General features: G+C 58.1%; 56 protein-coding genes (2 of these 56 only partly in view). 23 read left to right on the top strand and 33 right to left on the bottom strand.

Annotated features, from left to right (window positions below; genetic code table 11):
• A protein-coding gene (locus AC2TDJ_RS01880; protein WP_480838682.1) for a DUF5927 domain-containing protein crosses the window boundary here: on the top strand, window positions 1-1,372 show its 3' portion. Its footprint begins 329 nt before the window's first position; only the last 1,372 of its 1,701 coding nucleotides appear in the window; the start codon falls outside the window, past its left edge; its stop codon occupies window positions 1,370-1,372.
• A 6-nt stretch (window positions 1,373-1,378) separates the two neighbouring features.
• Complete coding sequence (locus AC2TDJ_RS01875; protein WP_480838680.1) at window positions 1,379-2,812, top strand: nodulation protein NodH; 1,434 nt, start codon at window positions 1,379-1,381, stop codon at window positions 2,810-2,812.
• A 6-nt stretch (window positions 2,813-2,818) separates the two neighbouring features.
• Here AC2TDJ_RS01875 and AC2TDJ_RS01870 read toward each other — a convergent pair whose 3' ends face one another.
• The 8 genes from AC2TDJ_RS01870 to hslO all read right to left on the bottom strand — a co-directional run bounded on the left by AC2TDJ_RS01870 (window position 2,819) and on the right by hslO (window position 12,070).
• The gene (locus AC2TDJ_RS01870; protein ID WP_480838679.1) at window positions 2,819-3,337 is read right to left on the bottom strand and encodes a L,D-transpeptidase family protein; all 519 of its coding nucleotides are present in this window, start codon (window positions 3,335-3,337) and stop codon (window positions 2,819-2,821) included.
• Window positions 3,338-3,394: 57 nt separating this feature from the next.
• Window positions 3,395-4,180: an ion transporter gene (locus tag AC2TDJ_RS01865; protein ID WP_480838677.1), complete on the bottom strand. Its 786-nt coding sequence runs from the start codon at window positions 4,178-4,180 to the stop codon at window positions 3,395-3,397.
• 23 nt (window positions 4,181-4,203) lie between these two features.
• Window positions 4,204-5,433: a class I SAM-dependent RNA methyltransferase gene (locus AC2TDJ_RS01860; RefSeq protein WP_480838675.1), complete on the bottom strand. Its 1,230-nt coding sequence runs from the start codon at window positions 5,431-5,433 to the stop codon at window positions 4,204-4,206.
• Between the two features lie 39 nt (window positions 5,434-5,472).
• Window positions 5,473-7,305 carry an ABC transporter ATP-binding protein gene (locus tag AC2TDJ_RS01855; RefSeq protein ID WP_480838673.1) on the bottom strand — a complete coding sequence of 611 codons (1,833 nt, stop codon included), beginning with the start codon at window positions 7,303-7,305 and terminating at the stop codon, window positions 5,473-5,475.
• On the bottom strand, window positions 7,302-9,152 hold the full coding sequence (locus AC2TDJ_RS01850; protein ID WP_480838671.1) for an ABC transporter ATP-binding protein: 1,851 nt from the start codon (window positions 9,150-9,152) through the stop codon (window positions 7,302-7,304). The genes AC2TDJ_RS01855 and AC2TDJ_RS01850 overlap by 4 nt, the downstream gene beginning before the upstream one ends.
• A 191-nt stretch (window positions 9,153-9,343) precedes the next feature.
• The gene (locus AC2TDJ_RS01845) at window positions 9,344-10,498 is read right to left on the bottom strand and encodes a CCA tRNA nucleotidyltransferase (RefSeq protein ID WP_480838669.1); all 1,155 of its coding nucleotides are present in this window, start codon (window positions 10,496-10,498) and stop codon (window positions 9,344-9,346) included.
• Window positions 10,495-11,094 (bottom strand): CoA pyrophosphatase, encoded by a 600-nt coding sequence (locus tag AC2TDJ_RS01840; protein WP_480838667.1) that lies wholly within the window; start codon window positions 11,092-11,094, stop codon window positions 10,495-10,497. The genes AC2TDJ_RS01845 and AC2TDJ_RS01840 overlap by 4 nt, the downstream gene beginning before the upstream one ends.
• Window positions 11,084-12,070, bottom strand: a complete 987-nt coding sequence (gene hslO, locus AC2TDJ_RS01835; protein WP_480838665.1) for an Hsp33 family molecular chaperone HslO — start codon at window positions 12,068-12,070, stop codon at window positions 11,084-11,086. Before hslO ends, AC2TDJ_RS01840 begins: the two co-directional genes overlap by 11 nt.
• A gap of 76 nt (window positions 12,071-12,146) precedes the next feature.
• Here hslO and AC2TDJ_RS01830 point away from each other — a divergent pair, with 76 nt between their 5' ends.
• On the top strand, window positions 12,147-12,593 hold the full coding sequence (locus AC2TDJ_RS01830; RefSeq protein WP_480838664.1) for an NUDIX hydrolase: 447 nt from the start codon (window positions 12,147-12,149) through the stop codon (window positions 12,591-12,593).
• A gap of 10 nt (window positions 12,594-12,603) precedes the next feature.
• On the opposite strand, the gene AC2TDJ_RS01825 is transcribed toward AC2TDJ_RS01830, so the two are convergent.
• Window positions 12,604-13,875, bottom strand: coding sequence for a PP2C family protein-serine/threonine phosphatase (locus tag AC2TDJ_RS01825; RefSeq protein WP_480838663.1), 1,272 nt, complete (start codon window positions 13,873-13,875; stop codon window positions 12,604-12,606).
• 157 nt (window positions 13,876-14,032) lie between these two features.
• Between AC2TDJ_RS01825 and AC2TDJ_RS01820 the strand changes: the two genes are divergently transcribed.
• Window positions 14,033-14,362 carry an Hpt domain-containing protein gene (locus AC2TDJ_RS01820; protein WP_480838662.1) on the top strand — a complete coding sequence of 110 codons (330 nt, stop codon included), beginning with the start codon at window positions 14,033-14,035 and terminating at the stop codon, window positions 14,360-14,362.
• Here AC2TDJ_RS01820 and ilvA read toward each other — a convergent pair.
• Entirely contained in the window at window positions 14,359-15,585 is a 1,227-nt protein-coding gene (gene ilvA, locus AC2TDJ_RS01815) for a threonine ammonia-lyase IlvA (RefSeq protein WP_480838660.1), read from the bottom strand. The genes AC2TDJ_RS01820 and ilvA overlap by 4 nt on opposite strands.
• Window positions 15,586-15,643: 58 nt before the next feature.
• Window positions 15,644-16,459, bottom strand: coding sequence for a hypothetical protein (locus AC2TDJ_RS01810; RefSeq protein WP_480838658.1), 816 nt, complete (start codon window positions 16,457-16,459; stop codon window positions 15,644-15,646).
• A 91-nt stretch (window positions 16,460-16,550) separates the two neighbouring features.
• Between AC2TDJ_RS01810 and AC2TDJ_RS01805 the strand changes: the two genes are divergently transcribed.
• From AC2TDJ_RS01805 to msrA, 4 genes are all read left to right on the top strand, one after another.
• Window positions 16,551-17,777 carry an argininosuccinate synthase gene (locus tag AC2TDJ_RS01805; protein WP_480838656.1) on the top strand — a complete coding sequence of 409 codons (1,227 nt, stop codon included), beginning with the start codon at window positions 16,551-16,553 and terminating at the stop codon, window positions 17,775-17,777.
• A 32-nt stretch (window positions 17,778-17,809) separates the two neighbouring features.
• Window positions 17,810-18,214, top strand: coding sequence for a DUF1810 domain-containing protein (locus tag AC2TDJ_RS01800; RefSeq protein WP_480840187.1), 405 nt, complete (start codon window positions 17,810-17,812; stop codon window positions 18,212-18,214).
• Between the two features lie 79 nt (window positions 18,215-18,293).
• Window positions 18,294-18,575: an SCP2 sterol-binding domain-containing protein gene (locus tag AC2TDJ_RS01795; protein ID WP_480838655.1), complete on the top strand. Its 282-nt coding sequence runs from the start codon at window positions 18,294-18,296 to the stop codon at window positions 18,573-18,575.
• Between the two features lie 98 nt (window positions 18,576-18,673).
• Complete coding sequence (msrA, locus tag AC2TDJ_RS01790; protein WP_480838653.1) at window positions 18,674-19,345, top strand: peptide-methionine (S)-S-oxide reductase MsrA; 672 nt, start codon at window positions 18,674-18,676, stop codon at window positions 19,343-19,345.
• On the opposite strand, the gene AC2TDJ_RS01785 is transcribed toward msrA, so the two are convergent.
• Window positions 19,342-20,214 (bottom strand): ribokinase, encoded by an 873-nt coding sequence (locus AC2TDJ_RS01785; protein ID WP_480838651.1) that lies wholly within the window; start codon window positions 20,212-20,214, stop codon window positions 19,342-19,344. The genes msrA and AC2TDJ_RS01785 overlap by 4 nt on opposite strands.
• Before the next feature lie 3 nt (window positions 20,215-20,217).
• Window positions 20,218-22,473, bottom strand: a complete 2,256-nt coding sequence (locus tag AC2TDJ_RS01780) for an NADP-dependent malic enzyme (protein ID WP_480838649.1) — start codon at window positions 22,471-22,473, stop codon at window positions 20,218-20,220.
• Between the two features lie 160 nt (window positions 22,474-22,633).
• On the opposite strand from AC2TDJ_RS01780, the gene mutS reads away from it, so the two are divergent.
• Window positions 22,634-25,249 carry a DNA mismatch repair protein MutS gene (gene mutS, locus AC2TDJ_RS01775; RefSeq protein WP_480840185.1) on the top strand — a complete coding sequence of 872 codons (2,616 nt, stop codon included), beginning with the start codon at window positions 22,634-22,636 and terminating at the stop codon, window positions 25,247-25,249.
• A 57-nt stretch (window positions 25,250-25,306) separates the two neighbouring features.
• Here mutS and AC2TDJ_RS01770 read toward each other — a convergent pair whose 3' ends face one another.
• Together AC2TDJ_RS01770 and hrcA are read right to left on the bottom strand one after the other, a co-directional pair.
• Window positions 25,307-25,870: a nucleotide exchange factor GrpE gene (locus tag AC2TDJ_RS01770; RefSeq protein ID WP_480838647.1), complete on the bottom strand. Its 564-nt coding sequence runs from the start codon at window positions 25,868-25,870 to the stop codon at window positions 25,307-25,309.
• 10 nt (window positions 25,871-25,880) lie between these two features.
• Window positions 25,881-26,945, bottom strand: coding sequence for a heat-inducible transcriptional repressor HrcA (hrcA, locus tag AC2TDJ_RS01765; RefSeq protein WP_480838645.1), 1,065 nt, complete (start codon window positions 26,943-26,945; stop codon window positions 25,881-25,883).
• Window positions 26,946-27,057: 112 nt separating this feature from the next.
• Between hrcA and rph the strand changes: the two genes are divergently transcribed.
• Genes rph through AC2TDJ_RS01745 form a run of 4 tightly spaced genes read left to right on the top strand, consistent with a single transcriptional unit; the run spans window position 27,058 to window position 29,883 of the window.
• Complete coding sequence (gene rph, locus AC2TDJ_RS01760) at window positions 27,058-27,771, top strand: ribonuclease PH (RefSeq protein ID WP_480838643.1); 714 nt, start codon at window positions 27,058-27,060, stop codon at window positions 27,769-27,771.
• Entirely contained in the window at window positions 27,768-28,382 is a 615-nt protein-coding gene (rdgB, locus tag AC2TDJ_RS01755) for an RdgB/HAM1 family non-canonical purine NTP pyrophosphatase (protein ID WP_480838641.1), read from the top strand. Before rph ends, rdgB begins: the two co-directional genes overlap by 4 nt.
• The gene (hemW, locus tag AC2TDJ_RS01750; RefSeq protein WP_480838639.1) at window positions 28,372-29,526 is read left to right on the top strand and encodes a radical SAM family heme chaperone HemW; all 1,155 of its coding nucleotides are present in this window, start codon (window positions 28,372-28,374) and stop codon (window positions 29,524-29,526) included. Before rdgB ends, hemW begins: the two co-directional genes overlap by 11 nt.
• Before the next feature lie 3 nt (window positions 29,527-29,529).
• Window positions 29,530-29,883, top strand: coding sequence for a YbaN family protein (locus AC2TDJ_RS01745; protein WP_480838637.1), 354 nt, complete (start codon window positions 29,530-29,532; stop codon window positions 29,881-29,883).
• Here AC2TDJ_RS01745 and AC2TDJ_RS01740 read toward each other — a convergent pair.
• The 7 genes from AC2TDJ_RS01740 to AC2TDJ_RS01710 all read right to left on the bottom strand — a co-directional run bounded on the left by AC2TDJ_RS01740 (window position 29,873) and on the right by AC2TDJ_RS01710 (window position 37,248).
• Window positions 29,873-30,769: a ParB/RepB/Spo0J family partition protein gene (locus AC2TDJ_RS01740; RefSeq protein WP_480838635.1), complete on the bottom strand. Its 897-nt coding sequence runs from the start codon at window positions 30,767-30,769 to the stop codon at window positions 29,873-29,875. The two genes, AC2TDJ_RS01745 and AC2TDJ_RS01740, sit on opposite strands and share 11 nt — an antisense overlap.
• A 20-nt stretch (window positions 30,770-30,789) precedes the next feature.
• Complete coding sequence (locus AC2TDJ_RS01735) at window positions 30,790-31,593, bottom strand: ParA family protein (RefSeq protein ID WP_480838633.1); 804 nt, start codon at window positions 31,591-31,593, stop codon at window positions 30,790-30,792.
• On the bottom strand, window positions 31,586-32,209 hold the full coding sequence (gene rsmG, locus AC2TDJ_RS01730) for a 16S rRNA (guanine(527)-N(7))-methyltransferase RsmG (RefSeq protein ID WP_480838631.1): 624 nt from the start codon (window positions 32,207-32,209) through the stop codon (window positions 31,586-31,588). The genes AC2TDJ_RS01735 and rsmG overlap by 8 nt, the downstream gene beginning before the upstream one ends.
• A complete protein-coding gene (gene mnmG / locus AC2TDJ_RS01725; RefSeq protein ID WP_480838629.1) occupies window positions 32,206-34,074 on the bottom strand; it encodes a tRNA uridine-5-carboxymethylaminomethyl(34) synthesis enzyme MnmG in 1,869 nt (622 codons plus the stop codon). The genes rsmG and mnmG overlap by 4 nt, the downstream gene beginning before the upstream one ends.
• Window positions 34,075-34,086: 12 nt before the next feature.
• Window positions 34,087-35,373: a tRNA uridine-5-carboxymethylaminomethyl(34) synthesis GTPase MnmE gene (gene mnmE, locus AC2TDJ_RS01720; protein WP_480838627.1), complete on the bottom strand. Its 1,287-nt coding sequence runs from the start codon at window positions 35,371-35,373 to the stop codon at window positions 34,087-34,089.
• 31 nt (window positions 35,374-35,404) lie between these two features.
• Entirely contained in the window at window positions 35,405-36,676 is a 1,272-nt protein-coding gene (gene rho / locus AC2TDJ_RS01715; protein ID WP_480838625.1) for a transcription termination factor Rho, read from the bottom strand.
• 122 nt (window positions 36,677-36,798) lie between these two features.
• Window positions 36,799-37,248, bottom strand: coding sequence for a CopD family protein (locus AC2TDJ_RS01710; protein ID WP_480838624.1), 450 nt, complete (start codon window positions 37,246-37,248; stop codon window positions 36,799-36,801).
• A 403-nt stretch (window positions 37,249-37,651) separates the two neighbouring features.
• Between AC2TDJ_RS01710 and AC2TDJ_RS01705 the strand changes: the two genes are divergently transcribed.
• From AC2TDJ_RS01705 to dnaQ, 4 genes are read left to right on the top strand one after another with little or no spacing between them, the layout of a single operon-like run.
• The gene (locus tag AC2TDJ_RS01705; RefSeq protein ID WP_480838622.1) at window positions 37,652-38,251 is read left to right on the top strand and encodes a Maf family protein; all 600 of its coding nucleotides are present in this window, start codon (window positions 37,652-37,654) and stop codon (window positions 38,249-38,251) included.
• Window positions 38,248-39,081 carry a shikimate dehydrogenase gene (locus AC2TDJ_RS01700; protein ID WP_480838620.1) on the top strand — a complete coding sequence of 278 codons (834 nt, stop codon included), beginning with the start codon at window positions 38,248-38,250 and terminating at the stop codon, window positions 39,079-39,081. Before AC2TDJ_RS01705 ends, AC2TDJ_RS01700 begins: the two co-directional genes overlap by 4 nt.
• Complete coding sequence (coaE, locus tag AC2TDJ_RS01695; RefSeq protein ID WP_480838618.1) at window positions 39,078-39,671, top strand: dephospho-CoA kinase; 594 nt, start codon at window positions 39,078-39,080, stop codon at window positions 39,669-39,671. Before AC2TDJ_RS01700 ends, coaE begins: the two co-directional genes overlap by 4 nt.
• A complete protein-coding gene (gene dnaQ, locus AC2TDJ_RS01690; protein ID WP_480838616.1) occupies window positions 39,664-40,386 on the top strand; it encodes a DNA polymerase III subunit epsilon in 723 nt (240 codons plus the stop codon). The genes coaE and dnaQ overlap by 8 nt, the downstream gene beginning before the upstream one ends.
• Before the next feature lie 25 nt (window positions 40,387-40,411).
• Here dnaQ and secB read toward each other — a convergent pair whose 3' ends face one another.
• Complete coding sequence (gene secB, locus AC2TDJ_RS01685; protein WP_480838614.1) at window positions 40,412-40,912, bottom strand: protein-export chaperone SecB; 501 nt, start codon at window positions 40,910-40,912, stop codon at window positions 40,412-40,414.
• Between the two features lie 54 nt (window positions 40,913-40,966).
• Entirely contained in the window at window positions 40,967-41,467 is a 501-nt protein-coding gene (locus tag AC2TDJ_RS01680) for an FxsA family protein (protein ID WP_480838613.1), read from the bottom strand.
• 108 nt (window positions 41,468-41,575) lie between these two features.
• Between AC2TDJ_RS01680 and AC2TDJ_RS01675 the strand changes: the two genes are divergently transcribed.
• Genes AC2TDJ_RS01675 through AC2TDJ_RS01665 form a run of 3 tightly spaced genes read left to right on the top strand, consistent with a single transcriptional unit; the run spans window position 41,576 to window position 43,859 of the window.
• Window positions 41,576-42,235, top strand: coding sequence for a Tim44/TimA family putative adaptor protein (locus AC2TDJ_RS01675; protein WP_480838611.1), 660 nt, complete (start codon window positions 41,576-41,578; stop codon window positions 42,233-42,235).
• Window positions 42,232-43,272, top strand: a complete 1,041-nt coding sequence (gene mltA / locus AC2TDJ_RS01670; protein ID WP_480838609.1) for a murein transglycosylase A — start codon at window positions 42,232-42,234, stop codon at window positions 43,270-43,272. Before AC2TDJ_RS01675 ends, mltA begins: the two co-directional genes overlap by 4 nt.
• A complete protein-coding gene (locus AC2TDJ_RS01665; protein WP_480838607.1) occupies window positions 43,272-43,859 on the top strand; it encodes a Smr/MutS family protein in 588 nt (195 codons plus the stop codon). Before mltA ends, AC2TDJ_RS01665 begins: the two co-directional genes overlap by 1 nt.
• Here AC2TDJ_RS01665 and AC2TDJ_RS01660 read toward each other — a convergent pair.
• The 3 genes from AC2TDJ_RS01660 to hslU form a co-directional block, all read right to left on the bottom strand.
• Complete coding sequence (locus tag AC2TDJ_RS01660) at window positions 43,856-45,076, bottom strand: MFS transporter (RefSeq protein ID WP_480838605.1); 1,221 nt, start codon at window positions 45,074-45,076, stop codon at window positions 43,856-43,858. The genes AC2TDJ_RS01665 and AC2TDJ_RS01660 overlap by 4 nt on opposite strands.
• A complete protein-coding gene (locus AC2TDJ_RS01655) occupies window positions 45,073-46,170 on the bottom strand; it encodes an alpha/beta hydrolase (RefSeq protein WP_480838603.1) in 1,098 nt (365 codons plus the stop codon). The genes AC2TDJ_RS01660 and AC2TDJ_RS01655 overlap by 4 nt, the downstream gene beginning before the upstream one ends.
• Before the next feature lie 96 nt (window positions 46,171-46,266).
• Window positions 46,267-47,574: an ATP-dependent protease ATPase subunit HslU gene (hslU, locus tag AC2TDJ_RS01650; RefSeq protein ID WP_480838601.1), complete on the bottom strand. Its 1,308-nt coding sequence runs from the start codon at window positions 47,572-47,574 to the stop codon at window positions 46,267-46,269.
• A 198-nt stretch (window positions 47,575-47,772) separates the two neighbouring features.
• On the opposite strand from hslU, the gene AC2TDJ_RS01645 reads away from it, so the two are divergent.
• A complete protein-coding gene (locus AC2TDJ_RS01645) occupies window positions 47,773-48,171 on the top strand; it encodes a DM13 domain-containing protein (RefSeq protein WP_480838600.1) in 399 nt (132 codons plus the stop codon).
• Between the two features lie 107 nt (window positions 48,172-48,278).
• Complete coding sequence (locus AC2TDJ_RS01640) at window positions 48,279-49,520, top strand: MFS transporter (RefSeq protein ID WP_480838598.1); 1,242 nt, start codon at window positions 48,279-48,281, stop codon at window positions 49,518-49,520.
• Here the strand turns inward: AC2TDJ_RS01640 and hslV are convergent.
• Window positions 49,512-50,069, bottom strand: a complete 558-nt coding sequence (gene hslV, locus AC2TDJ_RS01635) for an ATP-dependent protease subunit HslV (RefSeq protein ID WP_480838596.1) — start codon at window positions 50,067-50,069, stop codon at window positions 49,512-49,514. The genes AC2TDJ_RS01640 and hslV overlap by 9 nt on opposite strands.
• Window positions 50,070-50,266: 197 nt before the next feature.
• On the opposite strand from hslV, the gene AC2TDJ_RS01630 reads away from it, so the two are divergent.
• Complete coding sequence (locus AC2TDJ_RS01630; protein WP_480838594.1) at window positions 50,267-50,461, top strand: DUF1127 domain-containing protein; 195 nt, start codon at window positions 50,267-50,269, stop codon at window positions 50,459-50,461.
• Between the two features lie 61 nt (window positions 50,462-50,522).
• Here the strand turns inward: AC2TDJ_RS01630 and AC2TDJ_RS01625 are convergent, their stop codons facing one another.
• The 5 genes from AC2TDJ_RS01625 to addB all read right to left on the bottom strand — a co-directional run.
• Window positions 50,523-50,885 (bottom strand): Lin0512 family protein, encoded by a 363-nt coding sequence (locus AC2TDJ_RS01625; protein ID WP_480838592.1) that lies wholly within the window; start codon window positions 50,883-50,885, stop codon window positions 50,523-50,525.
• Complete coding sequence (locus tag AC2TDJ_RS01620) at window positions 50,882-51,232, bottom strand: Lin0512 family protein (protein WP_480838590.1); 351 nt, start codon at window positions 51,230-51,232, stop codon at window positions 50,882-50,884. The genes AC2TDJ_RS01625 and AC2TDJ_RS01620 overlap by 4 nt, the downstream gene beginning before the upstream one ends.
• 72 nt (window positions 51,233-51,304) lie before the next feature.
• Window positions 51,305-51,625 (bottom strand): thioredoxin, encoded by a 321-nt coding sequence (gene trxA, locus AC2TDJ_RS01615; RefSeq protein ID WP_480838588.1) that lies wholly within the window; start codon window positions 51,623-51,625, stop codon window positions 51,305-51,307.
• Between the two features lie 59 nt (window positions 51,626-51,684).
• Window positions 51,685-55,044 (bottom strand): double-strand break repair helicase AddA, encoded by a 3,360-nt coding sequence (gene addA / locus AC2TDJ_RS01610; protein WP_480838586.1) that lies wholly within the window; start codon window positions 55,042-55,044, stop codon window positions 51,685-51,687.
• On the bottom strand, window positions 55,041-56,248 hold the 3' portion of the coding sequence (gene addB / locus AC2TDJ_RS01605) for a double-strand break repair protein AddB (protein WP_480838584.1). Its footprint extends 1,720 nt past the window's final position; only the last 1,208 of its 2,928 coding nucleotides appear in the window; its start codon lies off the right edge, out of view; it ends in the stop codon at window positions 55,041-55,043. Before addB ends, addA begins: the two co-directional genes overlap by 4 nt.

Below are 56,248 nucleotides of genomic sequence, written 5' to 3'. Positions count from 1 at the left end.
CGACTATTTGGCCGACCGCCCTCGCGTGGATTTCATAGAAAGCGCCACTACGCGGGACGTCATCTGGACCGTTGGCGGGCTGGATCTTGAGCGATTCACGCTGCGTTTCCCGTTTTCGTGGCGCAAACAACGCAAGCTGTTTGACCTCTACGTGCGTCTGCAAAGACGGCTGGGGATGCGCCGCAGAATTCCGGACGGGCTGATACCCCACATGGGCAGCCAGTGGTGGTGCCTGACAAGGCAAACCCTGTCAGCGATCTTGCAGGATCCGAGACGCAAGGTTTATGACGCGTATTTTCGCCGGGTCTGGATACCGGATGAAAGCTATTTTCAGACTCTGACACGGTTGTATTCCACACATATTGAAAGCCGTTCACTGACCTTGTCAAAGTTCGACTATCAGGGTCGTCCGCATGTGTTCTACGACGATCACCTGCAATTGCTGCGCCGTTCCGATTGCTTTGTCGCCCGAAAAATATGGCCACAGGCAGATCGGCTCTATCAGACTTTCCTCACAGATCGGACCGGCGCATTGAAACCCGCCGAACCGAACCCGGGCAAAATCGACCGGGTCTTCGCCAAGGCGGTTGAGCGACGGGTTCGGGGCCGCGACGGTTTATACATGGCAAGCCGCTTTCCCCGCCATGGGACCGCGCGTGGTCTGACGGCATACCCCTATTCCGTATTTCAGGGCTTTTCCGAAGTATTCGAGGAGTTCGATACCTGGCTGGCCAACGCAACCGGTGCACGGGTACATGGGCATCTGTTCCACCCCGAACGCGCCCAGTTCGCGAATGACGAATGCATGACCAACGGTGCGCTGACGGATTGCGCCACGTTGCGGGATTACAATCCGACGGCGTTTCTGTCGAACCTGATCTGGAACACTAGGGGTGAACGCCAGTGTTTTCAATTCGGCCCCGCCGACAGACAAAAGATAGTCGAGTTTCTGGCGCGGGACAGACATGCACAGATCTCAATCATATCCGGTGCCTGGGCGGTGCCCTTGTTTCGGTCGAACATGAATTTCGCCGACATCCGGGCCGAGGCCGCCCGCCTGCAACAGATCGAAACCGGGCAGCTCAAAACGCTCGCGGCTGTCGGCGCCACAGCGCGAATTAACGTCTGGTCGATGGCAGATTTCGTGGAAGCGCCCATGGAGCCTCTGCAAACGGCATTGGATGAGATCTTGACCCAGCAGCATAGCCACCTGTCCGAGGCGCCGAAGATGGTCGATCTGACAGGCTTCGGCAAATTCCTGCAAATCCTCAAGAACCAGGGAATGCATCCTTATCTGATGGGCGATTTTCCTGTCGATGACGTGTTCGGGTCACAGGCGAAACCGTTCCGCAAACCTTATCTGGTGCAGTAAACAGTGATGGGTTCCCGGTTCGACTATTTCATCGTGCTGGCCGACATGCGCACCGGGTCCAATCTGCTGGAGTCGCAACTGAACGCGATGGAGGGTGTCACCTGCCACGGTGAAGCCTTTAACCCCTATTTTGTGGGCTTGCCCAAACTGTCTGATCTGATGGGCTTTTCGGTCGAAAAGCGTGACAGGAATCCTTTGGCATTGCTGGACGCCATCCGGTCGGCTCCCGGAGAAATGAACGGGTTTCGGTTTTTCAGCGACCACGATCCGCGCGCCCTGTTGCCTGCACTGGATGACCCGCGTTGCGCCAAGATCATTCTGACGCGAAACCCGCTGGACAGTTATATCTCGTGGAAAATCGCCGTTGAGACAAAGCAGTGGAAGCTGGTGAACATCAAACAACGGCGCGAGGCCCGGATAACCTTCGACGCAGAAGAGTTTTCTGACCAGCTGGAGCAGCGACAGACGTTTCAGCAGACTGTCCTCAATCATCTGCAGAAAACCGGGCAAAGCGCGTTTTATGTCGGCTATGACGACCTGAACGACATCGAGGTTCTGAATGGCCTGGCGGATTGGCTCGGTGTCGGCGCGCGGCTGGACGGACCCAGCGACCACCTGAAACGCCAAAACCCTTCCGGAGCTTTATCCAAAGTGACCAATCCGGAAGAGATGGAGCAGGCGGTTTCCAAGCTGGATATGTTCAATCTTCACCGGACGCCGAACTTCGAACCGCGCCGCGGGCCGGCAGTGTCGCGCTATGTTGGTGCGCCGAAAACACCCCTGTTGTATCTGCCGGTACGCGGCGGGCCGGAATCTGTTGTGGCGCGGTGGCTGGCTGATCTAGATAGCGCAACGACAGACGACCTGATGACTGGCCGAAACCAAAAGCAGATGCGCCAATGGATGCAGTCCAATCCGGGTCATCGAAAGTTCACGGTGTTACGTCATCCTCTGGCCCGGGCGCATACGGTCTTTTGCGACCGAATTCTCAGTACCGGCCCGGAGGCGTACGTGAGTATCCGCAATATGCTGCGCAACCGGTACAAACTGCCGCTGCCCGCACGGAACGAGGCCGGGTCCTATTCACTGGACCAGCACTATGCCGCATTTTCGGGTTTTTTGACGATGCTGGGCCATATCCTTGCTGGCCAAACCCCCATCCGGGTGGATGGCTTGTGGTGTAGCCAGGTGCAAACACTGGAAGGGATTGCGGCCTTTGCAATTCCAGATCTGATTCTGCGAGAAGAGGACCTTGTGACGGCGCTACCCGACCTGGCGCGGCAGGTCGGTCACCGGAACCCGCCTGATCCGGGTAGGTCCGAACCAGACGCGCCTTTCACATTGTCCCAGATTTACGACGCAGAGCTTGAGGCAAAAGCCGCCAAGGTCTATCAGCGCGACTACCTGCAATTCGGATTTGAAGACTGGAAGTCGCCCTAGGCAGGATCACGGGCGCAGAGTGATAACGGTGCCTTCGTTGACCATGGCATAGATCTCTTCGATCTCTTCATTCTTGACCGCGATGCAGCCCGCCGTCCAATCCGCCGTCTTTTTCGCACGCTTCCGTTCGGATCGCTTGTTGGGCTGACCGTGAATAAAAATGTCACCTCCCGGGTCAACGCCAGCGGCCTTGGCCTGCGCAATATCCTTTGAGTTCGGATAAGAAATCCCCAACGACAAATGATACCGGCTTCTTGGGTTGCGGCGATCGATCAGATAGGTCCCTTCGGGCGTGCGGCCATCGCCCTTTTTGGTCTTTGTCCCATTCGGGGCAAACCCCAAATCGACTTTGTATTCCTTCAGGATTTGCTCGTTATGCAAAAGATACAGTTTGCGCGCGCCCTTGTTGATGACCAGAGAAGTCACTTCGGGCCCGTTGTAAGAAAGATATCTGGGATTGGCTGAGGCACATGCCGAAAGGCTCAGCGTGGCCATCGCCCCCAATCCAAATGCTCGACGATCCATTGTTTCACTGCCTGCTGTTTTTTTTGAGCATTATGCCAAAATTTCAAAAAACTGAAATCACTTTTTGCTGTTCGCCTGCTCGATCAGGCGGCGCTCGATGCTTTCCAGCCGCTCCAGCACTTCGTCCCGGTAAGCGTCGGTCTTGACCTCATCCTCGGCATGGTGCGCATCCTGCATCGAGTTCACGATCAGACCGACCAGCAGGTTTACCACCGCAAAGGTCGTGACCATGATGAAAGGCACAAAGAACAACCAGGCGTATGGATAAACCTGCATCACCGGGCGGACGATGCCCATGGACCAGCTCTCCAGCGTCATGATCTGGAACAGCGTGTATGCCGACAGACCCAGATCGCCGAACCATTCCGGGAAACTCTGCGAGAACAGCTTGGTCGAGATGACAGCGCCGATATAGAACAGGATCGCCATCAGAAGGAAAACGCTGGCCATGCCCGGCAGGGCCGAGATGAACCCTTCGACCACGCGGCGCAGGCGCGGTGCGACCGAGATAACCCTGAGCACCCGCAAGATCCGCAAAGCCCGCAGCACGGACAACCCCGCGCCACCGGGCACCAAGGCAATACCAACGATCACGAAATCAAAGATATTCCAGCCACTTTGAAAGAACCGCCGTCCCGTGGCCACCAGTTTCATCGAAATCTCGGCAACAAAGATCGACAGACAGATCATGTCCAGTGTCACGATCAGAGAACCTGCATGCTCCATCAGGGTTGGCGATGTTTCCATCCCCAGCAGCATCGCATTAAAGATGATAACGCCCGTGATAAAGCGGCCAAAAGCCGGAGCTTCGATGATTGTCAGCAAGGGTTGGGTGATCCCCATGTCTGGCGGTCTCCTATCTCTGATCACGTTGCGGGGTTCAGGGAAAACCGCGCGGCAAGTTCCGTGTGCGACGACCATCGAAATTGGTCAACCACCTGTACCCATTCAAGGGTGTAACCCGCGTTAACCAAAGATTTTGCATCTCGGGCAAAAGTCACGGGGTTGCAGGACACATAGGCTATGACCGAAGGTTTCGCCTGCGCCAGCTCGCTTACTTGCGCTTCGGCACCTGCGCGGGGTGGATCCAGAACCACGGCATCAAAGTGCTTCAGCTCGTCTGGCATCAGCGGGCGGCGGAACAGATCACGTGCCTCTGTTGTGACCCGCTTAAGTCCCTTGGCCTTGCGCCAACCCAGATCCAGGGCCTGGGTCATTTCAACCTCGCCTTCGACCGCATGGATTTCCGCGTATTGCGCGAGTGGCAATGAAAAGGTGCCGCATCCGGCAAACAGATCGACAATCCGCTTTGCGCCGCCAGTCGCCTCGGAAACAGCCTGTATTAGAGCCTGTTCGCCGTCTTTTGTGGCCTGAAGAAACGCACCCGCGGGCGGAACAACCTCAGCTGATCCAAAGCGCTGCACCGGCGGTCGCCGCATGGCGATGACTTCGCCATTCCAGCTCAGGCGCGCGAGCCCGTGTTTCTCGGTCGCCTGCGCAAGCGTCAGCTCAAGCGGGCCGTCCAACGGTTTGCCGCCTTTGACAGAAACGTCCAGCCCACCCTCGGAAACCGTAAGGGTCACCGCCAGCACAGCTTTTCGACTGCCCCCCAGAACGGCCAGTGCCTCGGCCACGGGAATTGCGGCGATCAGGGCCGGGTCAAGCAGGTGACAATCCGGGATTTCCGTGATCGTGTCCGATGCGCGACCGTGAAACCCGGCCAAGGTCCCTTTCTTCGTGCGGCGCACGGCAACCGTGGCACGGCGACGTGAACGCTCGGGCGATGTGTGGATCGGGCGCATCGGGGCGTCCAGGCCCTGCGCAGACAACGCGTTTCGAACGATTTCGACCTTCCACTGCGCCACAAACCCAACAGCAGCATGTTGCAACTGGCATCCGCCGCAGGATTTGTAGTGGCGGCATGGCGCCTTGACCCGATACTCAGATGGGGTGAGGACACGGATATCCGTCAGTACGCTGTCCGCAAGTACGCCACGCACCACCTCACCCGGCAGGGTGCGCGGGGCGAAGACGGGTCCTTCGGCGATGCCGTCGCCCTGATGTCCAAGACGAAGAATGGTATATTCCTGTGCCATCGCAGGCCTGATAGCCGGACGGGGTCGGTAACAAAACCCTTATTCCGCAGCCTCAGTCTGAATGAAGCCGCCGGACTGACGGTGCCAGAATCGCGCGTAGAGACCATTTTGCGCCAGCAACACGTCATGAGTCCCGATTTCGACAATCCGCCCGTGATCCAGCACGATAATCCGATCCATTTCGCTGAGGGTGGACAGCCGGTGCGCAATGGCAAGAACGGTCTTTCCCTCCATCACCCGGTGCAGGGCCGTCTGGATCGAAGCTTCGACCTCGGAATCCAGCGCCGAGGTCGCCTCGTCCAGAACAAGAATCGGTGCATCCTTCAGGATCGCGCGCGCCAGTGCGATCCGCTGACGCTGACCGCCGCTCAGCTTGACGCCCCGTTCACCCAGATGCGCCTCATACCCCGTGCGCCCCTGTGCATCTTGCAGGCCGAGAATGAACTCGTGCGCCTCTGCCTTTCGGGCGGCGGCCATCAGGGCATCTTCCGAGGCAGCAGGATTGCCGTACAGAATGTTGTCACGGGCCGAGCGATTGAACATCGCGGTTTCCTGCGTAACCATCCCGATCTGCCGGCGCAGACTGTCCTGTGTCACCGCCGCGATATCCTGACCATCGATCAACACGGCGCCCTGTTCCCTGTCATAGAGCCTGAGCAGAAGCGAAACGAGAGTGGACTTGCCCGCGCCGGACGCGCCGACGATACCCAGTTTTTCGCCCGGTTCTATGGTCAGGTTCAGGTGCGAAACGCCACCGATGTCCCGACCGTAGGCAAAACTGACGTCCTGAAAGTCGATCCGGCCATCGACCACGCGCAGCTCCTGCGCTCCCGTCGCATCCTCGACACGATCCCGCTTGGTCAGGGTTTTCATGCCGTTTTCGATTTCCCCGACATTGGCGTAGAGGCCCATCAGCGTGAAGCTGACCCACCCTGTCATCTGTGCAATTCGAATGGATACCGCCCCAGCTGCCACAATGTCGCCTGTCGTAGCGGCGCCTGCCTGCCAAAGAAACAGGGTTGCCCCCAGCAGCAGAACCGGCAGAACGCCTGCCAGTGTCATCAGGACAAAGCGGAAGCTGGCGGAAAGCTTGCCGAAATCCAGCGATTTTTCCCGCAACTCGACCATCGAGTTTCTGGCCGCCTGATCCTCGAACGCGGAATGCGCGAACAGTTTGACTGTTTTGACATTCGTGATCGTGTCCACCACCTGCCCGGTCACCATGGCCCGAGCCCCGGCCCGCGCAGCGGACCGCTTGCGAATACGCGGCAGATACCAGCGAATCAGCAGGAAATAGATCGCGAGCCACGCGGCGAAAGGCAGCATCACCAGCGGATGGATAGACCCTAACAAAAGCAAAGAGCCTACCAGCGAGGCCAGCGCAAAAACGATGGCGCTGATCGTTTCGGACACGACTGCGGTTAGCGCCGTCGAGGTTTGCATCTGCTTCTGCGCGATCCGTCCGGCAAAATCGTCATCGAAATAGGTTACCGACTGTCCCAACGTCCAGCGGTTCAGCTTGGCCAGTACCAGAGGCGGCAGATTTGGCATGACGATATAGTTGTTCGAAATCGACGACAGGCCGAACAACACCGGCCGCAGCAACATGAAAAATGCAACGGCACCCGCGATCATCCAGATATTGCGGGCGGTCACAAAGTCCTCGGGCCCGCTTGTGGTGGCCATATCCACGACAAGCCCCAGAATCCAGGCTGTGCCGGCCTCCATCGCGCCCGCCGCGGCCGAGAAAAAAGCAGCCAGAAACAGCATGGGCCAGGCCCCGGACAGGCACCAATGAATGAACGCCCCCAGTGTTTGCGGTGGGGGCGTTTCAGTTGTCCTGAACGGCTGAATCAGATCGGCAATTCTCATTCCGCTGCCTCTTCTGCGGCTTCCGGGTTCATGAAGCCGCCAGACTGCCGTGCCCAGAACTGCGCGTAAAGCCCGCCCTTGGCCAGAAGATCGGCATGCGCGCCTTCCTCGACGATCCGTCCGGCATCCATCACCAGAATACGGTCCATCTGTGCGATGGTGCTGAGCCGGTGGGCGATGGCAATCACGGTCTTGCCTTGCATCATTCCGTAGAGCGTCTCCTGAATCGAGGCTTCGACCTCGGAATCTAGGGCGGATGTCGCTTCGTCCAGCAAAAGAATTGGCGCGTCCTTGAGGATCACCCGCGCAAGCGTCACGCGCTGACGCTGACCGCCACTGAGCTTGACGCCCCGCTCGCCCACATGCGCGTCATACCCGGTGCGCCCCTGCGGGTCCTGCAGGTCGAGGATGAACTCATGCGCCTCCGCTTGCTTGGCGGCTGCAATCATTTGCTCCTCGGTCGCGTCCGGCCTGCCATAAAGGATGTTGTCGCGCACCGAACGGTGCAGCAAGGCGCTGTCCTGTTGGACCATCCCGATATGGCGGCGCAAGCTGTCCTGCGTCACCTTTGCAATGTTCTGGCCGTCGATCAGGATCGCCCCCCGCTCCACGTCATAGAACCGCAAAAGCAGCTTAACCAGCGTCGATTTTCCTGCGCCCGAGCGGCCGATCAGACCGATTTTCTCCCCGGGGTGGATGGTCAGGTTTATGTGATCGAGACCACCTGTTCGCCGCCCATAATGGTGCGACAGATCGCGAACCTCGACCCGACCGTCGGTCAATTGCAGCGGCCCGGACCCTGGTGCGTCCAACAGATCGACGGGCTGGGCGATGGTCTCCATCCCTTCGGCCACCACACCAAGCTGGCGGAAAAAACTGGTCAGCGCCCACATGATCCAACCTGTCATCGCGTTCAGCCGCAAGGTCAGCGCCGTGGCCGCAGCTACGACGCCCACGGAGGCGCTGCCCTGCATCCACAACGCAATCGCCCAGCCAACAACACCCACGATCAGCAAGCCGTTCAGGGTAACCAGAACCGCGTCCATGACGGTGAAGATGCGCATCTCGACCTGGAAGGTCCGGCGCGTTTCCTCAATCGCTTCGCGGGCATAGTCCAGCTCCTGCTCGGCATGTGCGAACATCTTGACCGAGTGGATGTTGGTGTATGAATCCACGACACGCCCTGTGACCGTCGACCGGGCATCGGACGCCGCCTGCGACGCCGGGCCAACCCTTTGTACCGTCCAGCGCACCAAGAATCCGTAAAGGACAAACCAGATCAGCAACGGTATCAGCAACCGAGGATCAGCGGCCATCAGCAGGATCGCGGCCCCGATCAGGTAAGCCAGCGAAAAGGAAATCGCGTCAAAGACCTGAAACACGACTTCGCCAGCAGCCGGTGGGGTTTGCATGATGCGGTTGGCGATGCGTCCGGCAAAGTCGTTTTCGAACCAGCCAACCGATTGACGCAATACGTGCTTATGTGCCCGCCAGCGGATCAGCGTGCCGAAATTCGGCAGGATAGCGTTGTTGAGCAGCAAAACATCGATCACATGCAAAAGCGGCCTTAGCAGCAGAATGAAAGCTGCCATCAGCAAAAGCTCGGTGCCGTGCGCCTGCCAGACCTCGGTCGGGGAACTGCCCAAAAGGTCGACAACACGGCCCATATAGTAGATCAGCCCGATCTCAACACCGGCCACGATTACCGAAAGCAGCGCGGCCCAGACGAAGACGCGATAAAAAGGTCGCGAATAATCCAGCATGAAAGGCCACAGCCGCGTCGGCGGCGTGTCAACTTCGTCATAGGCGACAAATGGGTCTACGAGGTTTTCGAAATAGCGAAACATGGAGTGTGCTCCGATTGAGCAGTAAATAGGTCATGCGAAGTAAGATGGCGCCAGAACACCACCCCAACGGGTCACGTGTCCCGGCTTTAGCCGAACCAGATCCCGTAATACATTCGCATTCCTCCATCCATGTGACAGGCGCACCCTAGCCACAAACGGTTAGGCTTGTCATCCCCTTTTGAGACTTAATTTCACTTGGACAGCAATTCCTTGCGTGTCATCGCAAAATCCGAGGCGATCCAGCGGGCTTCAAGCTCGGCCAGTTTTTTGCCCAATGCCGGGCCCGAGAAAGCGGGGATCAGGTCAGCGGCCTTGATCGGAAAACTCGCCGCCGCGCCATGTTTCAACTGTTCCGCCAGATCGGCGGTCCAGGGCTGTTCGAGGAACGCGCAGCGCAGCAGGGCTTCGCTCAGCCCACCCTCGGCGCCGTTGCGATATCCCAGCTCGGCGATACTGGCCGATCCTGTTGCCTCGTCGCGCATTCGGCTCAGCCGTTGCAACTGTGCGCGACTCAGTCTCAGGGTTGCGGCGACCTCGGGCGGGACGATCACTGCCAGACGGCGCACCGGGTCGGGCGTGGCCACTGCGTCCTGTTCGAGCTTGATCAAAACGGACAAAGACCGGTCATCTGCACCGGGAAGAAGTTGCGCCAGAACACCAGCGCTGCGCATCGCCGCCACAGACGGTGCCGGATCGGGCGCGCCAAGCAGCTTCAGCAGTTCGGCCCCCACACGTTCACGCGACAGGCTTGCAAGCCCATCGAGATTGGCCGCGATGGCCGCCAGCGCGTCTGCATCAAATCCCGCATCCGCGTCTCCGTACCAGGCGTGAAAACGGAAGTAACGTAATGAGCGCAGGTAATCCTCGCGAATGCGGTCCTCGGCCCGTCCGATGAACCGGACACGGCGCGCCTGAAGGTCGGACAAGCCCCCCAACGGATCAAGTATGGTGCCATCAGGATGCGCATAAAGTGCGTTCATCGTGAAATCGCGCCGCGCGGCGTCTTCCTCGACCTTGTCCGAATAGGCAACAACTGCTCGCCGACCATCGGTTTCCACATCCCTGCGAAAGGTCGTGACCTCGTGCGGAACACCTGCGCTGACGATAGTGACGGTCCCGTGGTCAATACCGGTGGGAATGGGTTTGAGCCCCGCTTGTTGCGCCAATTCCACCACCTGTTCGGGCCGCGCATCCGTGGCAATATCAATGTCCGAGACCGGGGCCTGCAGCAGCGCGTTGCGGACACATCCCCCGACGAACAAGGCCTGCGCACCGGCGTCGGCCAGCGCGGCGCACACTTTCTGCGTCGCCTCGGCCGCGATCCAGTCTTCGGTGATCCGTTTCATTCATTCACCCGCGCTGCCAGCCCTCGCAAGATCCGTGCCGTGGCGCCCCAGATGTAATATGGGCCGTAAGGCACGGCGAAATAATACCGCTTCTGACCACGCCAACGACGCGATTCGATCACATAATTCGCCGGGTCCAGCACATGCGCAAGTGGGACCGAAAAAACCTCGTCAACCTCGCCACGCTCCGGGATCGGTTCAAAGCCGCTGTCCAGCACCGCCACCACCGGAGTGACGGAAAAGGATGTCACGGTTTCATGAACGGGCAGCTGGCCCAGGACGCGCGGTACATCCGGCGGCAGGCCTATCTCTTCACGGGCCTCTCGCAGGGCGGTAGCGGTGACATCGGCGTCACCTTCATCCTGTTTGCCGCCGGGAAAGGCGATCTGGCCGGGATGATGCTTCAGCGCCGAAGATCGTTTGGTCAGGATCACGCAGGGCACATCATATGCCACGGAAACAGACACTAACACGCCAGCAGGCCGCAGTTTTCGCCCCGGCGGCAGGTTGACGTCCGGGTTCAGGTCAAAATCGCTGGACCCGGTGCCGGGGCGGCCCAACGCCGCCACCAGCTGTTCGATCGGGTCACGCACCATCCGAGTCTTTGGCTTCAAAACCCACGGTGCGGGGATCCAGCACGTAGTGGGCGCCACAGAACTGGCAGTCGGCCGTTACCGTTCCCTCATCCGTTGTCATCTTGGCAATGTCCTGAGCCGAGTATATCGACAGGCTTTGCCGCACACGCTCTTCCGAGCAGGTGCAGCCGAATTGAACCGGCTGGGCGTCATACACACGCGGCTGTTCCTCGTGAAACAGACGAATCAACAGATCCGTCGGCGCAACCGACGGCCCGATCAACTCAAGATCCTCGACCGTATCCAGCAGGATGTTTACACGGCCCCAGTTTTCACCCTCTTCGCCGTCAACCAGATCGGCGGCGGTCAGGATGTCTCCGCTTCCTTCACTGGTTGCGGCAAAGGGCGAGGCCTTGGGCATGTGCTGCAACATGACGCCACCAGCGCGCCAATGTTCCCCTACACCCGGCTCGGTCGACTTGCCAAAGCTCAGCGAAAACCGTGTAGGCAACTGTTCTGACTGGGCAAAATAAGCCTCGGCGCAGGCGCGAAGCGACCCGCCCGCCAGCGGTGTGATGCCCTGATAGGGCTGCGTGCCCTTACCCTGATCGATGAGGATGGCGAAGTACCCCTCGCCCACCTGATCAAACGGCGCCGAATCCGTCAGCCGATCCCGATCGAAACTGGCATAGGCCCGGATCTGCGCGGGCTGCCCTTCTTGCTTGGGCGCATAGTAATCGGTGGCGATCATCCGCACGGCGCCCTTTGACTGCACCTGCAGCGACAATTTCCAGCGCAGCGCAACGGTCTGACCGATCAGGGCGGTCAGCAGCGCCATCTCGGCGACCAGCGCCTCGACCTGTTCCGGATAGTCGTGCTGTTTCAGGATGCCGTCCAGCACACCGTCCAGTCGCGCCACGCGGCCGCGCATATCCGAGACGTCGAGTTGAAAGGGCAGGACGGTGTCGTCCCACGCGATTTTCGTTCCAATAGACATGGGGTTTCCTTACACGCCACAGGTTGGCATACCGCCACCATATAAGTCCAACAAACCGGGTTGAAAGGGGCCATACATGATCCGACGGTTTGGTGAAACCCCAGAGCCGGGACGGAAATACATCCGGCGGCCCGGCGTCTATGTATTGTTGCCCCGCGGGCGCTCGTTGCTCGTCACATGGTACGACGATGGCATAAACCCGGAACTGCAACTGCCCGGCGGTGGGATCGATCCCGGCGAATCCCCAATAACCGCCCTGCACCGCGAGGTTTATGAGGAAACCGGCTGGCTGATCGCTGGACCCCGCCGCGTCGGTGCCTTTCGGCGATTCACCTTCATGCCCGAATATGATATTTGGGCCGAGAAAGTCTGCACAATCTATCGTGCACAGCCGGTGCGCCGCATGGGACCACCGGCCGAGGCGTTTCACGAAGCGCGCTGGATAGACATCGATGACGCGGTGCACCTGTTGGGCAACGAAGGGGACCGACATTTTACCGGTCTTCATTTGCTGGGGGTGTAAGCCGCGATTGTCACGACCCGTTGTATTCGAAGAACACGGCTGAAACGTCATCTTCCATGCCGCTGTCAGGCGCCATGACCTGCGTCAGCCGCCAGAACATGTCGTCCAGAAACTCGGGCCCGGTCCGGTCCGCCACGCAATCCGTCGCCATTTGCAAAAAACCGCCTTCGTCCAGGAAGCTGCCATCTTCGAGCCGACACTCGGTAAACCCGTCCGAATAGAGCAGCAGTTTGTCGCCTGGCTGCATATAGGTTTCCGTTCTGTGAAACTGGACGTCGGGCAATAGCCCGATCGGCAGACCACCCTCGCCCAGAAACTCTGCGCTGCCGTCCCGTCGCAGTAGAAGCGGATGGGGGTGACCTGCCTGCACCATCTTGAGATGCCCGTTGCGAAGATCGATGATGGCATAGACCATCGTGAAATACTCTTCGATCCCGGCATCTGCCATGAGCCGGGAGTTCAGCAGCGCCGCAACTTCCTCGGGCGGCAGCAGCGCGTAGAATTTGTTGAACCGCCGCTCCATCGCGATGTTCTGATCAAAATGCGTGCTGGACAGGTACCCGCCCAGCCGCGCTGTCATCATCGCTGAGGTAATACCGTGGCCGGAGACGTCGATGCTGTAGAATCCCAATCGATTGACGCCCGGTGAAAACATCCCAACCAGGTCGCCGCCGATGTGGCCGCAAGGTTTCAAAAGCAGGCTGACCCGAGACGTGCCAAAGGTGCCGGTCAACTCGGGCACCAGAGATTCCTGAATTTTTCGTGCCTGCATCAAATCCTTGTCGATGGCGTCATGGGCCAACTTCAGCTCATCCAGCGCCAATTCGATCATGCGATTTTTCTCGGACAGCTCACGTTGCATATCCAGAATACGTGCACCGGCCGAAATCCGCGCCCGAAGTTCATCCGCCTCAAGTGGCTTGATCAGAAAGTCGTCCGCCCCCGCGTCCAGCCCTCGTGCCACTTCCTGCTTTTCGCTTTTTGAGGTCAACAGAATGAAATAGCTGTACTGGTCATTGCCCAGCGCACGAAAGGCCCGGCAGAACTCCAGCCCGCTCATCCCCGGCATCACCCAATCGCTGAGAACCAGATCGGGCGGAGTGTCCCGACACAACGAAATCGCGTCCTCGGCATTGTCGGCCTCGGTTACCTCAAAGCCCCATTTTTTGAGCGAAGCCGCCAGAATACGCCTTTGCAAGCGGCTGTCGTCCACAATCAGCACATTTTGGATCGCACCAAAGTCCAGATCGACCCTGGCCTCGGTTTGACTGGTTACTGACACCCTGGAATCCTTGCGCGGCCTAAACGCTTCGAAGCTAACCGCGCGACACTTAATATCCGGTGAAAGACCAATTGGCACCGCAGCCGAAAGGCCCTTAACGCACTCTTTACCGGTCTATCCTACCAATTCGATATACGGATGGATGCAGGGGGTAGCGATGATTCACTGGCCCAGAGTCAAACAATTGCGCGACGAAGTCGGTGCTGAGGAATTTGATGAGGTGGTTCAGATTTTCCTGGATGAAGTGCAGGAGGTTATCGCCCGCCTGAATCAGGACACCACCCGGTCACAGATCGAACAGAACCTGCATTTCCTGAAAGGCAGCGCGCTTAGCCTGGGGTTCGACCACTTCTCGAAACTTTGCCAAGACGGCGAGCGCCGCGCGGCCGCCGGTGAAAGGATGGAGGTTGACCTGCGTGAAATTTTATCCGTGTTCGATCAGTCCAGGCAAGTATTCGAGGCCGGATTGCCCGAAAACCTTGGTTAGATCACGAACTGCGCCAACGTCTCGTCTTCGGTTATGTCAGTATAGGTAAAACCGGCCTCGTCCAGATGGGCAAACAGGCGCATGAAGTTCTCGGGCTTGCGGGTTTCGATCCCGATCAGGACAGACCCGAAGTTGCGCGCGGATTTCTTCATGTATTCGAACCGCGCGATATCATCTTCGGGGCCGAGAATGCCCAGAAACTCCTTCAACGCTCCGGGTCGCTGCGGCAGGCGCAGGATGAAGTATTTCTTGACGCCCGAATAGCGCTGCGCCCGTTCTTTGACTTCTGGCAGGCGTTCGAAATCGAAATTGCCGCCAGAGGTGACGCAGACCACGGTCTTTCCGCGGATGAAACTCTGAATATCGGCCAGCGCTTCGATCGCCAGCGCGCCCGCGGGTTCCAGAACGATGCCTTCGACGTTCAGCATCTCGATCATCGTCGTGCAGATGCGATCCTCGGACAGAACCAGGACATCCGACAGGTGGCGGGATTTCAGCAATTCATACGGCTTTGCGCCAATTCTCCCAACCGCCGCGCCGTCGACGAAATTGTCGACATGGTCCAGCGCCACCGGGTGCCCTGCCGCCATGGCCGCATGCAGACACGCCCCGCCCTTGGGCTCGACGAACAGGCAATGGGTGCGATCCCCGAACCATGTCGCCACGCCCGAGGACATGCCGCCGCCACCCACCGGCAGAAGCACGTGATCCGGCACCCCGCCCAGCTGCGCCTCGATCTCGACAGCCAGCGAAGCCTGCCCCTCGATCACGTCCTCATCGTCAAACGGGGACAGAAAATGCCCACCCTGCTCGGCGCACCAGACCTGCGCTGCGGAAAGCGTGTCGTCGAAATAATCGCCGGTCAGGTGAACTTCGATATTGTCGCCGCCGAAAATGCGGGTCTTCTGGATTTTCTGCTGTGGCGTCGTCACCGGCATGAATATCACACCCCGGACGTTCAGGTGTTTGCACATGAAGGCCACGCCCTGCGCATGGTTGCCGGCGCTGGCGCAGACAAACAGATCCTGACCCTGCTGCTTGCGCATGGCGTTGAACGCACCGCGAATCTTGTAAGACCGCACCGGGCTGAGGTCTTCGCGCTTAAGCCAGATATCGGCGCCATACCGGTCGGACAGATGGGCATTCCGCTGCAGGGGTGTGGGCGGAAAGACAGTGCGCATCGCCTGTTCGGCGGTGCGGGCGCGGGTCATGAAGTCAGTCATGACCGTTTCACTGCCGCATCACCGGCGAAAGGGCAAGGAATACATATGTGTACGCAGTTCAGGACAGCTCGCGTTTCTCGACATAGACGCCATAGATTGTCGTCAGGATACTGACATTGATCAATGGAACGATCAGCATCGTCGCAAACAGCACAATCAGGACGCCGATGATGGGGATGAACAGAAGCAAGGAGGCCAAGAGCTGAAGCAAGAGTTGGAAGAGGACGGACAAAATGACCAGAAGCAAAATGGCTCCGCTTGCGCCCGAGGTTGCCTGCCACGCCTCAGATAGTGTTATCGGCTTTCCGATGGCTGCGCCGGGCAATATCGGAGAGGCCCGATAAAATCCGATGGTAAGAAAGATGACCAAGGCCAACCAGACCAGAATTCCCAACGCCGCCGAGGCCTGCGCCATCGCACCCATTATTAGCATCGCAGGTAACATGATTATGAGAGCTATCAGAAAGAGCATCAGGAGACGCCCGAAATAGGCGAGAACTCGGTCGAACCGGAAGGGTGGAACAACGCCCGTGGGGTATTCTTCAAGCAGGACAAAACGGTGCCACGACACGACAATCCAAAGCATGACCCCAAAAACAACCGCTACAAGACATAATAGAAACCCAGCAAAGGATCCTGCTGTCACCCCTTCAGGAAAGCCTGTTGTTTCACTGTTGAACTCTTCGAAAGGGATACCAAACAGATAAATCAGACCGATGGCTAACAAGCCACCAATCAGCGCTGGTAAAACAGAAATCTGTAATGCCTGCGTCAGGTTCCTAAGAACCATCTTCACCGAATGCAAAAAAATCTCTAATCCCAACACCAAAACCGCCCCTTCAACCAATCCTTGTTCTCTATTCTCCCGTTTCACCCCAATTCCCACTCTGCGTCAATGCTGCCAACTTGCCCCCGCGTCCAAAACCGGCTAGGGGCCAAGCGACCTACGCATAAAGGGAAGTCAGATGTCCGCGCCCAAGAAAGTTGTTCTGGCCTATTCCGGTGGCCTTGATACCTCGATCATCCTGAAATGGTTGCAGACCGAGTATGGCTGTGAGGTCGTCACCTTCACCGCCGATCTGGGTCAGGGCGAGGAACTGGAACCCGCCCGCAAAAAGGCCGAGCTGCTGGGGATCAAGCCGGAAAACATTTATATCGAAGATATCCGCGAGGAATTCGTCCGCGACTTCGTCTTCCCGATGTTCCGCGCCAATGCGGTTTATGAAGGGCTCTATCTGCTGGGCACCTCGATCGCGCGGCCACTGATCTCGAAACGTCTGGTCGAGATCGCCGAGGCGACCGGTGCCGATGCTGTCGCCCATGGCGCGACCGGCAAGGGCAACGATCAGGTGCGGTTCGAGCTGGCGGCTTACGCGCTGAACCCCGACATCAAGGTTATCGCCCCCTGGCGTGAATGGGACCTGACCAGCCGCACCAAGCTGTTGGAATTCGCCGAAGCCAACCAGATTCCGATTGCCAAGGACAAACGTGGCGAGGCCCCCTTCTCGGTTGATGCCAACCTGCTGCATACCTCGTCGGAAGGTAAGGTTCTGGAAGACCCCGCCGATATGGCGCCCGATTATGTCTACCAGCGCACTGTCCACCCCGAGGACGCGCCAAACGAGCCGGAATTCATCGAGATCGGTTTTGAAAAAGGTGACCCGGTCAGTATCAATGGCGAGACGATGAGCCCGGCCACGATCCTGACCAAGCTGAACGAATATGGTGGCAAGCACGGAATCGGTCGTTTGGACCTGGTCGAAGGCCGCTTCGTTGGTATGAAATCGCGTGGTATCTACGAAACCCCAGGCGGAACCATCCTGCTGGAGGCGCATCGCGGGATCGAATCCATAACCATGGACCGTGGTGCGATGCACCTGAAGGATCAGCTGATGCCGCAATATGCCGAGCTGATCTATAACGGCTTCTGGTACTCGCCCGAGCGTGAGATGCTGCAGGCGGCTATCGACAAGTCGCAGGAACATGTCACCGGTACCGTCCGCGTGAAACTGTACAAAGGTCTGGCCTCGACCGTTGGCCGCTGGTCCGATCATTCGCTCTATTCCGAGGCTCATGTGACCTTCGAGGAAGACGCCGGTGCCTATGATCAGAAAGACGCCGCAGGCTTCATCCAACTGAACGCGCTGCGTCTGAAGCTTCTGGCCGCGCGCGACAAGCGTCTGTCCAAGTGACCGAAGACGACGATATCGACAACGAGCTCGATATGTTCATCGAAGCGCAGGACACGGTATGGGCCGATGTGCTGCGCGAACTGGAACAAGGGCAGAAATCCAGCCACTGGATGTGGTTCGTGTTTCCGCAACTGGCCGAACTCGGCCGGTCCCATATGGCACAGCTATACGGGATCGAGGATCTGGACGAGGCAGCGGCCTATCTCGCCCATCCGGAACTGCGCCGCCGATTGATCGAAACCTCCCGGTTGATGCTTTTGCACAAGGGGCGTGACGCAAGCGACATTCTGGGTGGAATCGACGCAAGGAAACTGCGGTCGTCCATGACGCTGTTTTCTTCAGTTCCTGATGCGCCAGCCGAGTTTCAGGCTGTTCTTGACGCCTTTTATGGCGGTAAGCCGTGTGACCTGACCTTGCAATTCTTGCGGGGGGCCTAGCCGCAGGTTCCCGTCAGGTCACCCTTGCCTGATGCCGGCTCCGACCTTTACGCAATCGGAAATTGCGAAAGGAAATCTAATGCTTCAGGACATCGCTGATGGGATCCAGAAAGGTCTGGACGGCAAGACTTTTGACGGGTCACTGAAGTTCGATTGCGGCGACGATGGCGTTATCGTTCTGTCCGAAAATCGGGCCTCGACCCAGGATCAGGAGACCGACTGCACCATCCGGATATCCCAGGAAAACCTGACCAAGTTGCTGACCGGAAAGCTGAACCCGATGACCGGTGTGGCACTGGGTAAACTCAAAATCACGGGCAATATGGGTGTGGCGATGAAGCTGGGCCAATTATTGGGCTGAGCTCCGATAAATTCGCTTCACCAGCCTGTGACAAACCATGTCAGCGGATTGCCACAAGGGCAAAGACAAGGCAGCCTCGTCTCGGAAGGAGACTTGCCATGATCCGGACCGTTACCCTCAACTGCCTTAAACCTATCCTTCTGTTTGCCCTGATCGCTCTGGTCGCGTTGCTGCGTGCCATGCCTGCCCCGGCAGCTGGGACGGAAACGCTGACGGTTGCCGGAGGCTGTTTCTGGTGCGTCGAATCCGATTTCGAGTCCGTCCCCGGTGTGATCAGCGCGGTATCCGGTTATACCGGAGGAACGACGGCCAACCCCACCTACGATCAGGTCACCAAAGGCGGTACAGGCCATTATGAGGCCGTTCAGATTACCTTTGACCCGTCGCGCGTGTCCCGCGAGACGCTGCTGAGCATGTTTTTCCGCTCGGTCGACCCAACAGATGCCGGTGGCCAGTTCTGCGATCGCGGAAACAGCTATCGCACGGCCATTTTTGTCTCTAACACAGGGGAAAAGGCGCTTGCGCAATCGGTCAAAGATGACGCGCAGCGGGCTTTGGGGCAAACGATCGTAACTCCGATTCTTGACCAATCGACATTTTATCCGGCCGAGGCGTATCACCAGGATTACTACAAGGGGAACAAACTGGTGTTCACGCGGTTTGGCCCCAAACGGCAGAACAACGCATACAAAGCGTATCGCAAAGCCTGCGGCAGGGACGCGCGGGTGAAACAGCTTTGGGGCAGCGACGCGCCTTTTGCCGGTTCCTAACCGAGCTGCGCTTCGCGTACTTCTTTCAGATCAGGGATAACGTCGGCCGTACCATGCCGCGTGACCATCAAGGCCGCGGCGCGGTTTGCCTGTGCAATCGCCTGCGCCATTGGCATATTGCGGTCCATTCCCGCCAACACATACCCCGTAAACGTGTCGCCTGCACCGGTCGTGTCCACCGGCTGAACGTCATGGGCCGCAAAATCAACCGGTGCGCAGCCTTGCCGATAGTAACGCGCGCCGTCAGAGCCCAAAGTCACAATGACATGCTCGACCGGCAGGTCCGAAGGCGCTAGGCCTGTAGCTTGGCGCAATTGGTCGGCCTCGATCTGATTCAGGATCAGGAAATCCAGGTAAGGCAGAACGGCCTGAACGGACTCGGCCTGAAACGGAGCGGCCGCGTAGCAAACGGTTAGTCCTTGTTCGCGCCCCATCCTTGCCGTTTCAACCTGCAGGTTGGTTTCGTTCTGCATCACCAACAAGTCGCCCACAACTGCCGCAGCAAGGGCCTGTCCCACCTGATCCCTATCGATGGCATGGTTCGATCCCTGAAACAGGATGATGTTGTTTTCGCCCTGCGCATCCACGGCAATGATGGCGTGACCCGTAGGCACGCTTGCCTCGGCAATGTATCTTGTGTCGACACCGTATTCGGTAAGGCGATCTTTTGCCCAACGCCCATCCGAACCAACGGCCCCGATATGCGCAACCCGCGCCCCGGCCCGGGACGCCGCAACCGACATATTTGCGCCCTTGCCGCCCAGAAACCGGTCCAGACGATTGGCCGACAGAGTTTCCCCCGGCCCGGGCAGGTGCGGCACATCATAGATCATGTCCGCGTTGATCGAGCCAAGGTTCCAGATCGTCATGACTTACCCGATATCGCAGGAAGCCAGAATGGCCATGTTCAGAATGTCGTTGGCTGTCGACACGGTCGAACAGATTTGAATCGGCTTGTCGACGCCGGACAGGATCGGGCCGATCACGGTCGCTCCGCCCATCTCCTGCATCAGTTTGGTCGAAATAGACGCCGAGTGCCGCGCCGGCACGATCAGAATATTTGCCGGTCCGGTCAGACGCTGGAATGGATAGACCGCCTGCTGTTCCACATTTAGGGCCACATCTACGGTCATCTCGCCTTCGTATTCAAAGTCGACGCCGCGCTGATCCAGAACGGCAGGCGCACGGTGCATCTTCTCGGCTCGTTCCGACACCGGATAGCCGAAGGTTGAAAAGCTGACGAAAGCAACACGGGGTTCAAGCCCCATGTGACGCGCCACAGCGGCCGAGCGTTCGGCGATATTGGCCAGATCGTTTTCGTCCGGCCATTCATGTACCAGTGTGTCGCCAATCAGAACGATCCGTCCCTTGTGCAGCAGGGCGGTCACTCCGGCCGCACCATGGGCGGCATCTGCGTCGAAGACATGGTTGATCCGATCCAGTACATGTGCCGATTTACGCGTTGCGCCCGTCACAAGGCCGTCGCCATGCCCATGCGCCAGCATCAGAGACGAAAAAACATGCCGGTCGCGGGCGGCCAGTCGGTGGATATCCTTGCTGTCGAAACCCTTGCGCTGCAATCGCTCGTAAAGAAAGCTCTTGTAGATATCGAGATGCGTTGTGTTGGCAGCGTTCACCACTTCCAGTTCGCGTACGGCGTCGCCCAAACCGGCTATTTCCAGCTTCTGTTTCACATCATCCGGACGGCCTACCACCAGCGCTTTACCAAAGCCCGAGCGTTGATACATCACGGCTGCGCGCAAGACGCGGGGATCGTCGCCCTCGGCAAAGATCATCCGGCTTTGCGCTGCACGGGCCCGGGCGTTCAGGCCGCGCAGGATGCTGGCGGTCGGGTCCATGCGCGATTTCAGGCTCAGCTCGTAGGCGTCCATGTCGATGATCGGACGCCGTGCCGCACCCGTGTCCATGCCGGCCTTGGCCACGGCGGGGGGAATGCGGTGGATCAGGCGAGGATCGAACGGGGTCGGGATGATGTAATCACGACCAAAGGTCAGCGACTTTCCATAGGCCATGGCGACCTCATCCGGCACATCCTCGCGCGCCAGACGGGCCAGCGCATGGGCACAGGCAATCTTCATCTCATCATTGATGGCGCGCGCATGGATATCCAGCGCGCCCCGGAACAGGTAGGGGAAGCCGAGTACGTTATTGACCTGATTGGGATAATCGCTGCGGCCCGTGGCGACGATGGCATCGACGCGGACCTCATGCGCCTCTTCCGGAGTGATCTCAGGGTCGGGGTTCGCCATCGCAAAAATCACCGGATTGTCGGCCATACTGGCAACCATTTCCTGCGTGACCGCACCCTTGACCGAAACACCCAGGAACACGTCGGCGTCCTTCATGGCCTCGTCCAGCGTGCGCAGCTTGGTCGAGATCGCATGGGCCGACTTCCACTGGTTCATGCCTTCTGTCCGGCCCTGATAAATCACGCCTTTCGTGTCACAGACGATACAGTTCTCATGTTTCGCGCCCATGGCTTTCAGCAGCTCGATACAGGCGATCCCGGCAGCACCTGCACCGTTCAGGACGATCTTCACATCTTCGATCTTCTTGCCTGAGATATGCAGCGCATTGATCAGACCCGCCGCGCAGATCACAGCCGTGCCATGCTGGTCATCGTGGAAGACCGGAATATCCATCTCTTCCTTCAGGCGCTGTTCGATGATGAAACACTCAGGCGCCTTGATGTCTTCCAGGTTGATGCCGCCAAAAGTCGGCCCCATCAGGCGCACAGCGCGGCAGAACTCATCCGGATCTTCGGTGTCCAGTTCGATATCGATCGAGTTTACATCGGCAAACCGCTTAAACAGAACAGATTTGCCCTCCATCACCGGTTTCGAGCCCAGCGCGCCCAGGTTGCCGAGACCAAGCACAGCGGTCCCGTTCGAGATCACAGCCACCAGATTGCCCTTGTTGGTATAGTCATAGGCAGTCTCGGGCGCTTCGGCGATGGCTTCACATGGAACAGCGACACCGGGGCTGTAGGCCAGCGACAGATCCCGCTGCGTGGTCATGGGAACGGTGGCCTGCACCTCCCACTTGCCGGGGGTGGGGTCGAGGTGAAAGGCCAGTGCCTCTTCTTTGGTGATCTTCGCTTTGGGCATTTTAAACGTCGTTTCCATGACTTCGGGGCTGATGCCTCATAGCGCAGGCAGACGCGCGCCTCAACGAGAATACTTTTCACCTTTCGCAGCAGATGGTGGATTTGTAAGGTCGCGCCCGGAATACGCCAAAAGGGGGCCGCTCTTGTCCACAGTCACGCCGATGATGGCGCAATATCTCGAAATCAAAGAGGCCCATGCAGACGCCCTTCTGTTTTATCGCATGGGTGACTTTTACGAGATGTTCTTCGAAGACGCCGTCAACGCCGCCGAGGCACTGGACATCGCCCTGACCAAACGTGGAAAGCACAATGGGTCAGACATTCCGATGTGCGGCGTACCGGTTCATTCGGCTGAAGGCTACCTGCTGACGCTGATCCGAAAAGGCTTTCGCGTCGCCGTGTGCGAACAGATGGAAAGCCCGGCTGAGGCGAAGAAAAGAGGCTCTAAATCGGTGGTAAGGCGCGATGTCGTGCGTCTGGTGACGCCCGGAACGCTGACCGAAGACGCGCTGTTGGAAGCGCGCCGCCACAACTTTCTGGCCGCCTATGCCGAGGTGCGGGATGAGGCCGCGTTGGCATGGGCCGATATCTCGACCGGGGCGTTTCACGTGATGCCTTTGACGCCGGTCCGGCTCAGTCCTGAACTGGCACGATTGGCCCCGTCGGAACTTATCGTCGCCGATGGCGTTGAGCAGAAATTGCAGGAACAGGTTGTTGATCTGGGCATCTCGCTCACTCCGATCGGGCGCGCGAGCTTCGACAGCACTGCGGCGGAAAAACGCATCTGCGGTCTGTTTCACGTGAGCGCATTGGATGCATTTGGGAGTTTCGGACGCGCCGAAACTTCTGCCATGGGCGCGTTGATCGATTACCTTGAGATCACGCAGAAGGGCAAGCTGCCCCTGCTGCAAACCCCGCTGAAGGAATCCGAGGACCGCGTCGTCCAGATCGACGCCGCCACCCGCCGCAATCTGGAACTGACCCGGTCTTTGTCCGGCGGACGCGCCGGATCGCTGTTGTCGGTGGTCGACCGCACCGTCACTCCCGGCGGGGCGCGGCTGCTTGAACAGCGGCTCTCCAGCCCGTCCCGCAATCTGGACGTGATCCATGCACGTCTTGATGCCGTCTCATTCGCTGCCGAAGACAGCCTGACCGCCTCGGACCTGCGCGAAGCCTTGCGCAAAACCCCCGATCTCGACAGGGCCCTGTCTCGTCTGTCGCTGGACCGCGGTGGCCCACGCGATCTGGCAGCGATCCGCAATGGTCTGACGCAAGCCGCTGCGATTGCCGAGATTTGCGCGGAACAGGATCTGCCTGTCGTACTGGCAACTGCTGTTCAGAACCTTGTCGGTTTCGACGACGTTTTGCGCCTTCTCCACGAGGCTCTGATTGCCGAACCGCCCCTGCTGGCGCGTGACGGCGGGTTCATAGCGCCCGGTTTTGACGCGAAGCTGGATGAAGCTCGTACTCTGCGCGACGAAGGCCGCTCGGTCATCGCCGGGTTCCAGAGGAAATACGCGGAACACACCGGTATCACCTCGCTGAAGATCAAACACAACAACGTGCTGGGCTACTTCATCGAAACAACGGCCACCCACGCCGAAAAAATGTTGAACCCACCATTCAGCGAAACATATATCCACCGCCAGACCACGGCGAATCAGGTGCGGTTCACCACCGTGGAACTCTCCGAGATCGAAACCCGCATCCTGAATGCGGGCAATCTGGCGCTTGAGATTGAAAAGCGGCTCTATCAAAGGCTATCAAGCGAGATTTTGACCCTCGCCGCCCGCCTCAACCAGGCTGCCCGAGGGCTGGCCGAACTCGACCTGACCACCGCGCTGGCCGATCTCGCGCGTGGAGAGAACTGGTGCCGCCCCCAAGTCGATGCCTCGCGCGCCTTTGACGTTCAGGGCGGGCGCCATCCGGTCGTGGAACAGGCGCTGCGCCAGCAGAGCGGCGATGCCTTCATCGCCAATGACTGCGATCTGAGCGCGGATCAGGGTGCCGCCATCTGGTTACTGACCGGCCCCAACATGGCCGGTAAATCGACCTTCCTTCGGCAGAATGCTCTGATCGCCCTTCTGGCCCAGATGGGAAGCTATGTCCCGGCGGAAAATGCACGCGTCGGTTTGGTCAGCCAGTTGTTCAGCCGCGTCGGAGCGTCGGATGATCTGGCCCGCGGGCGCTCGACCTTTATGGTCGAAATGGTCGAAACCGCAGCCATTCTGAACCAGGCAGATGATCGCGCTCTCGTCATTCTCGACGAAATCGGGCGCGGCACGGCAACTTATGACGGCTTGTCCATCGCCTGGGCCACACTCGAACATTTGCACGCAACCAACCAATGCCGCGCCCTGTTCGCCACGCACTATCACGAACTCACCGCCCTTGCCGGTAATCTGGAGGGCGTCGAAAACGCCACGGTCGCAGTCAAGGAATGGGAAGGTGAGGTCATCTTCCTGCACGAGGTTCACAAGGGCGCCGCCGACCGATCTTACGGTGTTCAGGTCGCCCAATTGGCGGGGTTGCCTGCCTCGGTGGTCGAGCGCGCCCGTATTGTGTTGGATCAGCTGGAAAAAACCGAACGTGAAGGTGGCAAGCAAAAAGCCCTGATCGACGATCTGCCCCTTTTCTCAGCCGCGCCACCCCCGCCGCCGCCAGCACCCAAAGCCTCACCGGTGACAGAAATGCTGGCCGAAATCCTACCCGACGAACTCACACCGCGCGAAGCCCTCGACCTGATCTACAAATTGAAAGAGGCGGCCAAAACCTGACCGCCCCTTCATCTTTTAAAAATACTCTCGCCGAAGGCACGCGCCCTCAGGCGCGTTTCAACTCGCTGGTGTCGACGACACGCCAACCTGCGCGGGACGCAGCAGACGGTCATGCAACATGAACCCTTCTGCCGAAACTTGAATGATGTCGCCCGCACGGGTGCCAGGCACTGGCGCTTCGAACATCGCTTCGTGAATATTCGGGTCGAACCGATCGCCGACCTCGGGCGTGATCACTTCGATCCCGTGTTTTTGAAACACGTCTTTCAACGCGCGCATCGTCAGCTCGATACCTTCAATCAGACCAGCGGCAACCTCTTTCTGCTCGTCGGTTGCAGCTTCAAGCGCGCGTTTCATATTGTCATAAACCGGCAGCATGTCGCGGGCCAGTTTCGATCCGCCATACTGTTCAGCATCGCGGCGGGCCTTGTCGCCGCGCTTGCGCGCGTTTTCGGCATCCGCCAGCGCACGCATGAACTTGTCTTTGTAATCATCCCGCTCAGCGCGCAGTGCGTCGATCTCAAGCGCTTCTTCGCTGATCTCTGCCAGTTCCTCTGCCAGCTCTTCCGCCTCGGCGGTTGCAATGTCGTCCAGAAAATCTTCGTTCTTGGGCTCTGCCATCTCTTACCCTCTAGCTCCGATCGGATATCAGCTTGCCGACCAGTTGCGCCGTATAATCCACGATTGGCACGATCCGTCCATAATTCAGACGCGTGGGCCCGATGACCCCGACCGCACCGATTATCTTTCGATCAGCGTTCATATATGGAGACACCACCAAAGAGGAACCCGAAAGTGAGAAAAGTTTGTTCTCGGAGCCGATAAAAATTCGCACACCCTCGCCTTCTTCGGTCAATTCGAGGAATTCTGCGATGTCCCGCTTGCGTTCCAGATCGTCAAATAGTGTACGAATCCGATCAAGCTCTTCCTCCTGACCGGTTTCGCCCAACAGATTCGCCCGCCCCCGCACGATCAGCCGGGCCGAGTCGGATTCGCCGCCGTCCCAGGCAGCGATCCCGCTATCCACCATCTCGCGCGCCAAATTATCGATCTCCTGCTTGCGCGCGGCGATCTGAGTTTGCATCTGGCGGCGTACTTCACTCAAAGTCCGCCCTTCGATCAACGCGTTCAGGAAGTTTGCAGCCTCGCGCATCGAACTGGGCGTCTGCCCCGGCGGCGGTGTGAACAGGCGGTTTTCAACATGCCCATCTGCAAAGACCAGAACCACCAATGCGCGGTCATGGCCAAGCGAAACGAACTCGATATGTTTGATTTCGGATTCGTGCTTGGGTGTCAAAACCAATGAGGCGCCGTGCGTCACATGAGACAACGCCGATCCGACGCGATCAAGCATTCCGCCAACGTCACCAGCGTTAGAGCCGAGTGTTTCGTCAAGTTTCTGCCTGTCATCCTCACCTAGATCGCCGACTTCCAGCAAACCGTCGACAAACATCCGCAGACCCATCTGCGTTGGCACACGACCTGCGCTGACATGCGGGCTGTCGAGAAGGCCGAGAAACTCCAGATCCTGCATCACATTTCGCACAGTTGCGGCGCTGACTTTTTCCGACAGGGTGCGCGTCAGAGTGCGGCTTCCGACCGGTTCGCCGCTATCCAGATAGCTCTCGACGATCAGCCGGAACACTTCCCGCGACCGGTCATTCATCTCGTCCAGAATTTTCTTCGCTTCGCTCATCGGCGTTCCCCTGCTGGTCCGTCATTAAATAGCAGGCATGTGAAAGGTCAATCGGGGTTGCATCACGACAGCAGGCAGCGTTATCCCCAAGCCAGCAAACAAAGGATTTTCCATGCGACCCTCTGGACGAGATTTAAGCGAAATGCGCGACGTTTCAATCGAAACGGAGTTCACCAAACACGCCGAAGGTTCCTGCCTGATCAAAATGGGCGACACCCATGTGTTGTGCACCGCCACCATTGAGGACCGCGTGCCGCCTTTTATCAAAGGCTCGGGCCTGGGTTGGGTCACCGCTGAATACGGGATGCTGCCCCGCGCCACCAACACCCGGATGCGTCGCGAGGCGGCCTCTGGCAAGCAAGGCGGTCGCACCGTGGAAATTCAGCGCCTGATCGGCCGCGCCTTGCGCGCCGGTGTCGATCGGGTCGCATTGGGAGAGCGTCAGATCACCGTGGACTGCGATGTGATCCAGGCCGACGGCGGCACCCGCTGCGCCTCGATCACCGGCGGCTGGGTCGCGTTGCGTCTGGCGGTCAACAAACTGATGAAAGCGGGCGAAGTGATCTCGGATCCCTTGTTAGACCCTGTTGCTGCGGTTTCTTGTGGAATCTATGCGGGTCAGCCTGTGCTGGATCTGGATTACCCGGAAGACAGCGAAGCCGGCGTTGACGGCAACTTCATCATGACCGGATCCGGAAAACTGATCGAAGTGCAGATGTCGGCGGAAGGCTCGGTCTTCAGCCGCAGCCAAATGGATCAATTGATGGATTTGGCGGAAAAAGGCGTGGCCGAACTGGCCGCCACGCAAAAGGCCGCCACCGCATGACCCGCAAGTTCGAGGGCGACAAGTTACTGGTGGCCACGCATAACAAGGGCAAGCTCGAGGAGATGGAGCATCTCCTCGAACCTTATGGCGTGACAGTAGTTGGCGTAGGTGAAATGGATCTTCCCGAACCGGAGGAAACCGAGGACACCTTCGTCGGCAATGCACGTATCAAAGCGCATGCCGCAGCCAAGGCCACTGGCCTACCCGCCCTGTCGGACGATTCCGGAATCACCATCGACGCGCTGGACGGAGCGCCAGGCGTATACACGGCCGATTGGGCCGAAACGGGCAATGGCCGGGATTTCCTGATGGCCATGACCCGCGCCCATAACGAACTCGAGGCAAAAAACGCAACCCATCCGCGCACCGCTCAGTTCCGCAGTACGCTGGTGCTGGCCTGGCCTGATGGTCACGACGAAGTATTCGAAGGCATCGCCCCCGGTCATCTGATCTGGCCCATTCGCGGTGAGGGTGGCTTTGGTTATGATCCGATGTTTGTCCCTGACGGCTACGACATTACTTATGCCGAGATGGATCGCTGGGAAAAGAACAAGATCAGCCATCGCGGCCGCGCGGTTGAGATGTTCGTGAAGGGCTGCTTTGGCGGATGATTGGCGCAACGGGGGCTTTGGCCTGTACGTGCATTGGCCCTTTTGTGAGGCCAAATGCCCTTATTGCGACTTTAACAGCCATGTGTCAAAAAATATTAATCAAAAACAATGGCTTAACTCGTATCTGAGTGAACTGGAGCGGTCCGCGGCAGAAACACCGGGCCGCGTTCTAAACACGATATTCTTTGGCGGCGGCACGCCTTCTTTGATGGCCCCCGAAACCGTTGACGCGATCATTGACCAGGCCCGCACCCTTTGGCGACCGGCCAATGACATGGAAATCACGCTCGAAGCGAACCCCGGTTCGGTCGAAGCCGGAAGGTTCGCCGCCTATCGCGACGCGGGGGTCAACCGCATCTCGATGGGCGTTCAGGCGCTGAATGACGAAGACTTACGCCGTCTGGGCCGTATACACACTGTGGCAGAGGCCCACTCGGCCTTTGACATCGCGCGAAACTGCTTCGACCGTGTCAGTTTTGATCTGATTTATGCCCGGCAACATCAAACACTGGATGCGTGGCAGGCTGAGTTAGGTGATGCACTTTCAATGGCGATCGATCACCTATCCCTCTATCAACTGACCATCGAAGAAGGCACCGCGTTTGGTGATCGCTATGCGGTCGGTAAGCTGCGAGGCTTACCGGAAGATGACAACGCGGCGGATATGTACCTGGCGACCCAGGAAATTTGCGAAGCACACGGCTTGCCCGCCTACGAGATTTCCAATCACGCGCTACCCGGCGCGGAGTCGCAACACAATCTGATCTATTGGCGGTATGGGGACTATGTTGGAATTGGTCCCGGTGCTCATGGTCGGATCACGCTGGACGGGCACAGATATGCCACGGAAACCCACCTTAATCCACAGCGTTGGCTGGATGCGGTTTCGCAGGGAAACGGTGAAAAAGCGCGGGCGTCATTGCCCACAGATGATCAGGCAAACGAATACCTTATGATGGGTTTGCGGATCACAGAGGGACTAGATATTGACAGATTTACCAGGCTTTCCGGTCGCACACTACCCCAGCCCAAACTGAAGCATCTGACTGAATTGGGCATGATTCAATGCCAAAACGGGCGATTGATGGCTACGGCAAACGGCCGCGCCGTGCTGAACGCAGTGATCCGGGAACTGTTGGAGTAGATGATGCATTATCTCTGGGCCGGATTGGGGTTGGTCTGCGTAGCGCTTGCTGCGGTCGGAATTGCTCTGCCCCTGCTGCCGACAGTTCCATTTCTGTTGCTGGCCGCGTTTTTTTTCGCGCGGTCCTCATCTCGGCTGCACAACTGGCTGATCACGCACCCTGCTTTCGGCCCCTTGATATTGGACTGGCAGAGTTCCGGCGCTATTCGACCTGCTGCAAAAAAGGCGGCAACGCTGTCCGTTGCCACCGTCTTTGGTTTGTCGGTACTGTTTTCCGCTCCGACGCATGTTCTGATTATTCAGGCATTCGTTTTGAGCGCGGTAATGATTTTTATCTGGACCCGCCCTAACGGCTGAGCTTGGCGCACAAGTCATCCAGTTGATCAAGATTTTCATATGTCAGCACGACCTGTCCCGTCTCGCTGCCGGCCTTATGATTAATAGCCACTTTCATCGCCAAAATTGCGGACAGGTCCTTTTCCAGCGCGCGCGTGTCCGCATCCTTTCCGGCATTCAGGTTTCTCGACCGCGGTGCAGGCTGGTCTGAATTCAATTGCTGTTGCTTCTTGACCAAATTCTCTGTTGCGCGAACCGAAAGGCCGTCGCGCACGACCTTTTTCGCCAGTGCGGACGGATCCTCGGCTGTAATAAGCGCCCGCGCATGTCCGGCGGACAGTTTACCTTCGATCACCAAAGCTTGCACGTCCATCGGCAAAGACAGCAGTCGCAACAGGTTGGCGATATGACTGCGGCTTTTACCCAAGGCTTCGGCCATCTTTTCCTGGGTGTGACCAAATCGGTCCATTAGCTGCTTATAGCCAGCCGCCTCTTCTACTGCATTCAGATCAGCGCGCTGAATATTCTCGATAATGGCGACTTCGAGGACCTCGGTATCATCGAAATCCCGAACGATAACCGGGATGTCATGCAGTTGCGCCATCTGTGCTGCGCGCCAGCGGCGCTCGCCCGCAACGATTTCATATTGGCCGCCATCGACACTGCGGACAATCAAAGGCTGGATAATACCTTTTTCCTTGATCGACGCGGCAAGTTCATCCAACTGCTCTTGCGAAAATGTGCGGCGCGGCTGGTCCGGGTTCGCCCGCAGTTTTTCAATCGGAACTTTAAGATCGGGTCGACGCGGCTCGGTCGGCGCCAAGCCATCCACTTCAGTCGTTACATCCGCCATCAATGCGGACAATCCCCGCCCCAATCCTCTGGGTTTGCCTTTTTTGGCGTTCACTTCGCCCTCCTGACGGCCGTTTAGACGGCTACTTTGTTATTCTTGTACATGACTTCGCGTGCCAAATGCCGATAGGCCATCGCACCCAGCGACCCAGAATCGTACTGCAAAACGGGTAAGGAATAGGACGGAGCCTCACTGACCCGCACATTTCTGGGTATCTTGGTTTTAAATACCATCTCACCCAGATTGTCACGCGCGTCTTTTTCAACCTGACGGGACAAGTTGTTGCGGTTGTCATACATGGTCAACACAACACCTTCGATTCTCAGGTCCGGATTCGCCGTCTGACGGACCTCGCGAATGGTCAGCATCAGTTGTGAAAGCCCTTCCAATGCAAAGAACTCACTTTGCAACGGCACCAGAACGGAATGCGCAGCAACCATCGCGTTGACGGTCAGCAAGTTCAGCGACGGCGGGCAGTCGATCAGCACAAAGTCCAGACCAAAGGCGTCGATTGCAGTCTGGCGCAACGCATCATGCAAAAGATAGCTGCGTTTCTCGTTTGAAATCAGTTCAATATCTGCCGAGCTCAGATCAACCGTCGCCGGGACGACCATAAGGTTCTCGATTTCGGTGTCCTGTACCACCGCTTCCAGAGGGGCATCATCGAGAAGCAAGTCGTATGTTGTCCAATCGCGATCATCGATCCCCAACCCGGTGGATGCGTTGCCCTGCGGGTCCAGATCGACCACCAGAACTTTGCATCCTGCTTCTGCTAGCCCGGCTGCCAGGTTGATTGCTGTTGTTGTCTTTCCAACTCCGCCTTTCTGATTGGCAACCGCGATTATCCGGGGACCTGAAGGACGAGACAGATCAACCACGTGTGACTCCTTTGATCTTCAGAATGACGGCCTGGGGCTCGGTTATGCTTGTAATTGCTTCCGCTTGAAATTGCCATTCTTCGCGCGCGTCCGCCATCTCTTTTTCCCAGCTTTCGCCTTTCGGCAACAATGCTGTTCCGGAATTGCTTAAATGTCTGTCACAAAAGGAGAATAGTGTTTTCAAATCCGCCAGCGCGCGCGCCGATAATATGTCGGCGTTCAAGGGATCTATCGCTTCAATACGCCGTGAAACAACAGCACAATTCGCCTTGCACTCGCGAACCACGTTCCTCAGGAACGCGGATTTACGCTGATCGCTTTCAACAAGGGTAAATTTCGTTTCCGGCGCTTCCTCGATTGCGATAATGGCACAAACCAGCCCCGGAAAGCCGCCCCCACTGCCCAGATCGACCCAATGGGCCGCTGGACCAGCACACCGGTAAACCTGGATCGAATCCTGTATGTGCCGCGTCCACAATTCCTGCAGACTGTTGCGTGACACCAAATTGATTTTGGGGTTCCAACGCTTCACCAGTTCGGCATACAGCTCCAGGCGCTCGAATGTTTCACGTGAAACATTCAGATCGACAGAATCCGGGCTATTTTCCGATTTCATACCTTGCGAACTTTCTGATCGCGTCGCAACCGGGCCAAAACCAGGGTCAGCGCGGCCGGAGTAACGCCTTCTACCCGACTGGCCTGAGCTATATTGGCGGGTTTGGCGTTGGACAATTTCTGCTTCATTTCCGTCGAAAGGCCATCCAGCGCAAAATAATCGAAGTTCGCTGGAATCGCATGAGCCTCATCCCTTTTCATCGCTTCCACATCCCGTTGTTGGCGTTCGATGTAATTGGCGTAAAGCGCATCGCGTTCTATTTGGCGTCGGGTTTCGTCATCGGTTTCGTACAATTCCGGAATCAAGGGCACAAGGTCTTCAAAAGACACGTCAGGAAACGCAAGGATGGCCATTCCATCTCTGCGGTTACCGTCCTGATTTACAGAAATCCCGGCGGAACGGATTTCTTTTGGCGTGTAGTTTTGCGATGTCAGCCTGGATTTTACTGCACTCAGCCTGTCCATCTTTTCACGAAACACCTGATGTCGGCGGTCACCGACACATCCCAGCTGTATGCCAATGGGGGTCAACCGCTGATCGGCATTGTCAGCCCTTAGGGACAGCCGAAACTCGGCTCTGGATGTAAACATACGATAGGGTTCTGCAACACCGCGGGTGGTCAGATCGTCGATCATCACGCCGATATAGCTGTCGGCCCTAGTAAAATGGACAGGTTCCCGCCCCTTCACAGCCAGAGCGGCATTCAAGCCAGCAACAAGACCTTGTGCCGCGGCCTCCTCATATCCAGTGGTGCCATTGATCTGACCCGCAAGATATAACCCCGGGACATCAGAAAGAGAGAGCGAAGAAGTCAGACTACGGGGATCTACATAGTCGTATTCAATGGCATATCCCGGCTGCAGAATCTTGGCGTTTTCAAGCCCCTTGATGGACTGAACATACTCAACCTGAACGTCCTGCGGCAACGACGTCGAGATCCCATTAGGGTACACGGTGTGGTCACTAACCCCTTCTGGCTCCAGGAAGATCTGATGAGATTCTTTGTCGGCAAAGCGCACGATCTTATCTTCGATCGACGGGCAGTATCTTGGGCCTATTCCGTCAATATGACCGCCGTACATAGCTGATCGCGCCAGGTTTTTTTCGATGATCTCATGTGTTCTTGCATTTGTGTGTGTAATACCGCACGCGATCTGAGGGGCGCTTACAGTCTTGGACAAAAAGGAAAATAACGTGGGTACTTGGTCACCCTCCTGCCTTTCAAGAACATCCCAATCAATTGACCGGCCATCCAGTCTTGGTGGCGTACCTGTCTTCAGGCGGCCCATAGGAAGATCAAACGCATCCAGACGTTCGGCCAGCTTTACCGATGGGCGGTCGCCCATTCGACCCCCGGAATGTGAGACATCGCCAATGTGGATCACGCCACGCAAAAACGTCCCTGATGTCAGGATGACCGCTGACGCAGGAATTTCTGATCCATCGCTTAGCGCCACACCTGTTACAGCGCCGCCGGACATCAAGAAATCCACAACTTCGCCGGTGACAATTGTCAGGTTGGATTGCTCTGATGTCCTCTTTTGCATTGCTGATCGGTACAATGCGCGGTCCGCTTGTGCCCGCGGTCCTTGAACGGCCGGGCCCTTTCGACGGTTCAACAAGCGAAACTGAATTCCTGCCTCGTCCGCGACCCGCCCCATGACTCCGTCCAGTGCATCGATCTCACGAACAAGGTGCCCCTTGCCCAGGCCGCCAATCGCCGGATTACAGGACATCACACCGACGTCCTTTTCGGACAATGTCACCAAAGCCGTGGTCGCACCCATGCGGGCTGCGGCATGTGCGGCCTCTGCCCCGGCATGGCCGGCACCGATGACAACAACATCAAACTTCGAATGTTTCACGTGAAACACTCCTCATTTTCCAAGGCAGAAACTTGCGAATATTTCATCCAGTAGTGTTTCCACGTCTATTCTGCCCACCAGAGATTCAAGCGCCCGGATTGCTGTTCTCAGCTCTTCCGCCACGATATCATACATGTCCGGGCCCGATTTCAGAATATTCTGCGCCGCGCCAAGCGCCTGCAATGCCTTTTGCATTGCTACTCTGTGGCGTTCCCGCGTCGCTATACCAGATCTAGTGGTTCGCGTGCTCAGCTTCTGCGATATATCTGAAATAAGCTGATCGATGCCCTGCCCGGTTTTACCGGAAATTCCACCGACTGCCCTGTCTCTCAAGTCGGACTTTGGAAGAACCTGGATATCACCCTCCTGAGCAGGAATACCCAGCCCGTCCAGCGATTCCGTCAGAAAGACCCTCAAATCGGCCGACATGGCGCGCTTTCTGGCAAGCTCGATTCCCAGATTTTCGACATGATCGTCTGTCTGTCGTAACCCGGCCGTATCCAGCAGTGTTACGGGTAGTCCAGCAAGGTCCATGCGAACTTCAATGACATCGCGCGTTGTCCCTGCATATTCAGACGTAATGGCAGCTTCACGCCCGGCCAATGCATTCAAAAGCGTGGATTTCCCCGCGTTTGGCAGCCCGACAATTGCAACCTCGAAACCGGTGCGAATGCGTTCCGCAATCTTCACACCCGCGGCCTCTCGCTCAAGATCAGCCACAACGCCCGCGATCAGTTCACGGACTTCCGGCGTTACATCCGTCGGAACGTCCTCATCCGCAAAATCGATCACGGCTTCCAGCAAAGACGCCGCCCGGATCAGATCACGGCGCCATCGTTCCGCCAGCTCACCCAAGGCACCAGCGAGGATCGTTTGCGCCTGAACACGCTGCGCCTCGGTTTCCGCATCGATCAGATCGGCCAGCCCCTCGACCTGCGCCAGGTCCATCTTGCCGTTCTCCAAGGCTCGGCGCGTGAACTCACCCGGCTCTGCCAGTCGAAGATCTTCGAATTCCGACAGGGTCCGAAGCACAGCGTTGACCGAGGCGGTACTGCCATGAATTTGAAACTCAGCCACATCTTCGCCTGTGAAGCTGGCCGGAGCCTCAAAAGTCAGGACCAGACCGTCATCCAGTTTCGACCCGTCCCGCGCCCGAAAGCTGCGCACGCACATTCCGCGCGGCGGCAGATCGCCACCGGTAATTTCATCTGCGGCCGAATGCGCCTGTGGGCCGGACAAGCGGATGACCGCAACACCAGCTTTGCCTTGTGCGCTGGCCAAGGCGAATATCGTATCCATTCGAAGGCCTCGCGTCGGTTACAAGACCGTATCAGGTATTCATCGAGTCGAAGAACTCGGAATTGGTCTTGGTCTGTTTCAGCTTGGACAACAGGAACTCGATTGCGTCGGTGGTTCCCATCGGGTTGAGAATCCGGCGCAGAACGAAAGTCTTGGCCAGATCGCCCTTGTCGACCAGCAGGTCCTCTTTCCGGGTACCGGATTTGAGGATATCGATCGCCGGGAACACACGTTTGTCCGCAATCTTGCGATCCAGAACGATTTCCGAGTTACCGGTGCCCTTGAATTCTTCGAAGATCACTTCGTCCATCCGGCTGCCGGTGTCGATCAACGCGGTGGCAATGATGGTCAGCGATCCGCCCTCTTCGATGTTCCGTGCCGCACCAAAGAACCGCTTTGGTCGTTGCAAAGCATTTGCGTCCACACCACCGGTCAGAACTTTACCCGAAGATGGAACCACGGTGTTAAACGCCCTACCAAGTCTTGTGATAGAATCGAGAAGAATAACAACATCTCGTTTATGTTCGACCAAACGCTTGGCTTTTTCGATGACCATTTCCGACACGGCCACGTGGCGCGTCGCCGGTTCGTCGAAGGTCGAGGACACAACCTCACCCTTCACCGAACGCTGCATGTCGGTCACCTCCTCCGGGCGTTCGTCGATCAGCAGAACGATCAGGTAGCACTCTGGGTGGTTCTGTTCGATCGAATGCGCGATGTTTTGCAGGATCACGGTTTTACCGGTCCGCGGCGGCGCCACGATCAGAGAACGCTGACCCTTACCAATTGGCGAAACCAAGTCGATCACACGGGCTGACTTGTCCTTGATGGTGGGATCCTCGATCTCCATCTTCAGGCGTTCATCAGGATACAATGGCGTCAGGTTGTCGAAGAGAATCTTGTGTTTGGCCTTCTCAGGCTCTTCAAAATTGATCTTCGTGACTTTGGTCAGCGCAAAATAGCGTTCGTTTTCATCCGGGGCTTTGATGTCGCCCTCAACCGTGTCTCCGGTCCGCAACGAATGCTGGCGGATCATGTCGGGCGAGACATAGATGTCATCCGGACCCGGCAGATAGTTCGCTTCGGGCGAGCGCAGAAAGCCAAATCCGTCCTGAAGAACCTCAAGCACACCGTCGCCGCCGACAGTCCAGCCCTCATCCGCGCGTTCGCGCAGGATCTGGAACATCATCTCGCCTTTTCGCATGGTCGAGGCGTTTTCAATCTCCAGCTCTTCGGCCATCGCCAGAAGGTCTTTAGGGCTTTTGGCCTTCAGGTCGGCCAGATTCAGGGCATCAGTTGTCATGATATATACCTTCACCGCGTACAGCGCGGCACGAAGTGGAATTTCAGTATGGAAGATACGCCGCCCGGACGGGCGTGTTATGCGTTACATACGCATCCATTAAGCCAGAGTCAAATAGGCCCTCAGAACTTCAGAACGACCGCCAGAACGATGGCAACCATCAAAATGGTGGGAACCTCGTTCATCATGCGATACTGGCGCCCTGTGAGCGTGTTTCGGCCTTCCAGGAAATCCTTGCGACGGGCCATAAGCCAGTGATGGAACCATGTCATCCCGATCACGGCCGCGCCCTTCACCCAGGGCCAGCTCCAGTCCCACCCGACGATACCCGGCGTGAACACCATGATCAGACCGCAGACCCACGCCGCAATCATCGCCGGTCGCATGATCACACGCAGCAGCTTCTCCTCCATTTCCAGGAAGATTTCCTGCGCCCCGTCGACCGCCTGCGCCTTTTCTACATGATAAACGAATAGTCTGGGCAGGTAGAACAGCCCGGCCATCCACGAAATGACGGCCATGATGTGCAGGGACTTCACCCATGGGTACAGCGTGAATAATAGATCCGTCATTTCGGTTTCCGACTTGGCCTGACCCTCCCTAATAAAAAAAATAGAAAAGAAAAAGGATGATGGTTTTGTTGGGAGGAGAAAAACCGTGGATTACTTTTTTACCCAACACTTTTCCCCAGGAAGAACAACACTTTTCGGCCAGATAGCGATTCTGTTGAAATCAAAAATTTGATTATAAAAACAATATGATAAGCTGGGAAAATTACCAAGGTCATGGGGATAATTCCGGGAATAACTTCGGACAACCCGGTTATCCTGAATTCCGAACTTATCCTTGTCCCGACTGGATAGTATCCGAGCGACTCGGAGAAGATTTTCGCGAAATTCCCCGGGTTGCGTGTCAACCAGAAAACCATACAAACCACCCCGGAACGTTCATCGAATTGCACACGGGGTTTTCCACATGTCTGTCCCCATTGTCCTGGCTTCTGGGTCCGAGATCCGCGCGCAACTGTTGCGAAATGCGGGTGTGCCGTTTTCAGTTCAGACCGCCCGGGTGGACGAGGACACCGCCAAGCGAGCCTTGCTGGCCGAAGGCGCCTCACCTCGCGATTTTGCCGACACCCTGGCTGAAATGAAAGCGCACAAGGTCAGCGACAAGTTTCCCGGAGCCATGGTGCTGGGCTGCGATCAGGTTCTGGATTTCGACGGGCAGGTTTTGTCCAAGCCTGAAACACCGGAAGAGGCGATGGCCCAGCTAAAGGCGATGCGGGGCAAGCGGCACATGTTGTTGTCTGCGGCCGTCATCTATCAGAATGGTGAACCCCTCTGGCGGCATGTCGGGCAGGTTCGATTGCGGATGCGCGTCAGTTCGGATGCCTATCTGCGTGACTACGTGGCGCGGAACTGGGACAGTATTCGTCATGCCGTCGGTGCTTATAAGCTGGAAGAAGAAGGTGTCCGGTTGTTCGCCACCATTGACGGCGACTATTTTAACGTCTTGGGTATGCCCCTGTTGGAGCTTCTCAATTTCCTGGCCGTTAACGGAGTGATTGATCAATGACGGACCACCGCATCCCCCTGGCCGGAGTGATCGGACATCCTGTTGCACATTCCAGATCGCCGAAACTGCATGGGCATTGGTTGAAAACCTACGATTTGGTGGGGCATTACATTCCGATGGATGTGGCCTCCGCCGATCTTGAGGTGGTATTGCGTACATTGCCAAAGGCCGGCTTTGTCGGGGCCAATGTGACCGTGCCACATAAAGAAGCGGCATTGCGTCTGGCCGATCATGTGTCGGACCGGGCGTCTGTCATCGGTGCGGCAAACACATTGGTGTTTCGTGAAGATGGCTCGATCCACGCTGACAACACAGATGGCTACGGGTTCATGGAAAACCTGCGCAGCGGTGCGCCGGACTGGAACCCAAAAGACGGTCCGGCAGTGGTGTTTGGTGCCGGCGGAGCGGCGCGCGCCGTTCTGCACGCACTGGCACAGGCCGGTGTGCCCGAAATTCTGCTGACCAACCGCACCCGCACCCGGGCTGATCACCTGAAAGAGGAGTTCGGTCAGCGGATTACTGTGGTCGACTGGGTTCAAGCGGGGAATGTCATCGAAGAAGCCGAGCTTGTGGTCAACACTACGTCACTTGGAATGCAGGGTCAGCCGGAACTGCGCGTGCCTTTGGACGGTTTGCAGCCCGGTGCCGTTGTAACCGATCTGGTCTACGTGCCGTTGAAAACGCATCTGCTGGCACAGGCCGAAGAGGCCGGATGCACCACGGTGGATGGTTTGGGCATGTTGTTGCACCAGGCGGTTCCGGGGTTCGAACGCTGGTTTGGATTGCGCCCCGAGGTGGATTCGGAAACTCGCGCGGCGGCGCTGGCATGAGTTTTGCGCTTGGCCTGACAGGCTCGATCGGGATGGGAAAAAGCACCACCGCACAGATGTTCGTGGACGAAGGCTGCGCGCTTTGGGATGCTGATGCGGCGGTGCACAGGGTGTATTCCAGGGGCGGGGCGGCAATCGATCCGATGTCAGCGGCTTTTCCATCGGCCATCGTAGATGGTGCCGTCGACCGGACCGCGCTTAAGACGATTATCACGTCCGATGCTGAGGCTCTGAAGACAATCGAAGCGATTGTGCATCCGTTGGTAGCGGCAGACCGTGCTGCGTTTCGCGAAAATGCAGCGGCTGATATTTTGGTGTTCGACATTCCATTGCTATTCGAAACCGGCGGCGATGCGGCGATGGATGCAGTGGCCTGTGTATCGATCCCGGCAGACGAACAAAAACGCAGGGTCATGGAGCGCGGAACCATGACCGAAACCCAGTTCGAACAGATCCGGTCCAAGCAGATGCCGAACGACGAAAAATGCGCGCGGTCGGATTTTGTGATCTTGACGGATACGCTGGACCACGCCCGCGTGCAGGTGCAAAATGTGGTCAGGCAGATCAGGGCGGGAATGTCGGATGCGTGAAATAGTATTGGATACCGAAACCACGGGGTTCGATCCTGAAAGCGGTGACCGGATCGTTGAAATCGGCGCCGTCGAACTTTGGAACCATGTCGCCACCGGTGAAACCTATCACGTCTACATCAATCCCGAACGTTCTATGCCGGAAGAGGCATTCGGCGTGCATGGTATTGGCCCCGACCTGCTGGACCCACCCCGCCCTGCGGAGCCGGGACAAATCACGCTGAAAGACAAACCGGTCTTTTCCAAGGTCGGCCAGGGATTTCGCGATTTTGTTGGTGACGCGAAGCTGGTGATCCACAACGCCTCGTTCGACATGAAGTTTCTGAATGCCGAATTGAGTTGGATGGGCGTCCCGCTGATCCCGATGGATCAGGCCATCGACACACTGGCCATCGCACGCAAACGATTCCCCGGCTCACCCGCCTCGCTTGACGCCTTGTGCCGGCGGTTCGGGATCGACAATTCGAACAGGGTCCTGCACGGAGCCTTGCTCGACTCGGAAATTCTGGCCGAGGTCTATCTGGAACTGATTGGCGGTCGCCAGCCGGACTTCGGACTGTCGTCTGTGGCCACTGGAACGTCAGGCGGCGAAGACGACTGGCGCCCGACACCACGCCCGACACCATTGCCCAGCCGGATCACCGAACAGGAACAGGCCGCTCATCAGGAATTTGTGGAAAAGCTGGGCGAAAACGCCCTGTGGACCCGCGCCTGACCTCGGCCCGGCGCGGGTCAATCGATCAGGCTTCGGTCTTTTGCGCCTGTTCGGCCTGGCGGCGCATCAGCTCGTTGCGGTACAGCGCAACGAAGTCGATGTTGTCCAGATTGACTGGCGGATAGCCGCCATCGCGGGTCACGTCGCTGACGATGCGGCGCAGGAAAGGGAACAGCATCCGTGGGCACTCGATCATCAGGAACGGGTGCAGCTGGTCTTCCGGCACACCTTCGATGTGGAACAGACCGCAATAGTCGATCTCGAACAGGAACAGAACGTCTTCCAGCCCTTTGGCCTTGGATTTCAGGTTCAGTTTGATCGCAACTTCGAACTGATGATCCGCAGCGCGCTTTTTCGCATCCAGGTTCACCTGAACGGCAATCTCTGGCTGTACCTCGCCCGACACGCCTTTCTGTGCCATGACGTTTTCAAAAGACATGTCGCGCACGAACTGGGACAGAACGCGCATCTGAACTTGCGGGGCGGCTTGGGCCGCGGTGTTTTCTGTGGCGCCTTCTTCGGCCATGGAACTACTCCAAATATGAATTTCGCCACTGCTTACCAAGTTGGGCGGGACACCTCAATGCTGGTGCGGCCCTTCGACCCATTTCGATGGCTTGGCAGGGTCTTTGCGCGGCCGAACCTCCGAGAATTCGCCGTCGATGATGTCGCCCTGATCGAACGATTGACCGCCCGACCGGAATTGTGCCCCGGTTCCCATCTGGAAATGCGTTATCGTCGCCTTGGATTTGAGGTAGCGGAAAACTGCAACGCGAATGCGGGGGATCAACAAGGCAAATCCAACCGCATCGGTGAAAAAGCCAGGTGTCAGCAGCAAAACACCCGACAACAGGATCATCGCGCCATGGGCCAGCGGTTCGGTCGGATCATCCAGCTCGGCAAAGGATCGCTGAAGGTTCGCCAATGCCATGCGACCTTGTGTCCGAACCAAAATGGTACCCAGAACAGCCGTCAGAACCACAATCGCAAGCGTTGGCCACAGGCCGATCAATCCACCGACTTGAATGAACAGGGCGATTTCGATGATCGGCACCAATAAAAATGCCAAGAACAGATACATTTGCGTTATCCTTTACCATAGGCCGGGATGTGGACTTGCCATCAACAGTCACCTACATAGTGGCATGAGGCCGCGTGTACAAAGTCTCGGTTCTGAAAAGAGGACAAAATGAATTCACCCCTGATCCAGCTTCTGGTGCTGGCCGGAATTGCCATTTTCCTGATTTTACGCCTGAGAAGCGTGCTTGGAACGCGGGAAGGTTTTGAAAAACCGCCGTTGCAGCAGCAGCCCGGTGCGAACAAGTCGCGGCGTGACTTTGAGGTGATCGAAGGCGGCCCGGACCATGACATCACGGATCATGTCCCCGAAGACAGCGAACAGGCGCAGACGCTTGCCGCGATGAAACGGGTCGAGCCCGCATTCTCGGTCACCGAGTTCGTGCAGGGTGCGCGCGGCGCGTATGAGATGATCGTGATGGGTTTCGAACGGGGCAATCTGGACGAAATCCAACCCTTCCTGTCCGAAGAGGTTTTTGACACTTTCGTTTCCGTCGTGGCTGACCGAGAAGACAAGGGCCTGACCATCGAAGCCGAATTCATCGGAGTGCGGGAGACTTCACTGACCGATGCGAAATTCGACAAGGATACAAACGAGGCCGAGATCACCATGAAGTTCGTGGGCGAATTGACCTCGGTCGTGCGCGACCGCGGCGGTGATATCATCGAAGGCAGCCCCAACACCGTCAAACGCCAAAAGGACAGCTGGACCTTTGCCCGTGTCATGGGCTCGGACGATCCGAACTGGCTGCTTGTTGCCACGGACGCATGATTGCCGCACTCCGGTCGCTTTTTCTGGTGGTTGTCATGACTGCCGCCAGCGCCGCCGGAGCCGAGGCGACGCGGTCCATTCTGTCATTTGAAGATCTGGACGGCTGGGCCGAGGACGATCACGGCGCCGCGCTTGCGGTCTTTCTGAACACTTGCGCTGATCTGGATGATCCGGACTGGCAAGCGCTGTGCGCGGTTGCCCGGACTTATGAGGCCGACGCCGCACGGTCATTCTTCGAACTGTTTTTTCGACCGGTTCTGGTCCAGGACGGTAAAGACGCGCTGTTTACCGGGTATTTCGAACCTGAACTGGATGGGTCGAAAACCCGGTCTGAAAAGTACCGTTATCCTCTCTACAAGTTGCCGCCCGAGGCACGCGAGGTTGGGCAGTGGCTCAGCCGTCGGGAATTGCTGACGGGGGATGTGATGCAGGGGCGCGGGTTGGAAATCGCCTGGGTCGACGACCCGGTCGAGTTGTTCTTTCTGCAGATTCAGGGTTCGGGCCGTATTCGCCTTCCGGATGGCGGTGCCTTACGGGTCGGGTATGGTGGCGCGAACGGGCATCCCTATCGATCCATTGGGGCGGAACTGGTGCGGCGCGGGGCGTTGGGCGCGCATGAAGTCAGCGCCCAGATGATCCGCGCCTGGGTCCGCAAAAACCCCGAGGCCGGGACCGAGTTGCTGTTCCACAATCCATCCTATGTCTTTTTCCGCGAGGTTACCCGTGTCGCGCCCGAGTTTGGCCCGTTGGGTGCGATGAACCGTTCAGTGACCACGATGCGCAGTATCGCGGCGGACCCGGCCTACACGCCATTGGGCGCCCCGGTCTGGGTCGAAAAGGACGGCAAAGAGCCATTGCGGCGGTTGATGATCGCACAGGACACCGGAGCCGCCATAAAAGGGGCCCAAAGGGCTGATATCTTCTTTGGTACCGGAGATGACGCCGGTCAGGCCGCTGGTCGCCTGAAAGATCCCGGCAGGATGGTTGTCCTGCTGCCGATCCAGCGCGCATATGCCCTGTTGCCGGATGAATACTGATGTCCCGGCGCAAACTGACGGCTGAAGAGATCGAGCTGTGGCGCAAGGTGGCAAAACAGGCAGAGCGGCTGCACCCGGAACTGCCTCAGACCGTACATCCGGTTACGCTGCCCAAGCCGAAACCAACCAAAACGCCAAAATCCCGGATCGAGGCTTTTGAGCTGGGGCAGAATGCTCAGGTCAAGTCATCCCAAAACACCCTGAAACCTTCCGTCACCGAAGGCCTGCGGACCAGCCCTGTGCAAATGGACACAAAGGCATTCGGCCGCATGAAGCGCGGCAAGCTGAAGCCTGAAGGCAAAATTGACCTGCACGGGATGCGTGTCGACACTGCCCACCCTGCGCTGGTTCGGTTTATTCTGACAGCGCAGGCGTCCGGCAAGCGTCTGGTTCTGGTGATCACAGGCAAAGGTAAGGACCGGGACGAGCCCGGCCCGATCCCTACACCACGCGGGGTTCTGCGCAATCAGGTGCCGCAATGGTTGTCATTGCCGCCGCTGGCTCAGGCTGTGTTACAGGTGACCCCAGCTCATATCAGCCATGGTGGTGACGGCGCATATTACGTATATCTGCGACGCAATCGCTAAAGGCTGCGCGCCGCGCGGCTGACGCCAACCCAGACAGATAGACAGGACAACAGAAAAAAAACGCTGATCCAGAGGAATTGCGTCTCCAGCGGGATACCCGTGTCGATCAGGACGCCGGTCAATCCCGGCCCAACCGCCGACCCCAGAACCATCAATGCCGTGGCCATGGCCTTGATCGCACCGATATGACGGGTTCCGTAAAACTCGGCCCAGAACGCGCTGGGCAAAGTGCTGTTTGCCCCGACGGTGAGAGCCAGAATCACCAGTCCCAAAGCCGCACCGCCGATTGACGCTGTAAGTGACAGGACGGAAAATCCAACAGCCATCGGCAGTTGATAGGTTGGCATCATCCGAGCCGTGCCCCATTTGTCCAACGCCCAGCCGGACGCAAACATCGCCAGCATGGATGCGGCTGTGTACGCGGGGAAAAGGGCCACCAGCTGGATATGCGCCCAGCCTTTGATTTCTGCGAGATGGACCTGGTGAAAGAAAAATGCGGTAACAAAAGCTGACGGCCCCATCAGCGCAGGCGCCATGAACCAGAACAACGGATGGAACAACGCCTCTTTCCGCGTCCAGTGACGCCCTTCCATTCCTGTTGCAGAATAGGATTCGGCCAGGCTTTGCGGTGTGCGTTCCTGTCGAAGCAGGCGTATCAAAACCGGAACACCAAGCGCGGTAATGCCCGCCGCGACGACCCATAGCCACCTCCAGTCCATTACCGTCATGGCCGCCACAAAGCTGAGCGGCAGCACAATTTCGCCGGCGGCAAAGCCCATTGTCGCGATGGATAATGCCCGCCCCCTTGTCGCGGTAAACCAACGGGCCATGGCAACCATGGCAATATGGGTACTCATCCCCTGCCCGAACAGACGCAGCAGGAAGACTACTAACGGCAGCAGAACAACCCAGGTATTCAGCGCCATGACAAGCGCTGCCGCCACCAGTCCAGCCAATATCCACGGCCCGAGGGCGCGCACGCGGAATATATCCGTCAACCCACCTGCCCAGACCATCACAACGGCAGACATCGTGGTGCCGAGCGAATAGATCCCACCCCAAGCGCCATGGCTGAGCCCGAATTCGGCACGGATTTCGCCGGCAAAGATCGAGATGAAAAAAGTCTGCCCAAAGCTGGACAGGAAGGTCAGCAGAACACCCGCGCCCAGCCAGGTTGCGTTCTGGATCAGATACTGGCGCAGCCTGAACTGCGTCACGGAGAGCTGACCTGCGCCTGCCCGGTCTCTGTCAGCACGATCTCGGTCGCGCCATCCGGGTTACGCGTGCTTGGGGGCGCGATGACGTCGATACCGGGTCGATCCGGGCCAAAGGTCGAGCTGACGCGGCGGACCGAACTCAGGATGGCAAGCAGTGCCGGAGAGGTCGCGGCCACGAAATGCGACGATCCGGCATCACTGCTGAACGCCGTGGTGTCGATGACACTGATCGGATATTCGGCCAGCGCTTCGACCGAACTGATATTGCCCAACCGCTGGCTGTCCGCAGTGCCGCGCAGCCGGGCGGAAAGGTTCAGGATCTTATCCTTTTTTGACACCATCACTATGAATGGATCGGGCGGAGATTCGATGCTGTCCATCTGCGACCGGAACAGATCCACATCCAGGTCCGGGGATATCAGGATTACGCTTTCCAGATTTCGCCGGGACCAGCCAGGTTCGCGCAGTTCGGCCTGTCGCATCATCTCCATCGACAAGGCGCCGCCCATCGAATGCGCCATAAGGATCACCCGGCGCACACCCATCGCTTTGAGGTTGCGAATGGTGCTTTCAAGCCCATCGCGTGCAAACAGCATACTGTCCAGATCATAGGCATATCCTGTTCCACTGCCCTTGCTGGGCCAGGAATAGATGAAGGTTGTCCCGGGAATTCCGATGTCGTGGCTCAGTTGCGCGGCGCGGAAAGCTGTTTCGGTTTGCGTGGCGTTATACCCATGAACAAAGATGATTACGTCCTCGACCCCGCGCAGACGAGATTTCAGTTCCTGCGGTCCCGAGTACTCGGTGACGTCCGCCACAACAAACTGCTTGTTGGGGTTGGGGTTCGCGTATGAAAAGTTCAGCGTCCCGGGCGTATGCGATGGTGGGATGGAAACGGTCAGCTCCAGATACCGCAGCGCCTCGGCCCGTCTGGATCCGTATGTTCCGTCGGCTTCTTTGGCGCGCGTGGTGGTCGCAAAGACGGTAGCCGGTGTGCCGACCCTCAACGCGTCGGGCACCGTTTCAGTAACAGACCGATCCACGCAAGCGGACAGCGACAACAGGGTCACACAGATGATTAGATAGCGCAGCACAGTCGTCCCAATGAGGTTTTGTGCCCACGCTACCCAATTCCGGCCCGGCGTCCAGCCATACCTTGATGGCAGATGGCAAAATCCGGCCGGGCTTTGTTACAGAACGTAACGGCTGAGGTCCGTGGATTTGGTCAGCTCGCCTAGATTGTCATTCACAAATTTCGCATCCACGGTAATTTCCGCTCCGGCCTGATCGGGGGCTGTAAAGGAAAGCTCCTCGAAAACCCGCTCCATCACCGTGTACAGACGCCGCGCGCCGATATTCTCGACGCTTTGATTTACATCGGCCGCAATGCGGGCCAGAGCGGCAATGCCGTCTTCGGTAAACCCGACCGTGACCTCTTCCGTGCCCATCAGGGCAGTGTACTGACGGGTCAGCGCGTTGTCGGTCTCGGTCAGGATGCGCACGAAATCCGCTTCGGTCAACGCTCGCAACTCGACCCGGATCGGCAATCGACCCTGCAGTTCCGGCAACAGGTCCGAGGGCTTGGCGATATGGAACGCCCCCGATGCGATGAACAGAATGTGGTCGGTTTTGACCGGGCCGTGCTTTGTCGACACGGTTGTCCCTTCGATGAGGGGCAACAGGTCGCGCTGCACGCCTTCGCGGCTGACATCGCCGCCCCGCGCATCCGTTCGGGCGCAGACCTTGTCGATCTCGTCCAGGAACACGATGCCGTTCTGTTCCACCGACTCCAGCGCGGTACGTGTGACGGTTTCGTCATCCAGCAGCTTGTCCGCCTCTTCCCCGATCAGGGCGTCGTAGCTTTCGGCGACGGTCATCCGCTTCTTGACGGTTCGCCCGCCGAAAGCCTTGCCGAAGATATCGCCCAGATTCATCATGCCCATCTGGCTTCCCGGCTGTCCGGGGATATCGAACATCGGCATCGGGTTCGAGGTTTCGGATAGTTCCAGTTCGATCACTGTGTCGTCCAGCTCACCGGCTTTGAGCTTCTTGCGAAACATATCGCGCGTGCCTTCACGGGCATCGGTGCCGGCGATGGCCTCGATCACGCGATCCTCGGCGGCCTGATGCGCGCGCGCCTTGACGTCTTCGCGCATGTATTCGCGGGTCTGGATGATGGCCGCATCGGCCAGATCGCGCACGATCTGTTCCACGTCACGTCCGACATAGCCCACTTCGGTGAACTTGGTGGCTTCGACCTTGATGAAAGGCGCGCGTGCCAGCTTGGCCAGACGGCGGCTGATTTCGGTTTTACCGACACCGGTGGGGCCGATCATCAGGATGTTCTTGGGATAAACCTCATCCCGGATATCATCCGACAACTGCTTGCGCCGCCAGCGATTTCGCAGCGCAACAGCCACGGCGCGCTTGGCATCCTTTTGCCCGATGATGAAGCGGTCCAGTTCCGAGACAATCTCGCGCGGGGTCAGGTCGGTCATGTGTGTTCTATCCCGTTGTTTCGAACCGGAACCTAATCATAAGGCGCGAAAACACAAGCTGATCACGCTGATCTCACGCCAACACACGAAAAGCACACGGAAATTCGTGATGATGTGAATCGCTTCGTGAACCGTCCGTGCGCCATAAACGGCGTCGACGGGCAAACCTGTCCGTATCTGAAATCGGAGAAACACATCATGATGACTCGTCGTTCGCTTTTTGTGAATGCTGCTGCCGCGGGCGCGGCCCTGACACTGGCCGGCACCAATGCTGCCCTGGCCGGAGGCAAGAAAAAAGGCCAATTCGAAGGCCGGTCGAACCACATTACGACCGGTTCCGTAAACGTGATCAAGAACGGCGATCGCTATATTGTCGAACTGGGCGAAGACTTCTCGCTGGATGGCGGTCCCGATCCGCGCGTGGCGCTGGGCAAGGACGGAACATATGATCCCGACACCAAGCTGGGCGCGCTGCTGAACCTGACCGGCAAACAGTCATACGCAGTACCGCCAACCATGGACATCTCGGGTTACAACGAAGTCTACATCTGGTGCGAAGTTGCCGGTGTGCCGCTGGGCGTTGCATCACTGAACTAAACCTACCTGCGGAGGCCGGATCATGTCCGGCCTCCGAGACACTGTTAGGTGTCGCGACCTCCGTCTGCTACACTCCTCGGAAAATTTTCGAACCGGGGGCGTGCTTTATGACGAGGATTGCCAAGATCACCCTGCTGTTTGTGGTGTTTGTCGACCTGATCGGGCAGGGCCTGGTCTTTCCCATCATCAATTCACTGATCATGGAGACGAAGTCCGGATTTCTGCCGGAAAGCACCCCGGATGGGCGCCGGCATTTCTACTATGGGCTGGTGATCGGCTGTTTCTTCCTGTCGTGGTTCCTGGGCGTCGTTTACGTATCGAAGGTTTCGGACTCGATCGGGCGCAAGAACGCCTTGCTGATCTGTCTGGGCGGCGCTCTTGCAGGCTACGCAATTACAATTGCGTCTTTGTACCTAGACAGCCTTCTGCTGCTGATTGTAGGGCGATCGATCACCGGCTTCACCGCGGGCAATCAACCGATTGCACAGGCGGCGATGATCGACGGCAGCACCGACGCGGCGGACCGCGACCGTAACATGGGTTACATCGTGACCGGCGTCAGTTTTGGTCTGGTCGGCGGACCGATCATCGGAGCAGTTCTGTCGGACGCCGCCATTCTGGGCAGCGCTGCGACATTGAAAACCCCATTCTACGGCGCCTTCGTACTGGTGCTGATCGCCATTTTCCTTGTGCTGCTCTATTTCCGGGACACCCGCACCGAACGCGCAGCATTTGTATTCCGGCCGCGGGATATCACTGACAGCCTGATTGCCGTCCGGGGGCATCCGATGGTCCTGAAAATCCTGCCGGTCTACGCGCTGTTCATGATCGCCAATGTCACGTTCTATGTGTTCGTTGACAATTTCCTGACCAGCGCGTGGGGCTATGGGGTGATTGGCGGCAGTATGGCGATGGTCGTGATCGGCTTTGCGCTCGCGTTTTCCAGTACGTTCCTTGTCAAGCCCGCGCAGGAAAGGGTCAGCAAACACACGATCATTTACACCTCATTGGTGGTGATGGTGATCTGCGGCTTTGGCTTTGCCTTCAGCCCCAGCGGTGTCCTCAGCTACGTTCCCGTCTTCTTTTTCTATTTCTTTTTCGGTGTGTCCTACCCGACCATGCTGGGCCTGTTTTCTTCGTCCGTCAGCGAGGCTGATCAGGGCTGGGTCATGGGCGTGACAACAGCTGTCTTCTGCCTGGCAGGCGGGGTCATGTCGCTCATCGGTGGTGGGTTGATGAGCGTCGACATCCGCATGCCCTATTACATCGTCATCGTGACGGCCGTGATGGGCCTGATCGGGATGCACATGCGCTGGAAAGGGAAAGAGATCAAAGCGCTGTTAGCCTGAGATGGTCTCGACCGTCAGATTGCCGTTGGTGTAAACGCAGATATCCGAGGCAATTGCCATTGCTTCGCGCGCCACCTGTTCGGCAGATTTTTCGCCGTCCATCATCGCGCGCGCGGCAGCGAGGGCGAAGTTCCCGCCCGACCCGATGGCGGCCACGTTGTGTTCAGGCTCCAGCACGTCCCCTGCCCCGGTAATCACGAACAACTCCTTGCCGTCAGTGACGATCAGCATCGCCTCGAGCTTTTGCAGATATTTGTCGGTGCGCCAGTCCTTGGCCAACTCGACCGAGGCACGCGCCAGCTGTCCCGGCGTGGCTTCCAGCTTGGCCTCAAGCCGTTCCAGCAGCGTGAAGGCATCGGCTGTTGATCCGGCAAATCCGGCGAGGATGTCGAACCCGCCCGGCGACAGGCGCCGCACTTTGCGCGCGGTGCCTTTGATCACCGTCTGACCCAGGCTGACCTGCCCGTCCCCGGCAATGACGACCTCATCACCTTTTTTGACGCCGATGATCGTCGTGCCATGCCATCCGGGAAAATCGCTGTCTGCCATGAGTGCCTCCGTAATCTCTGGCGTCCTATATGGGCCGCGCAGGCAGAGGGCGCAACCCGTTCCCAAACTGCCCAAAAGATATGCACAAAACGCAATCCGGGGCTGTTGAACCAGCAATTGTGAGACTCGGGCTTTGATCCTAAATGAGCCTTACAACCGACACCGGGTCGGCTGTTTCACTTAAAAGGACTGCGCACATGGCAACCACTGCAAACATTCATGCGCCGCTCGGAGCAGCTACCATCCTGCACGTAGTGGACACGTTCACCACCGCATTCGACGCTGTTGTCGAATGGAACACTTCGCGTAAGACCCGCAAGCTGCTGTCGGAACTGACCGACGCCCAACTGGACGATATCGGACTGACCCGCGCGGATATCGCGAAACTCTGATCCTTCGCCAGTAATACCGATTTGGAACAGCCGCCCGGAAACCCGAGCGGCTTTTTCTTTTTCAGCTCAAAACATATGTGCCGGTTTGATCCGGAATGAAGGCTTCGATGGCGGCAGTTGCAACGACATGCCGTGTGCCCGCCACTTCGTCAACGACATCCTGACCGCCCACTACCGCGCGCACGTCTGCCCGACCTCTCGGCAGGTCGGCCGCCACGGCGACGCAATCCACCTGTTCCGGTTTCTGAACCCCGATCGTTACCTGCACGCGCATCTTGTTGTGATCGATTCCAAGGTTTGAAAACAAGGTGATCGATGAGTGATGCAGTGCGTCCTGCACCGCGCGGCGGGCTGCCTTGGTGTAGTCCTGACCGTACAGGTCATTTCCCATACCCATTTCCAGAATGATACGTTTCTCGCTCATCGTGCAGGCTCCATATCGAACGAGACGGACAAAGCCGCATTGGCAATAATCGTGCGGCCCGACCCGCCGGGCTTTTCAATATCCAGACCCCCTTTGGTGACGGTGATCCTGGGCTGGCCATACGGAAACACAGCAGAAAGTTTACTTGCATCGACCTGATCCGGTTTCTGAACCCCGATCTCCACATCGATGATCATCGATTCCTTGGGAAAGCCGAACAGTTCGGCCATGTTGATCGAATTGTGCCACAGCGCATCCCTGATCGCGCGCAGAGACGCCTCGGTGTAGTCTTCCCGCCTGAGCGATGTGCCCATACCGAATTCCACCAAAACCCGTGTCTTTGCCATCTGCTCCTCCGATATCTCAATAAAAAAGGCGCCCTTTGCAAGGCGCCTTTGAATTCTACCAATCACATTGGATCAGATGGATTCTTCAATCCAGCTTTGCAGCGCGGCCTTGGGGGCAGCGCCCGCGCGGTTCGATACGACCTGACCGTCCTTGAAGATGAACAGGGCCGGAATGCCGCGGACGCCCATGGCGGCGGCGGCGTTCGGGTTGCTGTCCACGTCGACCTTGGCGATTTTCACCTTGTCGCCGTATTCGGACGCCAGTTCTTCCAGCGCGGGACCGATCTGCTTACAGGGGCCGCACCATTCGGCCCAGAAATCCACAACAACGGGGACGTCCGAGTTCTTGACCTCGGCGTCAAAGGTTTCATCGGTTACGGCTACGGTCGACATTGTCTGTCTCCTGAATGGGGATGCTTGGGTTCAGAACGTAGGTGCGGCGATTTGGGAGGTCAAGACACCCCCGCCCTCTCCAGCGCTTCTGTCACATGTTCGTGCGGCAGCCACATCAGGCTGGCTGTGCGCGTCCAAAGGATCGCGGTGCGGATCTCGCGCCCCGGATAAATTTGGGAAAGTGCCTTCGCGTAGGCCCCCATTTGTCTCAGCAGCCCTTCGGGGCAGTTCTCGGCGGCGGCAGGAACCGTGGCATTTGTTTTGAAATCAACAACCTGAACTTCCAAGTCGGTGACGATCAGACGGTCGATGATCCCGTGCACCCTCACCCCGCCCAGATCCGCCGACAGCGAGACTTCGGCCAGTGCTTCGGGCGCAAATACCGGTTTCAGGTGCTTTGCACTCAGGACTGCTGCCGCCTCGTCCAACAAGTCCCGCCTCTCCAAATCCCGCATATCCGGCAGTAGCCGGGTGCAAAGCTCGGGCCAGACATGATCCTGCGCAGCCGGTAAATGCTCCAGCAACAGGTGAATACGTGCCCCGCGCAGCTTGGCGGCCTCTTCGTCCAGCCCGTCGTCTCCGGGCAAAGCCTTTGCCCCGCCGAGGTCAGACGGGCTCAGCGTGTCTTGTGGCGGAACCGGGTCTGGCGGCAATGAATGGAACATATCCGGCAACACTCCGGGCTGGATGGGTGTGTCAGATTGCGTCACCAGCGGCAATCCCGCCCAATCCCCATGGGCCAATCTGAGGATATCGGTTCCTTCGACCTGAACGGCCCCCGCCTTCGCCATTGCCGCTTCGACCATCTGGTACCAGCTGGACCCGTCTTTGCCTACATCCCCCGCTGCGGCCACGATCAACCACTTTTCGGCCCGTGTTAGAGCCACATAGAGCAAACGCAGCCGTTCATTTTCTTCTTTTTCGCGTGCCTCGCTTCGTGCGCGTGCAATCAGATCGGGGGAGCCGTCAGCCGGTACCTTCCACACCGGTATTCCGTCGGCGACCATGATTTCGGCGTCCCTTGGCGGCGGGCGTTTACCGGTGTCCGGCAGGATCACGATTGGCGCTTCCAGCCCCTTCGAGCCGTGAACGGTCATCACCCTGATCATGTTGCCGACCCCGCTCATCTGGCGCTTGATTTCCAGATCGTCAGTCTGCATCCAGATCAGAAATCCGGTCAGGCTTGGAATATCCGTACGCTCGTAAGCCAACGCCTGCGACAGCAATGCGTTGATGCCGTCCTCCGCCTCGGCCCCCAGGCGACCGAGCAGTTTGCGACGACCATCGTGGCGGGTCAGAATGCGCTCGATCAGGTCGTATGGGCGCAGAAAGTCGATCTGTCCGCGTAGGTCGTTCAGAACGGCCAGCGTTTCCGGGTACTCCTCGGCCCGGTTGCGCAGGGCTGTCCACAAAAAGGGATCCGTCCGCCGATGCGCCAAATCGAACAACTGCTGTTCGGACCAACCGAATAGCGGAGATTTCAGGACCGTGGCCAGAGACAGGCTATCTTCCGGCGTCGCCAGAAAATTCAGCAAAGCGGCCAGGTCCTTGACCGCCAGTTCCGCGCCCACTTTCAACCGGTCGGCCCCGGCAATAGGCAAACCGGCTGCCTTGCAGGCGCGAATGATCTCGGCAAACAAGTCCGAGCGGCGCTGGACAAGGATCAGAAAATCGCCGGGCCGCACTTTTCGGCGCACGTAATTGCCGGGTTCAGTGCCGTCGTCCGGAATTGTTTCACCGGTATCGATCATCGCCTTGATCGAGTTTGCAACTTTTTCGGCCAAAACCACGGTGTGATGCCGAGCACCGGGTCGGTCGACGGGATCAGTCCAGTCGCCGTCCTCATCGTCTTCAACTTTTTCGATTACGGGCCACAGATCGACCCGACCAGGGAGGTCCGCCTTGAAGGCGCGGTGCTGCGACTCCTTGTGAAATCCCGCTTCCATGCGGTTTTCGAACAGAAAATCGACCAGAGACAGGATCGCGCTGGAGGAGCGGAAGGAATACTCCAACGTCCAATCCCACAGTTTAGAGCCTGATTCCTGCAACTTCCGCCCAAATTGTTCCCGCATCCGGTCGAAAGCTTGCGGGTCGGCGCCCTGAAACGAGTAGATCGACTGCTTTTTGTCTCCGACTACGAATATCGTGCGCTCAACCCCGGATCGGGCGCCTTCCCCGCTGGTGAATTCCTGCGCGAGTTTTTCCACGACGTCCCATTGGTCGGGGCTGGTGTCCTGTGCCTCGTCGACCAGAATGTGATCGATGCCTCCATCAAGGCGGTACAGCACCCATTCCGCCACGGCCGGGTCATTCAACACCTGCCGGGCGCGCAGGATCAGATCGTCGAAATCCAGCCAGCCGCGCAATTGTTTGCGGCGTTCGTATTCCGGTAGGAACGCAGCGGCGAACCGATGCAGAACATGTGCTTTCTGGGCGGCGACAAGCGCAAGCCGCCGCTCTCGCGCGGCCTCAACCCTCAGCATCAGGGCTTCGAGTTTCGGCATCCGGTCCGCCAACGTGCCTTCCCGCAAAGCCTTGGTTGGAAAGTTGCTGATCTTGGCGGTAAAGGGCTCTTTCGCCCCTTTACCGGTCAAAAAGACATCTTCGAAAACGGGAAGAGCAGCCAATTGAGGCTCGTTGACCATGGCAAGTTTTGTCGCTGCCTTGGCGTTGTTGCCGCCGCTCTCGGCCAGAACAGGCAGCAAAGACTGAATCAGGTCGACCTCACCCCCCAGAAACACGCTTTCGACCAGTGCATCCTCGTCAAATCCTTGGGGCAAGTCGAACCGCCGTAGCAGATCGACCCAGCCGAGAGGTCGGGAAAACAGGCTCCGCTTTTGCGTGATCGCGGCGGTCAGCCTTTCAAAACCGGTATCGGTCACAAACCGGGCAATGTCTTCGACAAGCCGTGCATGCGGGCCGTCGGCAAAATCCTCAAGGATTTCATCGCGCAGCAGGGCTGCCGCGCGGTCCTCCATCTCGGTGAATTGCGGACTGACCCCGGCTTCAAGCGAAAAACGACGCAGCAGTGACGCACAAAACGAGTGGATCGTCTGGATTTTCAACCCGCCCGGTGTCTCGATTGCTCGGGCAAACAATGTACGGGCCCGGCCGAGCTTGTCGGGGTCGACAATGCCCTCGATCCCCAGATCCGTTAGCTGCGCCAACAATGGTGCATCGCCTAGCATCGCCCATTCGCCAAGGCGCTTGAACAGGCGGTTCTGCATCTCGCTGGCGGCCGCCTTTGTGTAGGTCAGGCACAGGATATGCTGTGGCTGCACCCCATCCAGCAGCAAGCGCGCCACACGGTCGGTTAGTACTCGCGTCTTGCCCGAGCCGGCATTGGCCGCGAGCCAGGTCGAAGCATCGGGCCGCGCGGCCTGTACTTGCCGTTCGGTCGCATCATTTCGGACGGTCATGTCAGGTCCTCGGAGCGCGTCTCGGCGGTGCGGTCCCATTCGCCAAATCGTGCCAGATGGTCATAATCACCGACATCTGTGTCCTTGTGCAGCATGCGACGGGATGAGAAGCCCTGATCAGGCTCTAAATAAGCCGAAATTAGCTGTCTTAGGTCGGACAGAACCTTGTCGGGCGGTTCTTTGTCCAACGGTGCGGGGACCTCTTTGTATGTGCCGCCCATGCCGACAAAGGTGGCCTGAGCCACGGGCATAGGGTCCAACCCTTCGATTCCGCCTTGTTCGGCCAGTGCGGCCTCGATCAGCAGCTGTTTGTCGAACTTGGCCTGCTGGCTTTCTGACGGTGGCGTGCCGGTTTTGTAGTCGATAATCCGAAGCGCGCCGCGGCTGTTTCGATCGATCCGATCCGCGCGGCCGGATATGGTGAAATCGAGCGGCGCGAGTGTCAGATCCATCTTCGCTTCAAATGCAATTGGCCCACCATCAGCACGTCGCTCGGTTTCCGCGTTCAGGAAGGCATCGGCAATTCGCGTCAGACGGGCCAGCCACAGCGTCCGCGCGGTTGGCCATGCCACATGTAAGTCCAACAGTGTTTCTGCACGTTTCAGAAAGTTCTCGCGGGTCAGCAAGGCGGTATCCAGAACGCTGTCCTTGATGAAGTGCTCCAGAATCTCGTGGATAACGATCCCGCGCAACAAAGCATCCGGAGCCTGCACCAACGGATCCAGCGGCTTCAGCCGCAATACGTGTTTGGCATATATCGCATAAGGATCGCGGATCAGACGTTTGATCTCGGTCACGGTCAGGCGGCGCGGACGGGCCGCGACCGGAGGCCGGGGGGACGGGCGATGTGCGGCGTCCAAACCTGGCGCGTGCTCAAGCGCCTGTGACCATTGCAGCCACCGCTGACCACGATGGCGCATTCCGGCCAGCGCTTCAGGACCGCCCTGCCCCGGCAACCCCTTCATCAGGTTAGTCAGACGGTTCAGCCAACGTGACGGCACGGTTTCGGCGTCATCCGACCGTGTTGCACGGGTCAGCCAAACCTCGGGCGCGCCCACGGCTTGCTGAAAATCATGCGCTGACAGGCCGATCCGCCGTTCGGGCAACAACAATCCGGCCTTGGCACGCATTTGCCGGTTCAGCCAGGGGTCGGGCGCCGCGGCTTCGGGCCAACTGCCTTCGTTCAAGCCGCCAAGAATCAGCA

This window comes from Ruegeria sp. HKCCD6647-2, from assembly GCF_057221075.1.
The sequence above is the reverse complement of the archived record's forward strand: the minus strand, read 5'-3'. Positions and strand labels throughout refer to the sequence as shown.

What these genes read in the sequence shown, in the direction of transcription:
- AC2TDJ_RS01705 (WP_480838622.1), top strand. Translation starts at nt 37,652, where the DNA reads ATGTCTGTCCCCATTGTCCTGGCTTCTGGGTCCGAGATCCGCGCGCAA.
- AC2TDJ_RS01855 (WP_480838673.1), bottom strand. Translation starts at nt 7,305, where the DNA reads ATGAGAATTGCCGATCTGATTCAGCCGTTCAGGACAACTGAAACGCCC.
- AC2TDJ_RS01800 (WP_480840187.1), top strand. Translation starts at nt 17,810, where the DNA reads ATGTTCATCGAAGCGCAGGACACGGTATGGGCCGATGTGCTGCGCGAA.
- AC2TDJ_RS01625 (WP_480838592.1), bottom strand. Translation starts at nt 50,885, where the DNA reads ATGAGCGAGAAACGTATCATTCTGGAAATGGGTATGGGAAATGACCTG.
- hslV (WP_480838596.1), bottom strand. Translation starts at nt 50,069, where the DNA reads ATGGCAGACAGCGATTTTCCCGGATGGCATGGCACGACGATCATCGGC.
- AC2TDJ_RS01850 (WP_480838671.1), bottom strand. Translation starts at nt 9,152, where the DNA reads ATGTTTCGCTATTTCGAAAACCTCGTAGACCCATTTGTCGCCTATGAC.
- addA (WP_480838586.1), bottom strand. Translation starts at nt 55,044, where the DNA reads ATGACCGTCCGAAATGATGCGACCGAACGGCAAGTACAGGCCGCGCGG.
- dnaQ (WP_480838616.1), top strand. Translation starts at nt 39,664, where the DNA reads ATGCGTGAAATAGTATTGGATACCGAAACCACGGGGTTCGATCCTGAA.
- AC2TDJ_RS01795 (WP_480838655.1), top strand. Translation starts at nt 18,294, where the DNA reads ATGCTTCAGGACATCGCTGATGGGATCCAGAAAGGTCTGGACGGCAAG.
- mutS (WP_480840185.1), top strand. Translation starts at nt 22,634, where the DNA reads ATGATGGCGCAATATCTCGAAATCAAAGAGGCCCATGCAGACGCCCTT.
- hslO (WP_480838665.1), bottom strand. Translation starts at nt 12,070, where the DNA reads ATGTCTATTGGAACGAAAATCGCGTGGGACGACACCGTCCTGCCCTTT.
- AC2TDJ_RS01710 (WP_480838624.1), bottom strand. Translation starts at nt 37,248, where the DNA reads ATGACGGATCTATTATTCACGCTGTACCCATGGGTGAAGTCCCTGCAC.
- rdgB (WP_480838641.1), top strand. Translation starts at nt 27,768, where the DNA reads ATGACCCGCAAGTTCGAGGGCGACAAGTTACTGGTGGCCACGCATAAC.
- trxA (WP_480838588.1), bottom strand. Translation starts at nt 51,625, where the DNA reads ATGTCGACCGTAGCCGTAACCGATGAAACCTTTGACGCCGAGGTCAAG.
- AC2TDJ_RS01620 (WP_480838590.1), bottom strand. Translation starts at nt 51,232, where the DNA reads ATGGCAAAGACACGGGTTTTGGTGGAATTCGGTATGGGCACATCGCTC.
- rho (WP_480838625.1), bottom strand. Translation starts at nt 36,676, where the DNA reads ATGACAACTGATGCCCTGAATCTGGCCGACCTGAAGGCCAAAAGCCCT.
- AC2TDJ_RS01830 (WP_480838664.1), top strand. Translation starts at nt 12,147, where the DNA reads ATGATCCGACGGTTTGGTGAAACCCCAGAGCCGGGACGGAAATACATC.
- mnmE (WP_480838627.1), bottom strand. Translation starts at nt 35,373, where the DNA reads ATGGATACGATATTCGCCTTGGCCAGCGCACAAGGCAAAGCTGGTGTT.
- hrcA (WP_480838645.1), bottom strand. Translation starts at nt 26,945, where the DNA reads ATGAGCGAAGCGAAGAAAATTCTGGACGAGATGAATGACCGGTCGCGG.
- AC2TDJ_RS01805 (WP_480838656.1), top strand. Translation starts at nt 16,551, where the DNA reads ATGTCCGCGCCCAAGAAAGTTGTTCTGGCCTATTCCGGTGGCCTTGAT.
- AC2TDJ_RS01630 (WP_480838594.1), top strand. Translation starts at nt 50,267, where the DNA reads ATGGCAACCACTGCAAACATTCATGCGCCGCTCGGAGCAGCTACCATC.
- AC2TDJ_RS01675 (WP_480838611.1), top strand. Translation starts at nt 41,576, where the DNA reads ATGAATTCACCCCTGATCCAGCTTCTGGTGCTGGCCGGAATTGCCATT.
- AC2TDJ_RS01870 (WP_480838679.1), bottom strand. Translation starts at nt 3,337, where the DNA reads ATGGATCGTCGAGCATTTGGATTGGGGGCGATGGCCACGCTGAGCCTT.
- AC2TDJ_RS01745 (WP_480838637.1), top strand. Translation starts at nt 29,530, where the DNA reads ATGCATTATCTCTGGGCCGGATTGGGGTTGGTCTGCGTAGCGCTTGCT.
- ilvA (WP_480838660.1), bottom strand. Translation starts at nt 15,585, where the DNA reads ATGACTGACTTCATGACCCGCGCCCGCACCGCCGAACAGGCGATGCGC.
- AC2TDJ_RS01640 (WP_480838598.1), top strand. Translation starts at nt 48,279, where the DNA reads ATGACGAGGATTGCCAAGATCACCCTGCTGTTTGTGGTGTTTGTCGAC.
- AC2TDJ_RS01700 (WP_480838620.1), top strand. Translation starts at nt 38,248, where the DNA reads ATGACGGACCACCGCATCCCCCTGGCCGGAGTGATCGGACATCCTGTT.
- secB (WP_480838614.1), bottom strand. Translation starts at nt 40,912, where the DNA reads ATGGCCGAAGAAGGCGCCACAGAAAACACCGCGGCCCAAGCCGCCCCG.
- AC2TDJ_RS01875 (WP_480838680.1), top strand. Translation starts at nt 1,379, where the DNA reads ATGGGTTCCCGGTTCGACTATTTCATCGTGCTGGCCGACATGCGCACC.
- AC2TDJ_RS01645 (WP_480838600.1), top strand. Translation starts at nt 47,773, where the DNA reads ATGATGACTCGTCGTTCGCTTTTTGTGAATGCTGCTGCCGCGGGCGCG.
- coaE (WP_480838618.1), top strand. Translation starts at nt 39,078, where the DNA reads ATGAGTTTTGCGCTTGGCCTGACAGGCTCGATCGGGATGGGAAAAAGC.
- AC2TDJ_RS01860 (WP_480838675.1), bottom strand. Translation starts at nt 5,433, where the DNA reads ATGGCACAGGAATATACCATTCTTCGTCTTGGACATCAGGGCGACGGC.
- AC2TDJ_RS01770 (WP_480838647.1), bottom strand. Translation starts at nt 25,870, where the DNA reads ATGGCAGAGCCCAAGAACGAAGATTTTCTGGACGACATTGCAACCGCC.
- hslU (WP_480838601.1), bottom strand. Translation starts at nt 47,574, where the DNA reads ATGACCGACCTGACCCCGCGCGAGATTGTCTCGGAACTGGACCGCTTC.
- mltA (WP_480838609.1), top strand. Translation starts at nt 42,232, where the DNA reads ATGATTGCCGCACTCCGGTCGCTTTTTCTGGTGGTTGTCATGACTGCC.
- AC2TDJ_RS01865 (WP_480838677.1), bottom strand. Translation starts at nt 4,180, where the DNA reads ATGGGGATCACCCAACCCTTGCTGACAATCATCGAAGCTCCGGCTTTT.
- AC2TDJ_RS01845 (WP_480838669.1), bottom strand. Translation starts at nt 10,498, where the DNA reads ATGAAACGGATCACCGAAGACTGGATCGCGGCCGAGGCGACGCAGAAA.
- AC2TDJ_RS01840 (WP_480838667.1), bottom strand. Translation starts at nt 11,094, where the DNA reads ATGGTGCGTGACCCGATCGAACAGCTGGTGGCGGCGTTGGGCCGCCCC.
- AC2TDJ_RS01780 (WP_480838649.1), bottom strand. Translation starts at nt 22,473, where the DNA reads ATGCCCAAAGCGAAGATCACCAAAGAAGAGGCACTGGCCTTTCACCTC.
- msrA (WP_480838653.1), top strand. Translation starts at nt 18,674, where the DNA reads ATGATCCGGACCGTTACCCTCAACTGCCTTAAACCTATCCTTCTGTTT.
- rsmG (WP_480838631.1), bottom strand. Translation starts at nt 32,209, where the DNA reads ATGAAATCGGAAAATAGCCCGGATTCTGTCGATCTGAATGTTTCACGT.
- AC2TDJ_RS01665 (WP_480838607.1), top strand. Translation starts at nt 43,272, where the DNA reads ATGTCCCGGCGCAAACTGACGGCTGAAGAGATCGAGCTGTGGCGCAAG.
- AC2TDJ_RS01785 (WP_480838651.1), bottom strand. Translation starts at nt 20,214, where the DNA reads ATGACGATCTGGAACCTTGGCTCGATCAACGCGGACATGATCTATGAT.
- AC2TDJ_RS01680 (WP_480838613.1), bottom strand. Translation starts at nt 41,467, where the DNA reads ATGTATCTGTTCTTGGCATTTTTATTGGTGCCGATCATCGAAATCGCC.
- AC2TDJ_RS01820 (WP_480838662.1), top strand. Translation starts at nt 14,033, where the DNA reads ATGATTCACTGGCCCAGAGTCAAACAATTGCGCGACGAAGTCGGTGCT.
- rph (WP_480838643.1), top strand. Translation starts at nt 27,058, where the DNA reads ATGCGACCCTCTGGACGAGATTTAAGCGAAATGCGCGACGTTTCAATC.